Source organism: Paenibacillus sp. Soil766 (assembly GCF_001428105.1).
Lineage (GTDB): Bacteria > Bacillota > Bacilli > Paenibacillales > NBRC-103111 > Paenibacillus_E.
On sequence record NZ_LMSJ01000012.1, the window covers coordinates 242,107 to 299,777 of the forward strand.

General features: G+C 44.8%; 47 protein-coding genes (1 of these 47 running past the window's edge). 33 read left to right on the forward strand and 14 right to left on the reverse strand.

Annotated features, from left to right (window positions below):
* The 14 genes from ASG89_RS10410 to ASG89_RS10475 all read left to right on the forward strand — a co-directional run.
* Nucleotides 1-1,122, forward strand: partial view of a sulfatase-like hydrolase/transferase gene (locus ASG89_RS10410; RefSeq protein ID WP_057310512.1) — the 3' portion only. The gene continues 360 nt to the left of window position 1, outside the view; 1,122 of the gene's 1,482 nt are visible here — the last part of the coding sequence; the start codon falls outside the window, past its left edge; it ends in the stop codon at nt 1,120-1,122.
* A gap of 74 nt (nt 1,123-1,196) precedes the next feature.
* A complete protein-coding gene (locus tag ASG89_RS10415; RefSeq protein ID WP_057310513.1) occupies nt 1,197-2,225 on the forward strand; it encodes a hypothetical protein in 1,029 nt (342 codons plus the stop codon).
* A 210-nt stretch (nt 2,226-2,435) separates the two neighbouring features.
* The gene (locus ASG89_RS10420) at nt 2,436-4,226 is read left to right on the forward strand and encodes a sensor histidine kinase (RefSeq protein ID WP_057310514.1); all 1,791 of its coding nucleotides are present in this window, start codon (nt 2,436-2,438) and stop codon (nt 4,224-4,226) included.
* Nucleotides 4,219-5,847 carry a response regulator transcription factor gene (locus ASG89_RS10425; protein WP_057310515.1) on the forward strand — a complete coding sequence of 543 codons (1,629 nt, stop codon included), beginning with the start codon at nt 4,219-4,221 and terminating at the stop codon, nt 5,845-5,847. Before ASG89_RS10420 ends, ASG89_RS10425 begins: the two co-directional genes overlap by 8 nt.
* Nucleotides 5,848-6,073: 226 nt before the next feature.
* The gene (locus ASG89_RS10430) at nt 6,074-7,708 is read left to right on the forward strand and encodes an extracellular solute-binding protein (RefSeq protein WP_057310516.1); all 1,635 of its coding nucleotides are present in this window, start codon (nt 6,074-6,076) and stop codon (nt 7,706-7,708) included.
* A gap of 59 nt (nt 7,709-7,767) precedes the next feature.
* Nucleotides 7,768-8,736, forward strand: coding sequence for an ABC transporter permease (locus ASG89_RS10435; RefSeq protein WP_235549701.1), 969 nt, complete (start codon nt 7,768-7,770; stop codon nt 8,734-8,736).
* Nucleotides 8,737-8,747: 11 nt separating this feature from the next.
* Nucleotides 8,748-9,641, forward strand: coding sequence for a carbohydrate ABC transporter permease (locus ASG89_RS10440; RefSeq protein ID WP_057310517.1), 894 nt, complete (start codon nt 8,748-8,750; stop codon nt 9,639-9,641).
* A gap of 23 nt (nt 9,642-9,664) precedes the next feature.
* Nucleotides 9,665-11,212 (forward strand): arylsulfatase, encoded by a 1,548-nt coding sequence (locus tag ASG89_RS10445; RefSeq protein ID WP_057310518.1) that lies wholly within the window; start codon nt 9,665-9,667, stop codon nt 11,210-11,212.
* A gap of 40 nt (nt 11,213-11,252) precedes the next feature.
* A complete protein-coding gene (locus ASG89_RS10450; RefSeq protein ID WP_157276595.1) occupies nt 11,253-12,689 on the forward strand; it encodes a family 43 glycosylhydrolase in 1,437 nt (478 codons plus the stop codon).
* A gap of 192 nt (nt 12,690-12,881) precedes the next feature.
* Entirely contained in the window at nt 12,882-13,646 is a 765-nt protein-coding gene (locus ASG89_RS10455) for a DUF975 family protein (RefSeq protein WP_057310520.1), read from the forward strand.
* Between the two features lie 13 nt (nt 13,647-13,659).
* Nucleotides 13,660-14,679: a hypothetical protein gene (locus tag ASG89_RS10460; protein ID WP_057310521.1), complete on the forward strand. Its 1,020-nt coding sequence runs from the start codon at nt 13,660-13,662 to the stop codon at nt 14,677-14,679.
* Nucleotides 14,676-15,518, forward strand: coding sequence for a hypothetical protein (locus tag ASG89_RS10465; protein ID WP_063867809.1), 843 nt, complete (start codon nt 14,676-14,678; stop codon nt 15,516-15,518). Before ASG89_RS10460 ends, ASG89_RS10465 begins: the two co-directional genes overlap by 4 nt.
* Nucleotides 15,519-15,684: 166 nt before the next feature.
* Nucleotides 15,685-15,963, forward strand: a complete 279-nt coding sequence (locus ASG89_RS10470) for a hypothetical protein (RefSeq protein ID WP_057310523.1) — start codon at nt 15,685-15,687, stop codon at nt 15,961-15,963.
* A 637-nt stretch (nt 15,964-16,600) separates the two neighbouring features.
* Entirely contained in the window at nt 16,601-18,364 is a 1,764-nt protein-coding gene (locus tag ASG89_RS10475) for a glycoside hydrolase family 2 protein (RefSeq protein ID WP_057310524.1), read from the forward strand.
* Nucleotides 18,365-18,458: 94 nt separating this feature from the next.
* On the opposite strand, the gene ASG89_RS37595 is transcribed toward ASG89_RS10475, so the two are convergent.
* From ASG89_RS37595 to ASG89_RS10500, 6 genes are all read right to left on the reverse strand, one after another.
* On the reverse strand, nt 18,459-18,737 hold the full coding sequence (locus tag ASG89_RS37595) for a hypothetical protein (protein ID WP_157276596.1): 279 nt from the start codon (nt 18,735-18,737) through the stop codon (nt 18,459-18,461).
* A gap of 73 nt (nt 18,738-18,810) precedes the next feature.
* A complete protein-coding gene (locus ASG89_RS10480) occupies nt 18,811-19,686 on the reverse strand; it encodes a carbohydrate ABC transporter permease (RefSeq protein ID WP_057310525.1) in 876 nt (291 codons plus the stop codon).
* 16 nt (nt 19,687-19,702) lie between these two features.
* A complete protein-coding gene (locus ASG89_RS10485) occupies nt 19,703-20,635 on the reverse strand; it encodes an ABC transporter permease (protein ID WP_235549702.1) in 933 nt (310 codons plus the stop codon).
* A 73-nt stretch (nt 20,636-20,708) separates the two neighbouring features.
* Nucleotides 20,709-22,373 carry an extracellular solute-binding protein gene (locus tag ASG89_RS10490; protein WP_057310527.1) on the reverse strand — a complete coding sequence of 555 codons (1,665 nt, stop codon included), beginning with the start codon at nt 22,371-22,373 and terminating at the stop codon, nt 20,709-20,711.
* Between the two features lie 390 nt (nt 22,374-22,763).
* The gene (locus ASG89_RS10495) at nt 22,764-25,133 is read right to left on the reverse strand and encodes a helix-turn-helix domain-containing protein (protein ID WP_057310528.1); all 2,370 of its coding nucleotides are present in this window, start codon (nt 25,131-25,133) and stop codon (nt 22,764-22,766) included.
* Between the two features lie 128 nt (nt 25,134-25,261).
* Nucleotides 25,262-26,527, reverse strand: coding sequence for an MFS transporter (locus tag ASG89_RS10500; RefSeq protein WP_057310529.1), 1,266 nt, complete (start codon nt 26,525-26,527; stop codon nt 25,262-25,264).
* Between the two features lie 157 nt (nt 26,528-26,684).
* On the opposite strand from ASG89_RS10500, the gene ASG89_RS10505 reads away from it, so the two are divergent.
* The 3 genes from ASG89_RS10505 (at nt 26,685) to ASG89_RS10515 (ending at nt 28,150) form a co-directional block, all read left to right on the forward strand.
* Nucleotides 26,685-26,918 carry a cold-inducible protein YdjO-related protein gene (locus ASG89_RS10505; RefSeq protein WP_056616791.1) on the forward strand — a complete coding sequence of 78 codons (234 nt, stop codon included), beginning with the start codon at nt 26,685-26,687 and terminating at the stop codon, nt 26,916-26,918.
* 146 nt (nt 26,919-27,064) lie between these two features.
* A complete protein-coding gene (locus ASG89_RS10510; RefSeq protein ID WP_057310530.1) occupies nt 27,065-27,508 on the forward strand; it encodes a DUF2663 family protein in 444 nt (147 codons plus the stop codon).
* A 30-nt stretch (nt 27,509-27,538) separates the two neighbouring features.
* Entirely contained in the window at nt 27,539-28,150 is a 612-nt protein-coding gene (locus ASG89_RS10515; protein ID WP_057310531.1) for a carbohydrate-binding family 9-like protein, read from the forward strand.
* A 999-nt stretch (nt 28,151-29,149) separates the two neighbouring features.
* Here ASG89_RS10515 and ASG89_RS10520 read toward each other — a convergent pair.
* The gene (locus tag ASG89_RS10520) at nt 29,150-30,370 is read right to left on the reverse strand and encodes an ornithine--oxo-acid transaminase (protein ID WP_321166489.1); all 1,221 of its coding nucleotides are present in this window, start codon (nt 30,368-30,370) and stop codon (nt 29,150-29,152) included.
* Between the two features lie 258 nt (nt 30,371-30,628).
* On the opposite strand from ASG89_RS10520, the gene ASG89_RS10525 reads away from it, so the two are divergent.
* Nucleotides 30,629-32,047, forward strand: a complete 1,419-nt coding sequence (locus tag ASG89_RS10525; RefSeq protein ID WP_082592961.1) for an aspartate ammonia-lyase — start codon at nt 30,629-30,631, stop codon at nt 32,045-32,047.
* Nucleotides 32,048-32,103: 56 nt separating this feature from the next.
* Here the strand turns inward: ASG89_RS10525 and ASG89_RS10530 are convergent, their stop codons facing one another.
* Nucleotides 32,104-32,466 (reverse strand): glyoxalase superfamily protein, encoded by a 363-nt coding sequence (locus ASG89_RS10530; protein WP_268795612.1) that lies wholly within the window; start codon nt 32,464-32,466, stop codon nt 32,104-32,106.
* A 33-nt stretch (nt 32,467-32,499) separates the two neighbouring features.
* Entirely contained in the window at nt 32,500-33,414 is a 915-nt protein-coding gene (gene rocF / locus ASG89_RS10535; RefSeq protein WP_057310535.1) for an arginase, read from the reverse strand.
* 230 nt (nt 33,415-33,644) lie between these two features.
* Here rocF and ASG89_RS10540 point away from each other — a divergent pair, with 230 nt between their 5' ends.
* Complete coding sequence (locus ASG89_RS10540; protein WP_057310536.1) at nt 33,645-34,925, forward strand: hemolysin family protein; 1,281 nt, start codon at nt 33,645-33,647, stop codon at nt 34,923-34,925.
* A gap of 64 nt (nt 34,926-34,989) precedes the next feature.
* On the opposite strand, the gene ASG89_RS10545 is transcribed toward ASG89_RS10540, so the two are convergent.
* Complete coding sequence (locus ASG89_RS10545) at nt 34,990-36,222, reverse strand: aminopeptidase (RefSeq protein WP_057310537.1); 1,233 nt, start codon at nt 36,220-36,222, stop codon at nt 34,990-34,992.
* Between the two features lie 170 nt (nt 36,223-36,392).
* On the opposite strand from ASG89_RS10545, the gene ASG89_RS10550 reads away from it, so the two are divergent.
* The 3 genes from ASG89_RS10550 to ASG89_RS38625 all read left to right on the forward strand — a co-directional run bounded on the left by ASG89_RS10550 (nt 36,393) and on the right by ASG89_RS38625 (nt 39,659).
* The gene (locus ASG89_RS10550) at nt 36,393-37,325 is read left to right on the forward strand and encodes a VanW family protein (protein WP_057310538.1); all 933 of its coding nucleotides are present in this window, start codon (nt 36,393-36,395) and stop codon (nt 37,323-37,325) included.
* A gap of 135 nt (nt 37,326-37,460) precedes the next feature.
* Nucleotides 37,461-38,861, forward strand: coding sequence for a glucuronate isomerase (uxaC, locus tag ASG89_RS10555; RefSeq protein ID WP_057310539.1), 1,401 nt, complete (start codon nt 37,461-37,463; stop codon nt 38,859-38,861).
* Nucleotides 38,862-39,389: 528 nt separating this feature from the next.
* A complete protein-coding gene (locus ASG89_RS38625; RefSeq protein ID WP_082592963.1) occupies nt 39,390-39,659 on the forward strand; it encodes a helix-turn-helix domain-containing protein in 270 nt (89 codons plus the stop codon).
* Here ASG89_RS38625 and ASG89_RS10560 read toward each other — a convergent pair.
* Nucleotides 39,598-40,422: a helix-turn-helix domain-containing protein gene (locus ASG89_RS10560; RefSeq protein ID WP_057310540.1), complete on the reverse strand. Its 825-nt coding sequence runs from the start codon at nt 40,420-40,422 to the stop codon at nt 39,598-39,600. The genes ASG89_RS38625 and ASG89_RS10560 overlap by 62 nt on opposite strands.
* A 152-nt stretch (nt 40,423-40,574) precedes the next feature.
* Here ASG89_RS10560 and ASG89_RS10565 point away from each other — a divergent pair, with 152 nt between their 5' ends.
* The gene (locus ASG89_RS10565; RefSeq protein ID WP_057310541.1) at nt 40,575-41,861 is read left to right on the forward strand and encodes a Gfo/Idh/MocA family oxidoreductase; all 1,287 of its coding nucleotides are present in this window, start codon (nt 40,575-40,577) and stop codon (nt 41,859-41,861) included.
* A gap of 22 nt (nt 41,862-41,883) precedes the next feature.
* On the forward strand, nt 41,884-42,906 hold the full coding sequence (locus ASG89_RS10570; RefSeq protein WP_057310542.1) for a dienelactone hydrolase family protein: 1,023 nt from the start codon (nt 41,884-41,886) through the stop codon (nt 42,904-42,906).
* A gap of 95 nt (nt 42,907-43,001) precedes the next feature.
* On the opposite strand, the gene ASG89_RS10575 is transcribed toward ASG89_RS10570, so the two are convergent.
* Nucleotides 43,002-43,376: a YmaF family protein gene (locus tag ASG89_RS10575; protein WP_057310543.1), complete on the reverse strand. Its 375-nt coding sequence runs from the start codon at nt 43,374-43,376 to the stop codon at nt 43,002-43,004.
* A 241-nt stretch (nt 43,377-43,617) separates the two neighbouring features.
* Between ASG89_RS10575 and ASG89_RS10580 the strand changes: the two genes are divergently transcribed.
* The 6 genes from ASG89_RS10580 (at nt 43,618) to ASG89_RS10605 (ending at nt 51,141) form a co-directional block, all read left to right on the forward strand.
* The gene (locus ASG89_RS10580) at nt 43,618-44,244 is read left to right on the forward strand and encodes a DUF1273 domain-containing protein (RefSeq protein WP_063867811.1); all 627 of its coding nucleotides are present in this window, start codon (nt 43,618-43,620) and stop codon (nt 44,242-44,244) included.
* A 680-nt stretch (nt 44,245-44,924) separates the two neighbouring features.
* On the forward strand, nt 44,925-46,994 hold the full coding sequence (locus tag ASG89_RS10585; RefSeq protein WP_057310544.1) for a bifunctional rhamnulose-1-phosphate aldolase/short-chain dehydrogenase: 2,070 nt from the start codon (nt 44,925-44,927) through the stop codon (nt 46,992-46,994).
* 27 nt (nt 46,995-47,021) lie between these two features.
* Nucleotides 47,022-48,242, forward strand: a complete 1,221-nt coding sequence (rhaI, locus tag ASG89_RS10590; RefSeq protein WP_057310545.1) for an L-rhamnose isomerase — start codon at nt 47,022-47,024, stop codon at nt 48,240-48,242.
* Nucleotides 48,236-49,738, forward strand: coding sequence for a rhamnulokinase (gene rhaB, locus ASG89_RS10595; protein WP_057310546.1), 1,503 nt, complete (start codon nt 48,236-48,238; stop codon nt 49,736-49,738). The genes rhaI and rhaB overlap by 7 nt, the downstream gene beginning before the upstream one ends.
* Nucleotides 49,739-49,747: 9 nt before the next feature.
* Entirely contained in the window at nt 49,748-50,509 is a 762-nt protein-coding gene (locus ASG89_RS10600) for a DeoR/GlpR family DNA-binding transcription regulator (protein ID WP_057310547.1), read from the forward strand.
* A gap of 134 nt (nt 50,510-50,643) precedes the next feature.
* Nucleotides 50,644-51,141, forward strand: a complete 498-nt coding sequence (locus ASG89_RS10605) for a metallophosphoesterase family protein (protein WP_057310548.1) — start codon at nt 50,644-50,646, stop codon at nt 51,139-51,141.
* Between the two features lie 125 nt (nt 51,142-51,266).
* On the opposite strand, the gene ASG89_RS10610 is transcribed toward ASG89_RS10605, so the two are convergent.
* Nucleotides 51,267-52,130, reverse strand: coding sequence for an aldo/keto reductase (locus ASG89_RS10610; protein WP_057310549.1), 864 nt, complete (start codon nt 52,128-52,130; stop codon nt 51,267-51,269).
* A gap of 511 nt (nt 52,131-52,641) precedes the next feature.
* Here ASG89_RS10610 and motA point away from each other — a divergent pair.
* Together motA and motB are read left to right on the forward strand one after the other, a co-directional pair.
* Entirely contained in the window at nt 52,642-53,439 is a 798-nt protein-coding gene (motA, locus tag ASG89_RS10615; RefSeq protein WP_057310550.1) for a flagellar motor stator protein MotA, read from the forward strand.
* Nucleotides 53,436-54,242 carry a flagellar motor protein MotB gene (gene motB, locus ASG89_RS10620; RefSeq protein WP_057310551.1) on the forward strand — a complete coding sequence of 269 codons (807 nt, stop codon included), beginning with the start codon at nt 53,436-53,438 and terminating at the stop codon, nt 54,240-54,242. The genes motA and motB overlap by 4 nt, the downstream gene beginning before the upstream one ends.
* 311 nt (nt 54,243-54,553) lie before the next feature.
* Here motB and ASG89_RS10625 read toward each other — a convergent pair whose 3' ends face one another.
* On the reverse strand, nt 54,554-56,476 hold the full coding sequence (locus tag ASG89_RS10625) for a methyl-accepting chemotaxis protein (protein WP_057310552.1): 1,923 nt from the start codon (nt 56,474-56,476) through the stop codon (nt 54,554-54,556).
* A 259-nt stretch (nt 56,477-56,735) separates the two neighbouring features.
* Between ASG89_RS10625 and ASG89_RS10630 the strand changes: the two genes are divergently transcribed.
* Entirely contained in the window at nt 56,736-57,656 is a 921-nt protein-coding gene (locus ASG89_RS10630; RefSeq protein ID WP_057310553.1) for a phosphate ABC transporter substrate-binding protein, read from the forward strand.
* Nucleotides 57,657-57,671 lie beyond the last annotated feature (15 nt).

Sequence of the window (57,671 nt, forward strand, 5' to 3'; positions counted from 1 at the left end):
TGGGGTGGCTTTCAAGAAGAGAAGACGGATATGGAGGCGAGCTACGATAAGTGGCTGAAATCCCTGTCTCAAGTCAGTATGACAGCTACTCCTTTTCCTCCTGAATGTCAACTGCCTTATCGCGCGGTTTCCGCTGCGAAGAGATGGATCGATTCGTTAAACGAGCAACCGTTTCTCCTGTGGCTGAGCTTCCCTGAGCCGCATAATCCGTATCAAGCACCAGAGCCTTATTATTCCATGTTTCCTCCGGAGAAGCTCCCTCCGCTTGGCGCCAGCAAGGAAGATCGCCTCCGGAAGGGAGAAAAGTGGGTCTTTTACGGTGAGCAAATGGAGAATTTCCTTCCTGATCATGAGGAAAGAATCGCAAGAGCACGATCTAATTATTTAGGCATGTTGAGGCTTATTGACGATCAAATTCGCCGTTTGGTCCTGCATTTAGAGGAAAATCACATGCTCGATCATACACTTATCGTGTTCTTATCCGATCATGGCGATTTTGTTGGAGAATACGGCTTGATGAAGAAAGGTCCCGAGGCTCCTGATATCTTAAGCCGCATTCCGATGCAATTCTATGGTGCAGGAATTCCTGCAAGGGAAGCAGCTCACGACGCACATGTGTCTCTCGCAGATGTGATGCCGACACTCTGCGAGGTGATGGAGTCTGAAATTCCAATGGGGGTGCAGGGCAGAAGCTTATGGGGGCTGCTGAATGGCGAAGCGTATCCGAAGAAGGAATTCGCCAGCGTAATGACAGAGCATGGTTATGGCGGACTCTATCATCTGGGAGAAGGTTCAGCGGATATGGATTCAGTAGGCTCGGTTACTCATGGTATAGCTGAGTTTAATGAGCTGAATCGCTATACCCAATCCGGCTGGCTGAGGACGATTAGGAAAGACGCATGGAAGCTGAACATGGACATGCATGGCAGAGGTGAACTGTATAATGTCAGTCATGATCCGCTAGAGCTAAATAATCTGTATGACTCTTCCGAGCATAGGGATATAAAGTGCGAAATGTTAGGCACATTGTCGATGTGGTTAATCCGAACACAGACGGCGACGCTGACGGACTCTCCCTATTATCCGATAAAACGGCATCCAAGAAACTATTTGAACAAGTAACTAAGTTCCAATTGATGATGTTTGAAATAGCTTATCCTATGCTACTAGAATAACTGAAGGAGGTTTCGATTTATATGAAGGAAAGTATTAAGAGATCCGTTCGAGGTGCTATTTATTTGCCTGCGAAGCCGTATAATGCGTACCAGATGTGGAAGGAATATGAACAAGAAACCGTAGAGCGGGATTTGACATATGCCCGTGTTTTGAATCTTAATGCGCTTCGAGTCTGGTTAAGTTATGAGTATTGGCTTGAGGATAGGGAGTCGTTGGCTAGTGCCTATGAACATTTCTTGCAGACAGCGGCAGCGAACGGGCTTGCCGTTATGCCAGTGCTTTTTGAGAAGGTCGGCATTGAACCTACCGCTGAGAATTGCTCCAACAAGGATCCGTTAACGGCCGTTTGCGTCCATTCGCCATCAAAGGATATTTATGAAAATCCCGCACGCTATGGAGAAACAGCTGGGTTCGTTCATTGGTTCATGGAACGATACAAGGATGATTACCGACAGTTGGCTATTGAGGTTATGAATGAGCCGAGGGGGAAGATGCGACTTCACTTTGCCAGAGAAATGTTTAAGGAGGCAAAGGCTCTACAAGGCACACTGCCTCTGACAATTGGCTGCATCGATATCGAAGACAATATGTATTTTGTCGACCTCGGAATTGATATTCTACAGCATCATATGAATTTCCCGAAATCAGAGAATTGGATTCATGAGCGCCTAACGAAAGTGGTCGAGTTTGGCGAATTGCTGGGCAAGCCGGTGTGGCTGACGGAATGGCAGCGTCTGCGTCCTGTCTCTAACGGCTGGGGAGAAACCCCGTTGGCTGATGACGAATGGCAACCAGATTATGCACCTTACGCTATTATTTTGGAGCAATATCCCCAGCTGGGCCTCTTCTTCTGGTCACTTATGCTGAAGGCGGCGTATCTGCGGCCCCAAAGAATAAAAGGCACGTTGAATGGGATTTTCCATGAAGATGGCTCGGTATGGAGTCTGAATGATGCGAGAATGATCTCTGGCAATCCTGAGCTGGAGCTCGAAGAACGCCAGGAATGGCCGGACTGGTTGAAGGATATTCCAAATGTTTATTTAAAATAAAGTCTGGACTTAAATGTTAAGACACTGCGGGAAGGGGGCACTATGTCCGTATTCCTCCTGCTGGTGTCTTTTTTACGCATGTGATTTATCGGAAGGGGGAGTTATTGTAGAGATGGCTTTTGGATTTCCATGAAATGATGCTTGTCTAAAAATGCAGTCATATGACAAAATGAAAATTAGCTGTACATTCTGAAGCTTGGGAGACAACGTATGCATTCACGATTTTTTAAGCTGTTTTTTTACAAAAAGAGCATCCAAGCTAAGGTATTCTTAAGCTTTGCCACTGTCATATTGGTTTCGTTAAGTCTGGTCAGTGCGATTATTTATCACAGTTTGACCAATACGATCAAGCAAAATGCAACACAATTTATACTTAGTTCTATGCAGCAAGCGGATGATCATCTCCAAACGATATTTAAGGATATGGATCAGATGAGCTCCGTTGCAGCTACGAATCAAGAGATCGTTGTTCCGTATATCAAGAGTCCCTCGGAAGAGCTTTCCTATGAAGCTTTTCTGGAACAAAAGCTTGTCAAGCAATTCCTCTCGTCTTTGAAAGCCTACAAATCCTATATCTCCAGAATTTCTATTGTGGGTTTAAACGGAAAAATCATTTATGAGGGCAATCCCATTCTGAGCAAATCCGTCTTGCAGGATCAAGCGATTGAGCAAATTAAAGCTGCGGATGGCTCGAAGATATGGCTCAAGCAGAAAGGCGACGGGTTTTTGTGGAATGAAACCGTTACCATCGGTAGACTGATTAAGTCAGATAAAGAAGCTATCGGTGTAGTAATGATTGATATTGATTTTGAATTATTTATGAAAACATATCAGATCCAACCGTTGGACGGCATGGAAATTGTCGTAACAGATAAGTCGGGAGGCATTGTGTTCAGTTCGGTTGATGAGCATCAACCCGACCCAGTAAGGGAAGCGGCGATGGCAGTCGGTTATCAAACTGAACGGAATGATCAAGGTACAGTAATGGAGTTAGAGGGGAAAAAGTATATTGTCGCCAACTATAAGTCTGCATATACCGGCTGGTCTACGATCGGCATTGTACCGGAGAGCACACTTGTGAAAGACTCGATTCGGCTGCGCAATCAGATTATCGAAGTGGTGATTCTTGTATTTTTCCTTGTGCTCTTGCTCTCGGTTAATATTGCCCGGCAGATTACGAAAAATATCCGAAATTTACAAAAGACCATGAAACGCGTTGAAGAAGGCGATATGATTACACTGTCTCATATTACCTCGAAGGATGAAGTCGGTGAGCTGAATAAGACCTTTATTCACATGGTTACCCGTCTGAAGGAAATGATGAAGCAGATTCAGCTGCGAGAAGAGCAGAAGCGTGAAGCGGAGCTTACCGCACTGCAGGCTCAAATCAGTCCGCATTTTCTCTATAACACACTTAACACGATTAAATATTTAGCACGATTACGCAATGCGGTGAATATTGAGGAGGTTACAACATCCTTAATTCAATTGCTGCGCGGTGTTGTAGGTAATACGCGCCAATACGTTACGATCGAGGAAGAACTCGCTTATATTCGCGGCTATATTACAATCCAGCAATATAAAGACATGTATCAAATGGATGTCGACTGGCATGTCGATCCTGAACTGCTGCGGTGTAAAACGGTCAAGCTGCTCTTGCAGCCAATCGTCGAGAATGCGATTATTCATGGATATAAACCAGGAGATTCAGAACGGCTTCTAACAATCAGCCTCCAAAAACAGGGGATGAACGATATTGTCATTGAAGTGACGGATAACGGTCCTGGGATGTCAGATGAACAAATCCTTCGCATATTAAGTGGAGAAATGCGTCAAAATGGCTATACGTTTAATGGAATTGGAATAGCCAATGTTCACGAGCGTATACGTATGATGTTTGGTAAACACTATGGTATTCACATTCTGAGTGAGATAGGACTCTATACGACAGTCACCATAACCATCCCTATGCTGAATGAAGGAGATACCCCTTATGTATAAAGTACTCATTGTGGACGATGACATCCTGGCCCGCAATTATTTAGTAACGCTCATTCCATGGCTGGCCTTTGACTTCCGGATTGCTGGACAAGTAACGAATGGGTCAGAAGCCATGTTGTTCATAGAGACTAACAAACCAGATATTGTACTACTGGATATGAATATGCCGGGCATGAGTGGAGTTGAGCTGTGCAAATGGATGCAAGAGAAGGATCCGACAATCTTATTTATTGTGCTCAGCAGCTACGATACGTTTGATTTTGTAAGGGAATCCTTGAAATCCGGGGCTATTGATTATTTACTGAAGCATGAAGTTCAAGCCGAGAATTTGCTGGAGGTTCTGAATAAAGCAAAAGCAACACTCGACAATCGGTCATCGGCCATGAAACGGAACGAGGAGTTGGAGCGAAATTGGGATTTGACGAATCACCGTAAAGCTATTGAACTTAGTCGCGAGCTTCTATTAGGCAGGAATTCCGACGTTCAGCTGGTTGAAGAGCATCTTACCCGCAATCTGGGTATGGAGTTAAAAAATGTGATCATTGTTACTCTACAGGTCGTGCATTTCAGTGTGCTTACGGAGTCTTTGACAGAGGATGAGAAGCAAATCTACATTCGATCTATTAGAGACCTGTATTGGCAAAGTCATGTAGACGGGAACCAATTATTCTTCTATTTGGAGGATGGCCGCTTTGCTGCGCTTTTAAGCTATCCCGAGCACCGAAGCGAAGGTGCGATTGCGCAAAAGTTGGATAGTGAGCTGCGGAGGCTGGAAAAAGCGATGCACCATTTTCTAAATGTTCGAATTGTGTTTGGCGCTAGTGCTGCAGCGAATCAGCTATTGCAAGCCAGAAATCAATTCCTGGCCGCATCCCGCTTGCTGGAAGATCGTTTACTTCAGCAATTTACCGGCACTAAAACAACAGGTGATGGGCTGGAAGAAGCAAAACCGGCAACTTTTCTTCAGCTGGATCAGGAACGTGATTTGCTTACTGCACTAAATCTTCAGAATCGAACACAGGTTCATGCGATCGTTCAACATATATTTTCATCACTGAAGGATTCACGCATACAACATGCCGCAACGATCCAGAATATGCTTAAAGAGCTGCTTACGATCGCACATAAAGTATGGCGTAATAGAGGACTTGGTGACATGAAGCCTGGCAATAACTATACATCCGGTTTATGGAGAGAGCAGGCTGAGAGATGCATGACCGTAGCCGGTATGCGAACATGGGTGACAGATTACTATGATGTCGTGTTAGATGAAATGATGCGCCAGGATACGAGAGCAAACACGCCATATGTCAACCAAGCGATTACCTATATCCGCAATCATTATGCCGAGAATATTTCTCTGGAGCTTGTTGCTAAAAGTATCGGCATTACCCCGTCTTATTTAGGCAGGTTGTTTAAAGATGAGGTTGCTCAAAGCTTTACAGAATTTGTAAATCAGTACAGAGTCAGCATGAGCAAGCAGTTGTTTGAGCAAGGCATGTCGATCAAGCACATCTACGAATCCGTAGGCTTTAGCAGCTATAACTATTTTTTTAAAGTTTTTAAGGACATTGAAGGTGTTACACCACAAACATTTGTAAAATGCAAGCTGCAGCGATAAGCAGCTGTAAGCTAACGGCATTCACAAACATGCAACATCAGCCAGGTGCTTCTGTCATGGACAGACTGGTAAGCTGGGGCAAGTTGTGGGGGCCGTTTGCTGTTTATGAAAACGTTTGTATTTTTTTGTAGCTTTTGTTTAGCTTTTTAGAGTTTTTTACGATGTTGTATCAACTACAATAAGTACAAGCAACGCACCAATACATCATACAGGGGGTTCATATTCAATGAGAAATAAGAGATCCAAATCTCTGCTTGTAGCTACCTCGCTTACGATTGCTATGACAGGAATTTTAAGCGCTTGCAGTAAATCGACTGACACAACGGATGCTCCAAGTACGGCGAGTGCATCAAGTAAAGCGCCGTCTCCTTCGAGTACAACCGGCTTTCCGATTGTAACAAAACCGCTTACCCTTAAAATGCTGCAACGGATTGCCCCGAATGCGGGCCCAAGTAAAGATTTGCTAGTATGGAATGAATATGAAAAAAAGACAGGTATTAAAGTGAATGTCGAAGATGTACCAACCGAAGGGTTTACAGAACGAAAAAATCTTGTATTTGCTTCCAATGAACTGCCAGATTTCTTCTTTCGGGCTGCTCTGACACCTCTTGAAACATTAAAGTACGGAACATCAGGACAGCTCATTCCGCTAGAAAAGTTAATTGACCAATATGCGCCGAACTTCAAGGCTTTAATGGCACAATTTCCTGAGATTAAAGCGGGTATTATGTATCCGAATGGTCATATTTATTCCTTGCCGATGATTGTAACAACGAAGGCCTCCTTGGTGCCAAAGCTTTGGTTAAATCAGAAATGGTTGGATAAACTCGGACTTAAACAGCCGCAAACAACAGATGAGTTAATTACTGTTTTGAAAGCGTTCCGCGATGGCGATCCGAACGGTAACGGGAAAGCGGATGAAATTCCGTTATCCACACAGCCATCCGAGAATAAAACCAAAGATAACTTCTCACTCGTGAATTTTTTTGCTGGGAGCTTTGGGCTGGATTTGCAATTCGATTATCGGGCCAATATTGAGAATGGCAAGGTGAAGCTGTGGTCGACGGATGATCGCTACAAAGCGCTGCTGCAGTTCCTGAATACGCTTTGGAAAGAAAAACTAATTGATCGCGAGTATTTCACACAAACAAATGCACAGTATATTGCAAAAATGACCTCAGGCAATATGGGGGAGTTCAGCTGGGGGAATAACAATCCGTTCGCGGCAATTGCAGATCAATATGTGCAGGGTGTACCTGTGAAAGGACCTATGGGCGATCAGAAGTTTTCGGTCTCTGATTCGATTACGAAGGTGTTCGGAACATTTGCCATTACGAATGTCAATAAAGAACCTGAAGCAACTATGCGTTGGATTGACTATTTTTATGGTCAGGAAGGCTCCACCTTTATTCGTTACGGGGTAGAGGGGCAGACGTTCAACTATGATGCGAATGGTGAAGCGGTATACGTTGATGCCATTGCTAAGGATCCAAAACCAGATGCAGCGGCATGCGCAAAAGTATCGCCGTATTGCGGAGGTGCATTCCCTCACTGGCTGAATGAGAAAAACGATTCCTTGGTAAACAACCAAGCTGTTGTGGATGCACAAAAGGTGCTGGATCCCTATTTACCTAAAGTGAAGTATGGTGTTCCGCTGTTTGATGAAGCTACTTCGAAAAACGTAGAGATGTTGCGTAACGATATTGATACCTATGTCAGAGAGCAGAGCGCTAAGTTTATTATCGGAGATCTGGATTTCAGTAAGTGGGATAATTATGTTGCGACACTAAAGAAAATGAAAAATGATGAATTGGAACGCATGTATCAAAGTGTGTATGACAATTTGCAAAGTAAAAAATAGCAGATACGGGGACGGCGAGAACCGTCCCCGATTAATGATTTCGGATAGGTGGGATACCCTTGTCAATCTTGCAAGCTAGGACAACAAACAGCAAGGAAGCAACACACCAAAGAAGGACTAAAGGAAAAGGTCAGTTACGACAATTCCGTGATAAATATGATTTGCTTCTTATGCTGCTGCTGCCCGCAGCTTATTATATCATTTTTCAATACGGCCCGATGTACGGCTTACAAATCGCATTTAAAGATTTTAATCCGGTAAAAGGCATTATGGGAAGTCCTTGGGTCGGCTTTGACCATTTTGAACGTTTTTTTGAATCGTACTATTTTGGCAGGTTATTGTGGAATACACTTTCCATTAGTCTATTCTCCCTATTATTTGCCTTTCCGATACCCATTATGCTCGCGCTGCTCATCCATGAGCTGCCGGGTAAAAAATTCAAAAAGCTTTTACAAAATGTTTCCTATGTGCCTCATTTTATTTCATTAGTTGTCGTTGTCGGGATGCTGCAGCTCATGCTCAAGCCTGAAACCGGCATTGTCAATGTTATTATTCAAGCCTTTGGCGGACATTCCATCGCTTTTCTTGAGAAGAGCGAATGGTTCAAAGCAATTTTCATCTCCTCTGGCATATGGCAAAACATGGGCTGGCAGTCCATTATCTATATTGCAGCATTGGCGGGCATAGATCCTCAACAGTACGAAGCGGCCAAGATCGATGGTGCTTCCCGTTTCAAGCGCCTTCTACATGTCTCCATACCCGGTATCATGCCCATGATACTCATTCTATTAATTCTGGATGTCGGCCATTTCATGAACGTCGGGTTTGAGAAAATTTTGTTAATGCAAAATAATTTGAATATGGCTTCAAGCGATGTGATCGCCACCTTTATTTATCGCACAGGTATTCAAAATGGTGAATACAGCTTTACGACAGCCATCGGTCTATTTAACAACATGATTAACCTAGTACTTCTGCTTACGATTAATCGGTATGCGCGAAAAAAAGCAGAAACTAGCTTATGGTAGGGGGTTCCAACATGTCGAATCGAATACAAAGCAACCGTATTGAAGATGGCCGGATCTTTAATCTAGTCGCCTACGCGATTGCTGCTGTGATTTTTGTCGTCGTTCTTTATCCGATTGTTTTTGTTGTCAGCGCCTCGTTCAGTAATCCAATGGAGGTGATGGCCGGTCACTTGGTGCTGTGGCCCAAAGGTTTTACCTTCGCGGCTTATGAAGAGGTATTTCGAAATAAAGAAGTGTGGGTAGGCTATCGGAATACGTTGTTGTATACGACGGCAGGAACCTTGTTCAATTTGATCTTAACCACACTGGCGGCCTATCCGCTTTCCAGAAAGGATATGCCTTGGCGAAGCTTTTTCATGTTTGGTGTCACGTTTACGATGTTGTTTCAAGGCGGAATTATCCCTACCTTTTTAATTATTAAAGATTTGGGGATGGTGAATACCGTGTGGGCGCTGATGATTCCGAACGCGATTGCAACCTATAATCTTATCGTCATGCGCACCTATTTCCAAACCAATATTCCTTGGGAGATGCAAGAAGCAGCTATGATTGATGGTTGTTCGAATAAAGGGATATTGTGGCGGATCATTTTGCCCCTTTCTAAACCAATCATGGCCGTCATGGTGCTCTTCTATGCGGTTAGTCACTGGAATGCTTACTTTAATGCCCTCATTTACTTGAGAGATCACAACTTGTATCCGCTACAGCTCGTGCTTCGTGGGATTTTAGTGAGTAATCAAAGTGCTATCATGGAAGGCTCCACCGATATTACAGAGTCTTTAATGCTGGCAGAGGGTATGAAATATGCATTGATCATTATTGCGAGCTTGCCGGTGTTGATCCTGTATCCTTTCGTTCAGAAGCACTTTGTTAAAGGGGTCATGATTGGCTCTATTAAAGGATAGATTTCGAGAGGAGATTCTTTACAATGAAGGGGAAAAAACCAAATATTATTATTATTCTGGCCGATGATTTAGGGTACTCAGATGTGGGCTGTTTCGGTGGTGATATCGATACACCCAATTTGGATAGACTTGCCACTCATGGTGTGCGCTTAACGGAATTTCACAATACGGCGAGATGTTCACCGTCAAGAGCCTCATTATTAACAGGTCTTCACCCACATCAAGCTGGCATGGCGCATCTGCAAGGCAGGTATGGCCCTTACACGAAGAAATTAAGCGAGAACTCCGTTACACTGGCGGAGGTTGTCAAATCTAATGGGTACAGAACATATATGTCTGGTAAATGGCATGTGGGAATCATACCGCCGCACGAACGTGGCTTTGAGAAGGCAACGATGTACAAGCCCCCAGGTTATTTCTCCAAGGAAGGCCACACAATAAACGGAATTCCAATGGAAGATGACCGGCTGACATCGCCGTTCTTCTCAACAGATCATATGACAGATCAAGCTATTGGTTATTTGGAATCACATACAACTCATACACCTGACGATCCATTTTTCTTATATATGGCGTATACCGCACCCCATTTTCCACTCCAAGCCAAAGAAGAAGATATTCTCAAATATAAGGGGCGTTTTGACCAAGGTTGGGATATGCTGCGAGAGGCAAAGTTTGAACGGATGAAACAGATGGGCATTGTAGATCCTTCTTGGAAATGCTCAATGAAGGAAACCTCGGCTGTCGAAGCTTGGCAAGATGAACCCCATCAAGCTTGGCGGATACAAGCTATGGAAGTATATGCTGCAATGGTCGAATGTATGGATCAGAATATTGGGCGAATTATAGCGAAACTGGAGGAACTTGGCGAGTTGGATAACACGTTTATCATGTTCCTATCAGATAATGGAGGGAACGGGGAATTCCCGACGATTAAAGATACATCCATCCTGCCAGGTGGCCCTTCATATCCAACAGAAAACGGTCATTACGGTTATGGTTGGGCCAATCTGTCGAATACGCCATTTCGTATGTTCAAGCATTATATTCACGAAGGCGGTATTGCTTCCCCGTGTATCATTCATTGGCCAGACGGGTTGAAAGAAAAGGGCAGTATCCGTAGATCACCTGCGCAATTAACTGATGTCATGGCAACGATTGTTGATATTACAGGGTCATCCTATCCAGATACGTTTAATGGTCATACCATTCAACAGATGGAAGGTGTAAGTATGATGCCAATCTTAGAAAATGATACTCCGGTGAAGGACTACATGTTCTGGGAACATGAGGGCAATTGCGGAATTCGTCATCATCAGTGGAAGCTAGTCCGATTCTACGATGAGCCGTGGGAGCTTTATGATATGGCAATGGACGGAACGGAAACTGAAGATCTTGCTAATAGGCATCCGGAGCTTGTCGAGCAGTTGCAGGAGGCATATCAAGCATGGACAGCTCGTGCACAAGTGCTTAGTAAGCCTGAGTACATGCAACATGACCTCAGAGAAGTAAAATTCGAGCAAGTAGTGGATATTGAGAAGCTCAAACGAACGATGCAAGCGATGAAGTGAAATCCTGTCATCGAAGAAGAAAGGGGCAGTAAGCGTGTTTATGACGAGTAAAAACCAAAAGCAAAATGCATATATCATGGGATATTTCCGTTCAGGGCCAGGACAATCTCACAAAACAGAGCAGCTTCATTATGCATTCAGCAGAGACGGCTTGCATTGGTATGAACTGAATGGCAATAAACCGGTATGGAAATCTTCAATAGGCGAAGGCATACTTAGGGATCCTTTCATTGCAAAAGGTGCCGATCAGCACTGGCATCTGGTATTTACGACACGCCCAATGGGACCATCCATTGGTTATGCGAGCTCGAAGGATTTGATTCAATGGACGAATGAAAAACCGCTTCAAGTCATGATGGATGTACCAGATACTGTGAACAGCTGGGCACCTGAGTTCTCATATGATGCCAAGGACGAGAGCTATTTAATCTATTGGGCGTCCAGTACGGGGAAGGATTTAAGCAACAGCAAGCATTATTGTGTGAAGACGAAGGATTGGGAACAATTTACGAAAACAGACCTGTTTTATGCGCCTGGGTTTCAGACGATTGACGCTTCACTTGCTGAACATGATGGGAAATATTACATGGCTGTCAAGGATGAAAGCCATGTTTACGAACCTGATCGCTATCCGCATCCTCCGATGAATTATGTGGCTATCTCCGATCAATTAGAAGGACCGTATGAGACACTTCCGGGCATCCAGACGCCTGATTATACGGAAGGACCTGAGTTCCTCTGGATCGAAAGCGAGAAGAGATGGCTGCTCTATTACGATTATTGGGCTTATGGCAAATACGGCATTATGTCATCTGCTGATATGCGGAATTGGTCCTCTGAGCTGGATGGAAGCTTAAGCCGATTCCCTCACGGAGCAAGGCATGGCACGATGTTTCCGGTAAGCGAAGCTGAACTTTCCAAACTTCTAGATACGTTTGCGCTCCGAGCACATTACCGTACAACGACATACGCCCCAGTCAGAATCGCCACAGAAGAAGAATCAGGCCATCTGCATGATGCTTTCAGCCTGCGCACGGTGCTATTGAATTTCCGCCCTACAACAGTTTCAGGGAAACAGGTGCTTTATGACGAAGGTGATTCGGTAAATGGCTTCGCATTACGAATACAGGATGGATTCATGGAAGGCGTTGTTTGCTCAGAGGGGCTAAAGCTAATGGTTTCTGCCAAACTTAGTGAAAACGCAACTGAATCATGGCAATGTGTTGCACTCAGCTATGCGGACGGACACTTAAAGCTCTACCTAAATAATCATTTGGCATCTGAGGACTCAGCATCTTTTCGTCTCGTTCGTTCTCATGCAAGTCAAGGCGGCTATGGGGGAAGATTTGGTACCGATGCTTTTGGAGATAGTGACGGGACTGCGCCGTTTCAGGGAGCGATTGAACATGTTCGTGTGTATGATGTTCCGCTATATGCTGAAGATATTGAAGCAGCTAACATTCGCTTTCGGCGATAGGAGGTTAGCCATATAGCCTTATAGTTAAGTTATTGCAAGAGCATGTATGAAGACCGAAGGTTATCGAGAATACAACAAAGGAGCTAAGCGGGCACAAGCCTCTTAGCTCTTTTTTAACTAAACAGGATCCGTTCTATGACAATGTAAGATGAAATAAGATGGTATATATGGATTTAGTTGAGGAGGGATTGCGTGCATTGGTCGCGTAAAGAGTTAAAGAGTAGAGCTAAACAAGTACTGCGCACATCGTATTGGAAAGCATTTCTAGTCAGCTTGCTGCTAGCCGTCGTTGGAGGCGGGGTTCCGAGTTGCAATTGGAATTCAAACAGTGGCTCGTCATCGTCCATTAACTTTGGTAACTTGGATCTAGGCATGGGCGGCGATATCTCGGATGGAGTAGGTGCACTTATTCTTGTTATCATCGTGATTGTTGCGATTGTAGTTGGCTTGGCAGCAATTGCATTCAGCATCTTCGTGTTGAACCCGTTCAAGGTGAATGCACAGCAATATTTTAAACAAGCCTCTCAAGGTGATGTTGACATGCACTATCTGCTTTACGTATTTGGCAAAGGGAGATATCTGGGCGCGGTTGCTGCTATGTTCTGGAGTGGGCTGCTTAATTTCTTATGGTATTTTTTGCTTGTTATTCCAGGTATTGTTAAGTCGTATGCCTACAGTATGGTTCCGTATATACTAGGTGATAACCCTACGATCGGCCGAAAAAGAGCCGTTCAACTCAGCAATCAGATGACGCGAGGCCATAAATGGCGTATATTTGTTCTGGATCTATCATTCATTGGGTGGTTTCTTCTCGGTGCCTTAGCACTTGGCGTAGGCGTGTTGTTCGTATTACCGTATTATAATTCTACAAAAGCAGAGTTATATATGGTATTGCGTCAGCAGGCATTATATGATGGACTAAGTAACGCTGAAGAATTAAATTTACCTATTTCTTAAGGAGCTGATTGTTGTGTCTGTCCAAGTAGCTGTGAGTAAGGCGCAAGCAACCACGACGACGTCCAAGCATTCGATCACGATGATTATGGGTATGTGGCTTATCATTGGTTTATTTATTGATGGTTTCGCCCATAACCATGGTGCAGTAGAAACTTTTTTTACACCGTGGCACGCGATTCTTTACTCTGGCTATTTGGCTTGCGCGGTATGGATTTTTATGATGATTCGTTCGAACAAAATCAGCAGTCAATCAACCTCTTGGTTCACAGCGATTCCTGTCGGCTACAAGCTTGGGGTCGCGGGTGTCATTCTCTTCTTTGTAGGCGGGCTTGGTGATATGTACTGGCATACGGTGTTTGGTATTGAAAAAAATATCGAAGCCCTGCTTAGCCCTACGCATCTGCTGCTTCTATCAGGCGCCTTAATGATTCTGACAAGTCCCTACCGTGCAATCAGCGCTGCTGAAAAGGGGACTGCACCGACGTTTCGCCAATTGTTGCCGGCGTTAACTTCGATAGGGCTTACATTTACGGTGTTCGCGTTCTTCCTTATGTACGCATGGTCGTTTCGGCAGAATCTATGGATGGCCAGAGGAGAGGATGCCATTGGCAGAGCAGTGGTGGATTTCCTCATTACGACGATGATTCTTGTGATTCCATTGATGTTCGTTCTGCGGAGATGGAAACTCCCGTTCGGTACGGTTTCGTTCTTCTTTCTATTTGAGTCGGTATTCCTAGCGGTGCTCGACGGATTTAGAGATTATAGCTCGATTATCATTTTGCTTATTAGCGGTGTGATCGGTGATCTATTATTTCGAGAGATCAAAGAGCGGGACGCGACAGATTGGCGATACAAGGCCGTATTCTTTACCCTGCCTGTCTTGGTGTGGGGACTATATTTCGCACATTTGAAATTATTTGAAACGTTGAACTGGTCACCAGAGCTTTGGGGCGGCTCCATCTTCTTATGCGCATTGACTTCACTAGGTTTAAGTATTCTTGCAGCACCTGTTTCACCCCACAAAAGCGAATGAGAGTAAAGCTAGTGCCCTTAACTTGCTTAGTTGTACTCCTATCCGCATGCGGTTCATCGGCCACCACGACAATTGATATGTCCGATATGTCCAGTATGTCGGGTATGACGATGGCCACGTCTACAGTGACACATCAACATACGAGCGATGCGATTGCTCATTTTTCGGTGGATTCACCGAATTATTTACCGAAAGAATTATCCAACATCACGGTTCTGGTTCAAAATAAATGGAATCGCCCCATCGAGAAATTCGATGTTGTACACGAGAAACTCATGCACCTGATTGTGGTTAGTAAGGATTTGTCCTACTTCGAACACTTGCATCCAACCTATGCAGGCGCTGGGCGATTCGATGTCCAAACGTCGTTCCCGGCAGGAGGCTACTATCAGCTTATTGCTGATTTCACGCCAACAGATCTAGGAGAAAGTGTGCAGTCCCATTGGTTGACGATTAACGGGAAGGTGCCGAAGCTTGTTAAGCTGCAGCCGGACAAAAGCTTAACGAAACAGGTCGGTGACAAGGAAGTCACCCTAGCCTTTGATCATCTCATGGCGGGCATGACGCTGGATATGGTGTTCACGTTTAAGCAGGGAGCTGACAAAGCACCTGTAACAAACCTGCAGCCATATCTTGGGAGTATAGGACATGTTGTTGCCATCAGTGAGGATGGAAACGATTTTGTCCATGTGCACCCGACGGAGACTACTGCAACCTCGGGTCCAAACGCGGCGTTTAAGATTTTGTTCCCTTCGAAAGGGATCTACAAAATTTGGGGCCAGTTTCAGCAAGACAACGAAGTGTTCATCGTTCCTTACGTGATTAATGTAAATTTGTAATATAAAAGAAATATAGTAGTCATCTGCCATACATGTTAAGCGGTTATAATAAAAGACGACCCCCTTTTAAAATATAAACCTTTAGACCCGCAGCCCGTTGCTGTGGGTCTCTTTTTGCCCATCTATGGTACAATAGATGCATACATCGAATAGGAGTGAGAGAAGAATGACTGCAGGCGTAAATGAGCAGGAGCTATTACAATTCATTATCAGTAAAACGAAGGCAGATCCGAAGCAAATTGAGTTAGTTTTGAAGCACGAGAAAGCCTATATCGCCAAAGCGGAACAAGGCTCGAAAGGTGCTGTAGATATCGACAGCGATGACTTGATCGATCATATTCTGGGCCGACCCGACGTGAAGCTAAGTGAGCTTGCGGTGGACACGATTCTGGAAGCCGAGATGGAATATTTGATGAAAAATGGCATGGCCGGCTACATCGACTAAAACATCTGACTGCCCTCACGTAGAAAACATCTACGTGGGGGTCTTTTTATTTGAAAACACGCTCGACGCGAAATAGCTGGAAAATATCCTGTTATTTTCTGGATATTTATTGGTTTTAAAGGAATAACTGGATTTTATGCAGCTAATTTAACTCTTTTCTTCTGGGAACCCGAAATGGAAGAAATTAGATGTAGGTTATCCAGTTAATCGTAAATTTCGAAGGAAATGAGCTGAAATAGATGTATATTTTCCAGTTAAACTGCTGCCGCACCGCGCGCAACTCCCAGCTCGAGTGCCTGCCACACGATGGCTGTCAAACCCGTGAGGCCTGTGGGTAGGGGAGGTTAGGAAAAGAGTAGCTTGTTGGAGTAGGAGGTAAATTGAGGGATAGAAAGTGTTGATAGGAGTTGGTAGGGCAGGGGGGAGAAAAAAGTGAGTAGTGAGTGTAGTGAGTGTAGTGGGTAATAGTAGTAAGAAGTTAGAAAGTAAGTGGCATGAGAAGTATCATTAAAGTAACTTTAAAGTTAATTGATTAACATGTATTGACTTTATATTCGGGCAATTGCATAATGAGTTTAGGAATTATTATGTTATTTAATTAACTTATAAATTATCTAATTGGAGGTTTTCCTTTACAATGAGCAACCAACCGAGAGCTGAATATCCTAGACCGCAATTTGTACGAGATAGCTGGATCAATCTAAATGGAGAATGGCAATTCGAGTTCGATGATGCTTCCATAGGAACGAAAGAACAATGGCATAATGGCGAGAGAGCGTTCTCACAGAAGATTCAAGTTCCTTTTGCTTTTCAGAGTCAATTAAGCGGTATTGGCAGTAATGAATTCCACGATGTCGTTTGGTACCGCCGAGAGCTCGATATTCCACAGTCGTTTGATGGTAAACGAATTCTGCTTCACTTCGGCGCAGTGGATTACCTAGCATCGGTTTGGGTGAATGGCATTCTTGTAGCGACTCACGAAGGTGGTCATACGCCATTCCATGCGGATATTACGGAAGCACTCCAAGCGGGGACGAATAAGCTCGTTGTGAAGGCTGTGGATTTCAGCAAAGACGTAACACTACCTAGAGGAAAGCAGTATTGGAAAGCGGATTCCGCTAGCATTTTTTACACAAGAACAACTGGGATTTGGCAAACAGTGTGGTTAGAGGCTGTTTCTGCGAACGCTTATTTAGATAAGGTGAAGATGACACCAGATATCGATGCGAAGCAAATCGAAATCAAATACGAAATCGAAGGAATCGACGCACATTCGGCGTCCAAGTACCAATTGAAGGTTGCTATTTCTTTTAAAGGCGAGCTAGTTTCGGAAGATGTGTATGGGATTAAGAGCGGGACAGGTGCACGGAAGATCCGTTTGAATGATTTTAATGATCATGGGCTTGGCGGATGGTGGACACCAGAGAAACCGAACTTATATGATGTTACGTTTACGCTGCTAGTTGATAATGAGGTTGAGGATGTTGTAGGAAGTTACTTCGGTATGCGCAAGGTTTCGATCGAGAATGGCAAATTGTGCCTGAATAATCGTCCGTATTTCCTGAAAATGGTGCTGGATCAAGGCTACTTCCCCGATGGAAACTTGACACCGCCGAGTGACGACGCGATTAAACAAGATGTTGAGCTTACCAAAGCGATGGGCTTCAACGGTGCTCGGAAGCATCAGAAGCTGGAGGATCCGAGATTCCTGTACTGGTGCGATGTTCTTGGGCTTGTGGTTTGGAGTGAAGCGGCGAATGCTTATGAGTATTCGGATAAATATGTAGGTCAATTTACGAAAGAATGGATCGCTTCGATGGAGCGGGATTATAATCACCCGTCCATTATTGCCTGGGTACCGCTCAATGAAAGTTGGGGAGTCCCGAACATTCAAATTGATAAACTGCAGCAGCAGCATGCGTTAACGATGTATCATTTGAGCAAATCTCTGGATCCAATGCGCCCAGTTATCTCGAATGATGGATGGGAATTGGTGACGACCGATTTATTCGCAATTCACGATTATGAGTGGCGGGAAGAGGTTCTGAGTGAGCGTTATAGCTCTAAGGAGAAAGCCGTCCATGCGATGCCGGCGAATCGTCGATTGTTTGTGGAAGGTTTCCCTTATCAAGATCAGCCGATCCTTGTAACCGAATTTGGCGGAATTGCTTACAAGAAGAGTGAATGGGAAGGTTGGGGCTACTCCGGTGCAGATAACGACGAGGACTATGAGCAAAAGCTGCGCGCCGTCATTCGTCCACTCCTGAACTCGGGAGTTGTCCAAGGGTACTGTTATACGCAATTGACGGATGTTGAACAGGAGATCAATGGGTTGTTAACTTATGATCGCAAGCCGAAAATTCCTGTGGAAATCATCAAAGCGATTAATGATCGTAAATAACAAACAAAGCCGAGGCTATTGCAGCCTCGGCTTTGTTTGTGTAAAGTTCTTGTGATAGTCGCTCCGCCTGGCCTGTCTAAGTCGAAAAATCGACTCACAGCCCGCGAAAGCGCGAGCCACGCCTTTCCGGATACTCCTCCGAATGATCGATTCGAATGACGACAACATTGGATAGCACAGTCCCTGTGTGAACGGGTTCGTTGACTTGATATTGATACGTTGCAGCTACCCACAGGGTGAGTCGTCTGACATTGGAATGATGAATAATCGAAGCGTCAAAGGTGATTTCGATGGTTGAACGTGGTTGCAGACAGCAAAATGTTGGCCATTCAGCAGTCTTTGATCCAAGGAGACTCTGCGTGTGCCTAACCAAGTCAAATATTGAGAATTCTGCCTAACGACAAAAAGCCGTCCCTCCAGTACGGAGCAGACGACGTTTTTGGCATTTACCCTTTGACAGCGCCAATCATGACGCCTTTCACGAAATACTTTTGAACGAACGGATAGAGGATCAGAATTGGTACAGAGGCAACCATGATGGTGGCATACTTGATCGTTTCTCCGATCTGGTGCTGATCGGCGGCATTGGCACCGGAGGACATCATGTCCGTGTTATTCGCGATTAGGATTTCTCGAAGGGTGAGCTGGAGCGGGTACAATTCGCGATCCTTCAGGAAAATCGAAGCCCAGAACCATCCATTCCATTTCTCGACGGCATAATACAAGATCATAACTGCGATAACTGGCATGGAAAGCGGGATAATGATTTTAAACAGGATAACGAAATGGTTAGCACCGTCCATTTTGGCGGACTCTTCCAAACTCTCAGGAACGGCCATAAAGGCTGTGCGCATAATAATTAAGTTAAACGTGTTGACGGCGAATGGTAAAATAGTTGCCCATAAGGAGTCGATTAGTCCGACGCCTTTCACGACAAGATACATCGGAACAAGTCCACCGCTGAAGAACATGGTGAGAATTACGATGAAAATAAATACTTTGTTCCACATGACATTTTTACGTGAGAGCACATAGGCGCCTAAAGCCGTGACAAGGAGATTAGTCGTAACACCAAAGACGAGAATAAATAAGGTGTTGCGGTAGCCTTTTAATATCGAAGGGTTTTTAAATACATTTTGATAAGCTTCCAGACTGAAGCCCAGAGGGCGATAGAGCAAGCCTTTATGGGTGATAAGCTGCGCACCGTCGCTAATGGAAGCGAAAGTGACATAGATGAGCGGATAAAGTGTTACAATCACTAACAAAATCAATAGAACATGGTTCACAGCGTAAAACATGCGGTCTGAATAGCTAGTTTTCATCTAAGACCCTCCTTCACTACCATAAGCTATTTTCACTAACTCGTTTACTAATCTTGTTGGCTGTAATGAGTAGCGCTAAATTGATGACGGAATTGAAGAGACCAACCGCCGCGCTATAGCTCCAACCAAATTCGAGCAAGCCTTTGCGATAAACGAAGGAAGAGATAACATCAGCCGTATCGTAGGTACTTGGATTGTAGAGTAAGATAATTTTCTCGAAACCTACGTTGAGCAAGTTCCCCATTCGAAGAATGAACATAATCGATATGGTCGGTAGAATACCAGGTAATGTGATGTGCCAAATGGATTTGAGTCGTGAGGCACCGTCCATTTTCGCAGCTTCGTATTGCTCCTGATCGATGCCCATGAGTGCTGCTAAATAAATGATGGATTCCCATCCAATTTTTTGCCAAATTTCCGATAATACATATATGGTTCGAAACAGCTCTGGCTTCTGCAGCATCGCTGTATCATTCGCGCCAAAATAAGTTAGTAACGTATTCACTACACCGCCGTTGTTCGTAAAATCTTTAATCATTCCGGCAATGACGACTAGCGAGATAAAGTAAGGCATGTAAGTAACTGTTTGCACAAAACGTTGGAATCGCTTATTCGCCAGCTCATTAATAAGAATAGCTAAAATAATTGGGGCAGGAAATTCAAAGCATAACGTATAGAGTGAAATCAGAACTGTATTTTTAAGAATGCGCCAGAAATAGTAACTGGTGAAAAAGTCATGGAAGTTTTGGAATCCGATCCATGGACTCCCGAGAATCCCTTTGATGGGGGTATATTCCTTGAAAGCAATGATGGCTCCATACATCGGCGCATAGTGGAAGATAAAGTAGTAAGCCAGTACGGGAACCATCATCAGGTATAAATATTTATTCAACAGAAAATCGCGCTTGAAGCGTACAGAAAAGTTAGCCTCCGCTGTTTTACGCATCATATCTCTCCTTTCGCCGAGGAAAATGAATCCCATGGAGAAGAGGAGTTTGCGCTCCCCATCCCCATGTTAGCTTCTAACGTTTGTTATAACGATCTAAGGATGCTTTCTTGATTTCGATTGCACGGTTCAATTTCACGGAATTGAATTTCTCCATATACTTGTCAAAGCTTTCAATTGGCTCAGTTCCCAAGATGATTTTCAGTGTCATTTCATCAACAATGGTGTTCAGGTCTGTCATGATTTTCGCAAGTTCTGTACTTTCTTCTGGTGTTGCTGTAATTGGCGGCAGTTTGTGTTTATCTACATCGGTTTTGGACCATGTAGTTAAAGCATCGCGTTGTGTTTGCAAAGCCAAATATTGTTCAATATAACGTTTATCTTGAATGAAAGGACCATTGTAGTTACCGCGGATATACATAGACATTGCTTGTGCTGGAGCCAATTTATCCGGATTTTTCATAAGCAAATCTGTGTATTTCGGATAGTTACCTTCCATATTGTATGAAACGCCGGGAGTTCCGAAGTTGAAGAATAAACCGCCTTCGGTGGAATAACCATAATCAAGGAGCTTAGCAGTCGTTTCAATGTTCTTGGAAGTAGCTGTAATCGCGACCGACCCGCCTGGTGCATTCGCAGGGTCTTTTTGACTGTACATCGCGATGTCACCTTTTTTGAGAACAGGATATGGAGCTGCGATCAGCACACCTTTAGGATCTTTGGCTGATATAAGAGGCTGCCATTTACCAATCCCTCCTCCTGCATTTCCTACAGTTACACCAGTAGCTCCTGACGCAATGTTCGCATCTAAGGATTTGCTGTCTGCCGTTGCAAAGTTCTTATCGATCAAACCTTCCGCATACCATTTGTGGAAGGTCGCAAGGAAGTCTTTGTAGCCTTTCTCAGCAGGACCGAACTTGATCGCGCCTTTATCATCCATGTAGAAATCACGTGTCACGCCGAATGCACTCGCGAATGCGCCGTTTGCCAATTCGTTGAAAGGTCTAGGAACACTCACGACGGAGAATGAAGCTGTGGCACCTTTCTTCTCTTTGAAGGCTTTGAGAGTGGTATACCACTCGTCAATCGTTTGAGGAACAGGAAGTCCTAATTCATCCAACCAGTCCTTGCGTACGATAGGTCCTTGGAAAACACGCAGCAAATCGTCGCCACGTATGAAGGGAAATACATAATAACTGCCATTGTCTGTTTTTACCTGCTTATCAATGTCTGGATGTTCTTTTAGATATTTCTTGAGGTTCGGTGCATATTTATCAATCGTATCATTCAATTTGAGGATATATCCGTCCTTGATCGCTTTTTCAGGTCCGCCTGGGAATTTACCTTGGAAATCATATTCGATCATATCCGGTAAATCACCTGTTGCTAGCATGACGTTGATGGCTTGATCCGCTTGGTTGGTTGGAGGTGCGGTAAACTTCATAGTAACGCCAGTTACTTTTTGCCAATTTTGGAAAAATGGTGTATCTGCATGCGTTCCTTTGACACCTGTTAAGTTACCAGTAACCTCTCCCCAGTAGGTCAACGTTTTGTCTGTTTTGAGCGGATAAGTAACGGCAGCGCCGGCGGCTGGTGCTGTTGAAGCTTTTGTCGCATCTGCGGAAGCTGCTGGACTAGGCGTACTTGTTGTTGAAGAGTTGGACGAACAGGCAACAACTAAACTTCCCATTAGAGATGTAGTAACCAACATGGTGAACATTTTTTTACTGTTTCTTTTCATGTGTTGACCTCCTAAAAGTTTTTCGCCAGAAAAACTGGCATCGGAAGCGTTACTTTGGTTTTTCGCCAAACATACTGGCATCGAAAGCGTGACTGGTGATTCGTCTAACACGCTGGCAGATGAGCTGATTCTCAAGAAATTGACCAGTAAAACAGGCTTCGGAAGTCTTGGGATGTTGTTGCCTGTGCTATACCCTAACTATATGATAACGCTTACATCATTGAAATCTCGAATATATCCAATTTCGTCTTGATAAATCTCGAAAGAATCTACAATATATCCAATTCCTTCGTGAAAAAAGCCAATTTCGGGTGTGAAAAGCTCCTATTTCATGAAAAAAGAGCGGTTGCCCGCTCTTATCTCAGTCTGTCACGTTCTTATTTTCTTCGCTCATTTCTCAAGCATTTCTTTATATTTACCTGGCGTAATGCCTTCGACCTTCTTAAAAACACGTATAAAAGCGTTAATATCATTAAAGCCGACACCATATGCGGCATCTCCAACGGTTTGTTCTTTTCCTATGAGCAGCTGCTTGGATTTCTCAATCCGCACTTTATTGATTCGATCTAGTAAACCTTCTCCGACGTAATCCTTGAAGAGCTTGGATAAATACGTGGCTTTACGATCAAAATGGCTGCCAATCATCGTCACATTCAAGTTCACATCCGTATAATTGTGTTCAATATAAGTATTCACTTGCTCCACAAGCTGTTGAAGCGCCTTCTGTTTCGTTATCGAATTTGCATGTTGCCTCTTAGCAGCGGTATACGCACAGACTTGTGCAATCATATCATCTAGTTGGAGATCCATATCTTGGACGGTTTTCGCGTTCAAGAGGCGGTCCAGCTGCTTAGGATTGCGAATGAAAAAACTTTCCTGCATCCCGCCCGTGTCGTTAAGGCTTTTCATGATTGTGGTTACTAAGCCCATCATTAAACATTTGGTTAACGAAACGGAAATACCTGATCCTTCATAATTTTTCTCCATAATATCATGAAGAATTTGGCGAGCATCTGCCAGTTCTCCGAACTTCAAGGCATTGAGGAATTGTTGCTCCACGGCCATTGGATAATAATAACCTGAAGGATTATCACAGTGTGTATGAGGCTTGAGATCATTGTAGGCGAGAATTTCGTGCCCACCCATGACAAGCTTGTAGGTCATCGCATCCAAGGCTTCCAAGAAAGCTTGTGGAACACTTGAAATGTGTTCATTCACGTTACTGATAGCGATAGTAAGATGAATATCATAGGTGGAAGCAAGGAACGTTTGTGCCTCATCTGCAATACGTAGTAATTCCTCTTTGGCGCTGTGGCCATCTTCCATGGATAGATTCACTAAGCATGCAAGGGTATCATCAATTTCGGCCACGTAGCCGCGGTGTCGTTGTGAGACTAATTCTTCAACCACATTACTTACGATGAATTGAAGCAGCTTCCATTTCTCCTCGTCAGGTGTGTTTGTAATACGTTCGAAGAACGATTCACTTTTATCTGTGACGAAGAGCATGACCGCAAATTCTTTCCGATCCAGTTTCATATCAAAAGTCGTTAAGGCTTCCGCGATAGGTATTTTACCGTCAAGCTTACCTTTCAACAGCTTTTCTACAAAATGAGACCGCACAATATGCCGGTGTTGCTCCACTTTACTTTTGAAATCAGCCATCTCAATTAACGTACTATCCAAGGCCTCCTGAATGAAATGGAATTCATTGTAGGTTTTGCCGGATTCGAGGATCTGTTTCTTCGAAAAAGCATGAACTAAACGCCGAACAGGGTTGTAATTTCTTCTCAGGAAGAAGAATGTCAATATACCTCCGCCTAACAAGCTAATCAGCATGCTTAGATAAGTCAGGTTGCGGATATGTGAGGCCTTCTGCCAATAGGTCGTGCTAGGCATGATCGAAACGTATTTGAGCTTGGAACGCGGCGATTCAATATTAAACACTTCATATTTCTCACCGTCATTGCTTTTAAAATAGAAGTTCGTCGCTTGATCCAGATTCGGATATGGGAAATCGACAGGCATCGTGCCCTCAGAGCTGGAAGCTAGAACTTGATTCTGTTCATTAAGAATAAGGACATGGCCTTTATTGAAGATTTCCATGTTCTGAATGGCACCAAGAATGCGGGATTGATCGATCATAATGACATTCGTTGCGAGCGGTTGATCGTGTTCTAAGGGATATGTGCTAATATATGCAACTGTTTTCCGAAGGCTATTATCGTCGCCAATCCGGTACATCGGTATGAATCCTTTGAAATTGCTGTGTGTCATAATCGATTGCCAGGAAGAGAAGGAGAAATCATTGCTTTTATGCAGCGTCTCGTAAGCGAAATCTTTCGAACGAACGGTCGTTGGGAGAATGACAGACTGATTCTTGTTCAAGTACACATAGAAAGAGTCGATCAAGGGATAAGAGGTTTTGTACATAGAGAAGCTCTTCGCAATCTGATAGGTATCATAAGGAAGATCTTTCGGATAGGTTTCATACTTATTTGAATAGAGCAACTCTTGTACATTCACATTCCATGTGATCTCAAAATTGAGCTGTTCCATGGCTTTGAATTGGTTGTCCATGACTTCGCGGACTTGCTTAAGCAAGGAATCATTCGCTTGTTGGATTTCTTCCTTTAATGTACGGTTGGACTCTACATATACTAATAGACCAATCACTACTGGAAGCAGGAGGATGACAATATAGGAAATTGACCATGTTAAGACGATACTTTGTCCATTAAAAATGAGCTTCTTCCGCATAGGTAAGGCCCCCTTGCAATCTACTTGTCATTTGAGCACTGAGAAGTAGGAATGAATGCGCTCTCATACTATTGTATTTCCTTTCCTTCGTCTACGTCAACGAGGGAAAGGAGCTTTTTTCTGTGGGGTTATTCAAGGGTTTTAAAACGCTGCTTGCCGAAGAAAAAATAAAATAAAAATGAAATAACGGAGTACACAACAGCTGTGATGCAAAAGGCGTATGCATACCCGAAATAACTACCGTATCGGAAGACGAGGCCTGTACTGATTGGAGATGCGATAAACCAACCGAGGTTAAATACAGCCTCTCCGGAGCTTGAGGCAAGTCCGCGAAGCGAACGATGGACATAGCTCATTTTAATAGAATTATAGAAAGGATTAGCCGCGTTCATTAGCGCTTGACGGAATAAATATCCGCCGGATGATAGGTAGAAATTCGCTGAGAAGGCCGTTATGAGCAGAAAAGGAATAGAACTAAGCTGCAGATAGACAACTGACTTCACTTCACCATAACGTTTGGCAATCATCGGTCCAATAAGGAAGGCGACCCCTGTGGCGGCTTGTCCTAAGGCGACGACGATTCCAATTGCGGATTTCGACGCCTCAAAGCGATCCTCAAAATATACGTTGAGATAAGGCACGATCATCCCTCCGCCAAGGGAGGAGAGTAAACCAAGCAAACAGAAAATGGCGATGACTTGGATAGACGTTTTGTGCTCACGCCAAGTGGCTTTCCAGCTCAAAGATTCGCGGTGTGGTGCATCTTCTTCCTTCTCGAGATCACTTTTTTCAAATAAAGACATCGGAATGACACCAAGTGCTGCGATGGCGACGCCAATGAGCAAGGTATACCTTAAGCTATGAATTTCATCTACGCCTATTAGGAATTGGAAGAAATCACAAAGCACGCCACCGATGGCTATGCCAATGACATTGGCCAGCATAACTAGCGCCATATTGAGTGAGAAGAGATGAACCCGTTGCTGTGGCGTTGAGTTGTTGGCCATGAAAGGAAGAATCGTCGCGGAGACAACCGCTAGAGCCATGCCTCCTAAGAAAGCGGAAATCAGCATGCCTTCATGTAGTTGAATGAGTGATCGCGCAGTTAGTGCAGCAATTGTAAATATGAGACCGAAAGAAATGACACGCTTGGGACCGAAGCGATCGTTCATGATGCCCGCTGGGATGAGGATGATGGCTGCGGCCAAAGCTGTCATGCCTACAATGCTGCCGACCATCGTTTGCTCGTAGCCTAAGCTTCGTACATAGAGGTTGTACACAAGCCCGAACATGCTAATACCCAAGTTCCAAACAAAATTAAACCAGAAAAATAGCTTAATATTTCGGCTATAACCTTCGAGTTGAAGCTTCCATTCACGTAGTAGATTGATCATGCGATAATCCTGCCTTTGTATTTTGTGTCTAAATTGCAATCGCTTTGTCTATTCTACCACTGGTAAATACTTTTGAACACGGGAAAGACTTGATATATGTTCCGATCTGTATAATAATAAGTAGTCTAATCTACGAAGCAGGGAGCACATAATTGAAATGTCTACAACAACGAGTATTGTAACGGAAGAACAGAAACCGGAAGTTGAACAGATTGAGATTTGGAAATGTAAAGCAACAGAATGTAAAGCTTGGGTTCGCAAAGAATTCGTGACAGAAGCATTACCAACTTGCCCGCTTTGTAAAACACAGATGGTACGCAGCTACAAGCATGTACCGGTAGCAGCAAAAAAAGGAAATAAAAAGTTTCTTGTAGGAAAGAAACGGTTTTAATTCGGAATTATTGAAAAGTTTCTACTAATATTAGAGGTCAAGATCAAGAGCATCTTCAGCGAGGCGTGAAGAGTGATGCTTTTGGTCTTTTTTTTTGGAAAGAATAGCAATAGACAAGCATAGCATGGTAACGAGGGGGAGATGCTGTGATTGGGCCTACGATAAATGTGAGTGATGATACAGAACTCATGCTGAAAGAGCTTCAGGAACGTAAACAGAAATGGGATAAGCTCAAGCAGTTCCAACCGATCTTATCGATCACGACAGGAGCCAGTTTATTAATCGTCATTTATCTGTTATATCGGCAAGTTATCGTCCGTTCGGGCGGTAACGCGATCATGATATTGGATTTACTCATTTCAAATAAATTGTTATGCAGCTTATTGCTCGCCTGTATTTCACTTTTTCTGTATGCGTCTAATCGGTCGCGTGAAATGGAAAAGGCGAAGAGTAAATATGAAGACTTACGTATAGAAGCGATTGAACGTTTGGAGGCTTCCTGGTTGAAAGATGTGAAGTCAGAGGCAAGGGATCAAATTTCGAGCTTCCTTTCCAAGGAGTATGATATTAATATAGTCTATAAGAATTGATTTGGAAGAGTAAGGGAGCAACGGGTAAAGATGAGTTACATATGTCGATACATAGATGAAATTAGTCGTGTGAAATGGGAAGATATGCAAGCTAATTACTTGCGTGACGTGGTGTCGGCGGATGCCCCGAGGTTGGAAACTCGCTTTCGATCCTGCTGGACTGCGGATAGTCTGCATATCCGATACGAATGTGAGGATGATCATGTGGTGTCAACAATGACGCGGCGTGACGATCCACTCTATGAGGAGGATGTTGTAGAGGTGTTCCTTGACCCTTTCGGCGGCGGCACGACTTACTACGAGTTTGAAGTAAGCCCACGGGGCGTCTTGTTCGATGCGTTGATTCATAATACGCTGGATGGGAATAAAGAGATTGATACCTCATGGATGGCGAAGGGATTCCAAGCGACGGTAACTGAAAGCGCCGATGCCGATGGATGGCGAGTCTATGAGGTGCGGATCCCATTCGCGGATTTAGATGAGGCAGGGGTGCCTCATTCCGGAATGGTCTGGCATTGGAATGTATTCCGTATAGATGATGATCGCGACGGCGTTCGGCATTATTCAGCATGGTCACCAACGGGGATCGTCAATTTCCATGTTCCTCAGCGATTTGGGGAGCTTGTATTTGTGAAGGAATGAAGAAGGGTTCAACCACACCCCATTTCTCAGAATGGGTGGTGTAGACTGCATTAGTCCGATTTTGCCGACTTAATCAGACTATTCAAACCAGCAAAACATAATTAGTCCGAAAAAGCCTAACTAAATCACCCAAACCAACCCTCACATAGGGAAAATGGTGAAATAATTGGGCATAATCGGACTATTTACTGTTAGTAGCGAGAAATTCTCGATTTAGTTCGGAGAAATGGGACTAAAGATTCTACAGGAGACGAAATAGGTCGTGTATATCGAGTGTCTCAAGTAAAGTCTGCACGCATTATCTACGCGAACAAGTTACTCTTTTCCAAACCCCATGCTACCTACTTTAACAAGCTACTCTTACCAAACCCGTGACACCTACTTTAACAAGCTACTCTTTACCTACGCCTGTGGTATCTATTCCATCAAGCTACTCTTACCCCAGTGGCACTTACTCAAATAAGCTACTCTTTACCAACTTCAATAAGTGTAAGTCGAAAAAATCGACTTAGGGGCTTCCATAAGCCAAGTTACGCCCGAGCTAGTCGAAATAATCGACTATCTGAGGCACAAAAGGCCATGCCAAGCCCGAGCTAGTCGAAATAATCGACTATCTGAGGCCCAAAATGCCGTGCTGCGCCCGAGATAGTCGAAATATTCGACTATCTGAGGCCCAAAATGCCGTGCTGCGCCCGAGCTAGTCGAAATAATCGACTATCTGAGGCCCAAAAGGCCGTGCTGCGCCCGAGTTAGTCGAAATAATCGACTATCTGAGGCCCAAAGGCAGTGCTGCGCCCGAGCTAGTCGAAATAATCGACTATCTGAGGCCCAAAGGCAGTGCTGCGCCCGAGATAGTCGAAATAATCGACTATCTCATGCCAAAAATGCCGTGCTGCACCCGAGCTAGTCGAAATAATCGACTATCTGAGGCCCAATGGCAGTGCTGCGCCCGAGCTAGTCGAAATAATCGACTAGCCCGCACCACCAGCACCGCCCAAATCACTCCACTCGCAACACTTCGTGCAGCTGCTGCCAGGCCCAGTCCAGCTCATCCTTCGTGATGATAAGGGGGGGCGCTAAACGAATGATATGCTCGTGTGTTTCCTTGCAAAGCAGGCCTTTATCCTTCAATGCTTCGCAGAATGGGCGGGCCGGGACCATCAAATCGATCCCGATGAATAAACCGCGGCCGCGAATCTCCTTGATCAGCGGATTCTCGATTCCCTGAAGCCGCTTCAGGAAATAAGCCCCAAGCGCATCGGAACGCTCTGAGAGCTGTTCCTGCTCCAACACCTCAAGTGCAGCAATCCCGACGGCGCAGCCGAGCGGGTTGCCTCCGAACGTCGAGCCGTGTGACCCCGGCTCGAACACCTCAAGGACCTCACGATCTCCGGCCACGGCCGAGATCGGAAAAACACCGCCGCCAAGTGCTTTGCCAAGTACATACAGGTTCGGCGTGACGCCTTCCCAGTCGCTGGCAAAGCGACGGCCCGTGCGGCCGAATCCCGTCTGGATTTCGTCCGCGACGAACAACACCTGATTCGCCTTGCAGAGCTCATAGCTTTCCCGCAGAAACCCTTCCTGCGGGATCACAATGCCAGCTTCGCCCTGAATGGGCTCTACGATAAACCCAGCCGTGTTCGGCCCAATCGCTTCACGTAACGCTTCAACATCTCCGTATGGAATCATCCGGAAGCCCGGCGTGAAAGGCCCGAAGCCACGTTTGTATTCCGGAGACGAGGAGAAGGAGGTAATTGTCACGGTACGACCATGGAAGTTGCCTTCGCACACAATGATCTCAGCCTGATCAGCAGGTATCCCCTTGACATCATACCCCCATCGGCGAACTGCCTTAATCGCTGTTTCAACCGCTTCTGCGCCGGTATTCATAGGTAATATCATGGGTTTTCCTGTATATAGTGCCAATTTCTCATAGAACTGTCCAAGGATCTCGCTATGAAAGGCTCTTGAGGTCAAAGTAACTTTGCCAGCTTGTTCAACTAATGCGTTCAATATATGTGGGTGACGATGCCCCTGATTCAGAGCTGAATATGCACTCAGCATGTCCATAAATCGCTGACCTTCGGGGTTCTCAACCCAAACACCTTCGGCTTTGGAGATCACCAGCGGCAGCGGGTTGTAATTACGTGCACCATATTTCTCAGTTTGCTCAATAATCTTCGAGCTTTGTGTTGGCATAAGTTTTCCTCCCCGTAACATAATTCAAGGTTGTACTTCATTGTATTCTATTATTAGCGTACGATGACTTCTTGAGTATATAATTGAAAAATAGGCGAGGATTAGCAATCTTAGCTTTCTGTGCATATCTCTCATTATTAAGCAAAAAATAACCATGATAATGGACTTATTGCTGTTCCGTTCTGTTCTGATGTTCCGTTCTGTTCTGATCTTTCAGGTTGTTCAGGTTCAATCGAAGCTTTAGGAATGAAATATGAAGTGACAAAGGATGGTAGTCGAATGACTTTTCGCATCGAGAAAGACTTTTTAGGAGAAAAACAGGTCCCATCTCATGCCTATTATGGCATTCAAACGATGAGAGCAATCGAAAATTTCCCGATCACAGGTGTTACCATTCATGTTGAGCTCATCACGGCATTGGCGGAAGTTAAGCGTGCAGCGGCACAGGCGAATATGGATACCCATATGCTGCCTAAGAAAATTGGAGAAGCATTAGTTAAAGCTGCAGAAGAAGTGAGCAAAGGAAGCCTCGTAGAGGAATTTATTGTCGATTCCATTCAAGGCGGAGCAGGTACCTCCATCAATATGAATATGAACGAAGTGCTGGCCAATCGGAGCTTAGAGCTACTAGGTGAGGAAAAAGGAAGTTACTTCCACTGTAATCCGAATAATCATGTGAATATGTCCCAATCGACGAATGATGTGATTCCAACCGCGATCAAAATAGCTGCTTATCGCTTGTCGGAGCAATTAATAGAAGCTTTAACTTCCTTACAAGGTGCTTTCGCACGGAAAGAAATCGAATTCGATGATGTGATCAAAATGGGGAGAACACACCTCCAAGATGCCGTACCGATCCGTATGGGCCAAGAATTTGGCGCTTATGCCCGTGTTTTGATGCGTGATATTAATCGTATCAAGCAAGCGATGCGAGGGCTTCTAATCGTTAATATGGGAGCAACGGCCGTTGGTACAGGGCTCAATGCCAAGCCAGAATATGTGGAGCGCGTTATGTTCCATTTGAAAACGGCAATTGGTATTCCAGTTGAAATCTCGGAGCATCTAGTCGATGGCACACAGAATATGGATGCTTACACCGAGCTATCTGCATCGCTGAAAGTATGTGCAGTGAACCTCTCCAAAATATGCAATGATATTCGGATGATGGCTTCTGGACCTCGCGCAGGGCTAGGTGAACTGAAGTTGCCGCCTAGACAGCCGGGTTCTTCGATTATGCCGGGCAAAGTCAATCCAGTCATGCCAGAGGTAGTGAATCAAGTGGCATTCCAGGTCATCGGAAATGATCATACAATTTGTTTGGCTTGTGAAGCGGGCCAATTCGAGCTGAATGTCATGGGGCCGGTCTTAGCTTTTAATCTTTTGCAATCTCTAAAAATATTGCGAAATGCAGCCAGCGTATTCGAACGCTTCGCAATTGAAGGATTGGAAGCCGATCGCGAACGGTGTAAAAATTACGTGGAACAAAGCTTCGGTATCGTTACCGCATTAAATCCACATCTGGGCTACGAAGTTGCCGCGCAGCTAGTGAAAGAGGCGGTGCGCACGGGTCTTACCTTGAAGGAACTTATATTAGAAAGAGGACTTCTCACAACGGAAGAGATTGAAGAAATCTTGAATCCGATTCAGATGACTACGCCAGGTATAGCTGGCGACAGACTGCTGCGCCCCGCAGATTAAGTTAGCAACTAACAATACCCCCATCTCAATCGATGAGATCGGGGGTATTTGGTGCGTCACTGTGCCAGTCTTTCGAAAAAGATAATTCTATTACCAAAAGGATCAGTCACTGTGACTTCTTGAGTGTCCCAAGGTGTCTCGTGGATACCAGGACGAGAGTATTTCGATTTACGCGCTGCCAATTGGCTGTGAAAAGCTTCGATATCTCCCAGTTCAACGCGAATCGCGGCTCCAGGGGTGCAGTCACCGTGATGTTCCGATAAATGAATCGAGAGTGCATCCAGGGTAACTTCCATGTAAAGGGGCATATCAGGTTCAAATCGGTGTTCCCAAGCCAAGGTAAACCCTAGATAATCAAGATAAAATTCCTTGGCTTTCGTTTCATCAAACATTCGGAAAATAGGTGTTGCCCCTTTGATGCTCGGAATAAGATTCCCCTCCTATGCAGTCGATTATAAAATTTGATCACCGAAGAAAGAACTGATAAGGCTTACTGCTAATTCGGAAGTTTTGTTACTTTCATCGAGAAGCGGATTGACCTCAACGAATTCAGCAGACGTCACAATGCCGGCTTCATGCAGCATTTCCACTGCCAGATGTGCTTCTCGGAACTGAAGACCACCTTTGACGGTTGTCCCTGTCCCAGGTGCCTCTATGGGATCCACAGAATCGACATCATAGCTAAGATGAACGCCATCTGTTCTTATTTTAATATAATCGATGGCTTCTTGCATCACATAGGCCATTCCCTTGCGGTCAATATCGTACATCGTATAACATTTGATGCCCAGCGAGCGAATCAGCTTCTTCTCACCTTCATCCAACGAGCGAGCCCCGATGAGCACGATATTCTCAGGCTTCACTTTGGGGGAAATTCCGCTGATCTGGGTCAATAGGGGATGCCCAATGCCCAAGCTGACGGCGAGCGACATCCCATGTATGTTTCCGGAAGGACTTGTTTCTGGTGAATTTAAGTCCGAATGTGCATCAATCCATATGATCCCTAACTGCTTGTAATGACTAGCTAAGCCTGCGATTGTACCGATGGCAATACTATGGTCGCCACCGATAACGAGTGGGAAATAATTTTGGTTCGCGACATCAGAAACTTGCTTGGCTAATTGCGTATTTATATCAATTACTTCTGCGAAATGTTTTAAATTTGTGGTATTCACTTGTGCATCTAAGGGAGTTAGCTTCTCATTCAGGTGCAAATCTGAAACATGATCAACACTATAGCCCATTTGCTGTAAGGCGGGAAGTAATCCTGCTTCAAATATAGCTTTAGGTCCATGACTTGCACCTCGGCGACCTGCCCCCAGATCAAAGTTGACACTGATTGCAGCGATTTTTGGTGGGATACTCATCGGATCAACTCCTTCTGATGGATGATTGTGACAATAAATCCTCCGGTTGCACTCCTTTGACTAACATTCCCAATCTGCGTGTAACCATCCTTCTATAGGATATGAAGTTATATTTTCTTTGTTCTTGGGTAAATCCCTTTTAGTATCTGTGTACGATTCGCAGAAATTGATTAGTTCGACCAAGAAAGTTAAACTTAGAGAGATAAACTAAACGCTGAAAGTAGGTTACCATGTTAATCAATTTGGTTTTAATCGCAGTACTGATTGTTCTTACCGCTTTTTTTGTCGCGACAGAATTTGCAGTTATTCGGATTCGTCCAAGCCGCGTAGATCAAATGGTTGCAGAAGGCAAGAAAAATGCACTAGCTGTTCAAACCGTTACCTCCAATCTGGATGGCTACTTATCCGCGTGTCAACTCGGCATTACAATTACTGCTCTAGGTCTTGGTTGGTTAGGTGAACCTACGGTCGAGAAGCTCCTCGGTCCCTTGTTCGAAGGAATTGGTGTAGGGGAAACACTCTCGCACATTTTATCGTTTGGTATCGCTTTTTTATCCATTACCTATATCCATGTAGTTCTTGGTGAACTAGCGCCCAAAACGTTAGCCATCCAGAAAGCTGAAGCGATTTCTATTCTAACAGCTCCGTTCATTATCTTTTTCTATAAAATTATGTACCCCTTCATCTGGATTTTAAATGGTTCAGCCACACAGCTTGTAAGATTATTTGGCGTCAAACCAGCAAGCGAGCATGAAGAAGCGCATTCCGAAGAGGAAATACGCATTATTTTATCAGACAGTCTTGAGAGTGGAAAAATCAATAAGACCGAGTATGGATATGTGAATCGCATCTTCTCCTTCGATGAATTGTTGGCGCGTGAAATTATGGTCCCACGTACGGATATGATTTGTCTCTATGCGGATAAACCACTTGAAGAGAACATGAACATAATAATTAAAGAACAATACACGCGTTTTCCCGTAGCCAAAGAGAGTAAAGATCATATCATTGGATTCGTGAATACGAAGCAATTCTTCTTAAGTTACATCTCGAATCCAGATTTTAATTTCAAAGGTTTGCTTCAACCGATCATGACGATTCCTGAAGGAATGCCTGTGAAGTCCCTGCTCAAAAAGATGCAGCGTGAAAATGTACATATCGCTTTACTGATGGATGAGTATGGCGGAACCTCCGGATTGATTACAATTGAAGATATTCTCGAGGAAATTGTCGGGGAGATTCGTGATGAATTTGATAAAGATGAACTGAAAGAAATTGACAAGCTAGCGGAAGGACACTACGTTGTCGATGGCAATGCCTTGATCATTGAGTTAAATGCTAGATTGGGACTTGACATTATAGACGAGAACGTGGATTCGATCGGTGGCTGGCTATACAGTAAGCAGTCAGAATTGAAGATTGGTGAACAATGGCAGTATCAGGATTGGACGTTCATTGTACGTGAAAGAGACACGAATCGAATTCGCAAAATTGAGCTTCTTAAAAATTAGGTCACCAATACGCAAAAAGAGGGTTCCCCCGCCACTTCAATGGCTCAAGGGACCCTCTTTTCTATTAAAATGCCCAGTTTCCTTGGCGGAAGATCGGCACGATGGTGCCATCTGCGAGTTCACCGTCAATATCCATCTCGGCGGAACCGATCATGAAGTCGACGTGAATGAGGCTGTCATTCAGTCCTGCTTGCAGCTGTTCTTCTTTGGTCATCTGTGTGCCGCCTTCGATACAAGTCGGGAAGGCGCGGCCAAGGGCCAGATGGTTTGAAGCATTTTCATCATATAGCGTATTGAAAAAGATTAAGTTCGTGTTCGAAATCGGTGACACATGCGGTACAAGGGCGATTTCACCTAGGAAATGTGCGCCTTCATCCATTTCGATCATGGCTTGCAGGGATTCAAAGCCTTGATCTGCTGAATACTTCGTGACACGGCCTTGCTCGAAGGTGATCGAGAAGTTATCGATCAAGCTGCCTTGATAGCTCAGCGGCTTTGTACTTCGGACCGTCCCATGCGTTCCCAAGCGGTTCGGGGAAATGAAAACTTCCTCCGTCGGGATATTCGGGTTGAAATCGAAGTCGCCCGTTTCGTTCGTTGCCGAACCCCCACGCCAAATGTGCTGTGGTGGAAGCTCCACAGTAAGTTCGGTTCCTGGTGCGCGGTAATGAATTTTATGGAATTGCATTTCATTCAATTGTTCCCTTTTGCTGCGGAGAGTCGCGTTGTGATCCTGCCACGTTTGTACAGGATTTTCTTGATCTACGCGGGTAGCTTCAAAAATCGCATCCCATAGGGCAGTAACTGCAGCCTGATCTTCTAGATCAGGGAATACTTTCTGTGCCCAGGCTAGGGAAGGAACAGCAATGATGGACCATGTCATTTTGTAAGAGGACATGTATTCACGCCATTTGACGAGCAGGGGACCTGCCGCTTTCGCATTCGCTGAGATTCTAGCAGGATCCACATCTTTCAGCAGCTCAGGGTTGTCCGCATCGATCCATAAGTATGCGCCATTACTTTCAGCTAACTCGGTTAGTGCTTGTGCACGCCAAGCTGGGTACTCATTGAATGATTCATCAGGCGCGTGTGTATAGCGGATTTGGGTACAGACTTCATCCTGCCATTCAATATGTACATGTTTAGCGCCGGCTTCGTACGCTTTACAAGTGATAAGTCTTACGAATTCGGGGTGCCCAATTGGCGCATTAATCCAAAGCGATTGACCCCCTTGAATGTTGAGGGCTACTCGAACAGTCAGCTCCGCATATTTCTCAAGATTGTGTTCAAACGTCATTAGAAAAATCCTCCTTTTACTCCGTCTTGTTTGAAGTTTATCGCTCTGTTCATTGACTGTCAAATAAATTTTACAGTCTGATGAAAATCCTTATTTAAAATGTATCTGAGTAGTCATTGCATGGAATTTTGACATTTGTTTACACTAGGGGCAGGAGGTGAATTGCGTTCATGCGCTATGAATGGCTATTGGGCCTGTTGTTGCTTGCCCAGCCCAAAGAATTGCCTTTTCAACTATCGGATAACCCGAATGGGGAGAAGATGGCTCAGATTAAGCGAGAATCTTGTACGACCCATCTCTTGGATGTTCCGTTGGTTGATACACAGAAATTAAATCGGCTTGCCGAGCAAATTGACAAATCGATATACCGCAAGCCGATAAACGCTACAATTAGTGACAGCGGGGGCATTGTGAAAGAGATTGCAGGCGTTCGGTTGAATCGAAGCGCATTTCTCAATGAGTTCTATGGACAATTTTATTCAGAAGGACCCTTGAATGTGGCGTTACCGCTGCAAACCCTATATCCCAAAGTAGATAGTGAACTGCTTGCCAGCATTCGAGTACGTCCAATTGGCTATTATGTTACCTATTTTAATACCCGAAATAATCACCGTGTAACGAATCTTAAATTAGCCACCCAGGCAATCAACAATTATGTCGTGCAGCCGAATGAAACGTTTTCTTTCAATCGCGTTGTTGGCGTTCGAACACCGAGCAGGGGGTATATGTCCGCAAAGGTGATTGTAAGAGGGGAATTCTCCGAGGGAATCGGCGGCGGTATTTGCCAAATATCCTCAACGCTATTTAATGCGGTTGATCGAGCAGGTCTCACGATTATTGAGAGGTATTCCCATAGCCGATCCGTGCCATATGTGCCCCATGGAAGAGATGCTACCGTGAATTGGGGCGGGCCTGATTTTAGTTTTAGAAATGATTATAATCAGCCTGTATTAATTCGCGCGCATGTATTGCCTGGTTCTGTCCATATCAGCATTTCTTCGTCGGATGGGATTAATGTCAAATCTCGTCATGTTCCTGGTGCAACAGAAGCGATACCTGAAGAAATTGAAACGAATTCAAATGTGAAAAATTCGCTCCCTTAACCGCTAGGAGCCCTTCTCGAGGTCAAGATATGCATATTTTATGAAATAAAAGCACGAAATCGCAAGATTTCTGAGCTGATTTTTTGCTAATATAGATGGCAGATCATTCAGCTTGAGAAGGGTGGAAATTCCTTTATGAAAACGTTTTTAGACGAAAATTTCTTGCTTAACAATGAAACTGCTGTACATCTTTTTCATGAATATGCCAAAGAACTACCGATTATTGACTATCACTGCCACTTAAGTCCTAAGGAAATTTATGAAAATAAACAATTTAACAACATAACCGAAGCTTGGTTATATGGTGACCACTACAAATGGCGGATGATGCGTGCCAACGGTATCGACGAGTCCAAAATTACGGGTGAAGCTAGTGATTATGATCGCTTTGTAGCATGGGCTTCCACACTTCCAATGGCGATTGGTAATCCGTTGTACCACTGGTCCCATATGGAGCTTCAAACCTATTTCGGTGTGTACGATATCATCAATGAGCAGAATGCTCCAGCTATTTGGGAAAAAGTGAATGCGAAATTGGCTGAGGGTGGATCCCGCGCTAGAGACCTGATCACAAACTCAAAAGTAACCGTCATTTGTACGACTGACGATCCTGTGGATTCCTTGGAATACCACATCCTAATTAAAGAAATTGAAGGATTCGATACGCAAGTATTGCCTTCCTACCGTCCGGATAAGGCCCTCGAAATCAATCGCGCTACGTTCCTTCCGTGGATTGCGCAACTTGAAAAAGCGGTAGGCACGCCAATCCGCACCTATGATGATTTATTGGCTGGTCTAGAAAGCCGCGCTGTCTTCTTTGACTCTGTCGGCTGTAAAGTGTCTGACCATGCGTTGGATTATGTACCTTTTGCGGCAGCGACCAAAGAAGAAGTTGACGCGATCTTCGCGGCTGGTCTTGCGGGTCAACCAGTAAGTCTGGAAGACGAGAAGAAGTACAAAGCATTCACGCTCATCTTCCTTGGCGGTATCTACAAGAAATTGGATTGGGCCATGCAATATCATATCAATGCGTCCCGTAACAACAATGGACAAGCGTTCGCTATGCTAGGTCCAGATACAGGATTCGACTCCATTGGTGATAGCCCAGTTGCTGGTGCGTTAACGGGACTATTGTCCGCACTTGCAGTAGCGGATTCCTTGCCGCGTACCATTCTCTACTCCTTGAATGCACGGGATAACGAGATTCTTGCCTCCTTGATGGGCAGCTTCCAAGGCGATGGCATCGCTGGCAAAATCCAATTGGGCGCCGCATGGTGGTTCAATGATACGCGTGATGGCATGATCTCCCAAATGAAATCCCTAGGAAACTTTGGTTTACTTGGACGTTTCGTTGGGATGCTAACGGATTCCCGCAGCTTCTTGTCCTACACACGTCATGACTACTTCCGTCGCATTCTTTGCAACATGATCGGTGAGTGGGTTGAAGCAGGCGAGTTCCCGAACGACGAGCAGCTGTTGAAACAGTTGGTTCAAGGTATTTCCTACAACAATGCCAAGCAATATTTCAGTTTCTAAATGACGAACCTTTGTGTGAGCGTGAGCTTGCACGAAGGTTTTTTAATTTGTGGAAGGTTAGCGGTGGGCAGATGGTGGGGAGACTAAGATTGGCGAGAAAGTAGTGGAGTGGAGACTTATTTTGGCGAGAAAGTAGTGAAGTGTCGTGTGAGGATGTATGGAGACTTAGTTCGGCGAGATTAGTAGTGACGTGTTGCGTGAATAAATGGATTTTATACAGTTATTTTCACAGTTATTTCGCGAAAATGTGGATTAGATGGATTTTATGTAGTTAATTTAGTGGGAAATACTAATATGATCCGATCTCGTCAATTTAGCTGTATGTTTTCCATCTAAATCGTAAAATCGGGGAAATATCTTCGAAATAGCTGTACATTTTCCAGTTAAATGAATCGTTGCTTCAAGAAACGGTCCGCTGGTTCCACGCACACATGCCCCCACTACGCCAAAATACATACATGATCATTATCATGAGCGGATTCTGATTTCAGAGCTCACAGTGTTGATTGCGATGAGTGAGGGGCATTTCTGCCGTTTTTTTTAAAATCATTCGTCAAAAAGACACTTGTCGAATATCTCAACTTCTATAGAGTCGAGAAAGCGATGAAGTGTCTGGAGGATCCGAGGATCAAAATCATAGATGTTGCGAGTGAGGTTGGCTTCGAGAGTCCAAGTTATTTTATTAATACGTTCAAAGCGCTCAAACTGATGACGCCGACCGATTATCGTAAATGGATCAGAGCCCCAGATGCATCATCTTCCGGCATTGGAGCGGAGTCTGTGACGTCACCTGCTTGAATACACGCCCAAAGTGAGCGACGCTGTCAAAGCCGGCTTGTTCAGCAATGTGGATTACTTTGAGCTTCGTTTCCCTTAATAAACGTTGAGCTTCCCGGATGCGCAGGTTATTCAAATACTCGACGAACGAGAAGCCAATCGTATCCTTGAATGAGCGGCAGAAATAACTCGGGCTAATATGGAACTTTTCAGAGATTAGCGCAAGTGTCAGTCGCTCGTTGAAGTGCTCATTAATATAGGTGACGATCTCGAAAATCTTCGGATTATAAGCCTGTGGATGCTCATCCAGCACTCCGGGCTGATCCATAAGTCTCGAGCAGAATATCAGCAGTTGTGTAAGTAAGGCTTTGCTATTCAGCTCCCAACCGAGCTGCTCTTGCTGCTTTTCCCGCAATAAGCTGAAGAGTAAATTCTCAACGAGCGTGCGATTCGCGCCGGAAAGAGAGACGATATATTGCTTTAGACGAAATGGAGCGAGCGCTATCGTATAGTTCTCATCCTCTTTCATTGCGAGCCAGCGTTCCTCGAAATTGATTAAGATGCGCTCGTGAGGACGATCATTGGCATCAAGTGTTTTGTGGAGTGTATGTTTATCTATAAATACAAGGTCACCCTCTTGCATCGCATAGACGCGGTCTTGAATGAAATAATTGCGCTTCCCACTGAGTAAATAATAAATTTCATAGTGGTCATGGAAATGATTCACTAACATTGTGTAGGATTGCTCTCTGCGGATTCTTTCAATTTCGTAATGAAACAACATAGACACCCCTTAGATAAGTTTGGCCTCTCTATTTTACAGCAATATATGCAAGGAAATAAAGGAATGGGGTAATATTTGATTAGAAACACAACAAATATTGTATTAATCTAGCAATAAGAGATGAAATTCTTTTTAATCGAGAGGGGCAATAACTGATGAAAACACGTTATGCGATTGTAGGTACAGGAGGACGAGCTGAATTCTTCTATGGCTCCATGGTGAAGGATTTTCTAGATACATCGGAACTTGTTGCGATTTGTGATATTAATCAAACACGCATGAATTATACGAATGACAGGCTTGCTAAGAAGTATGAGTATCATGCTGTTCCTACGTATAAAGCTGACCAATTTGAGGAAATGATTCGCCAAGAAAAGCCGGATGTGATCATTGTTACTACGGTAGACCGTACACATCATACGTATATTATCAAAGCGATGGAGCTCGGTTGTGATGTTATTTCAGAGAAACCGATGACGGTTGATGAAGAGAAATGCCAAGAGATTCTTGATGCAATTAAACGTACAGGACGTCAGCTTCGCGTGACCTTTAACTACCGTTACGCGCCGCACAATACGAAAATTCGTGAGTTAATTATGGATGGAACGATTGGCGATGTCCATTCAGTACATTTTGAATGGTTGCTTAATACGGAGCATGGTGCAGACTATTTCCGCAGATGGCACCGTGATAAACGTAATGGCGGCGGCTTGCTTGTTCATAAGTCAACCCACCATTTCGATCTCGTTAACTTCTGGTTAGAAACGCAACCAGAGACGGTTTTCGCAATGGGTGATCTGATGTTCTATGGAAAAGAGAATGCAGAGAAGCGTGGGGAAACAAAGTTTTATCAACGTGCAACTGGGAATGCGAATGCTAAAGATGACCCGTTTGCCTTGCATTTGGATAAAAAACCGAGTCTGAAAGGTTTATATTTGGACGCCGAGCATGAGGATGGTTATCAACGAGATCAAAGCGTTTTTGGCGACGGGATCTCCATTGAAGATACGATGGGCGTGATGGTTCGCTACAAAAACAAAGCGATTCTGACGTACTCCTTGAATGCGTACTTGCCGTGGGAAGGCTTCAATGTGAACATTAACGGCAGCAAAGGCCGTATTGAAATGAAAGTTGTTGAGAAATCTTATGTGAATTCTGGTGGCGATAAAGCGGATGAGGGTGCGTTGAAAGCGAAAACGATTACGGTTTTCCCGATGTTTGCGGCACCTTATGAAGTTGAAATCGAAGAAGGCGTTGGCGGTCATGGTGGTGGCGATCCTGTTCTGTTGAAGGATATTTTCGACAAGCCATCCGACGATCGTTTCAACCGCGCGGCATCTCATGTAGATGGAGCGATGTCCATTCTTACTGGTATTGCTGGCAATATTTCATTGCGTACAGGGCAACCAGTTGCTGTAGATAAGCTTGTGAAATTTTAACCTGCGACGGAGGTTGAGCTAGATGTGGAGTCCTGACGCGAGTATGGAAAAGCTTTATCGCGCTTTCGAATTGAAACGCGAGCAGCGTCGTTCGGAAAGTGCTGAACAGGCGAGAGCTCATATGAAAAAACGCTTGACTGACTCCTTAGCCTTGACCATGGAAGGACAGGACGAACTTCGTCCTGTCCTTCTTGATCGTGTCGAGCTTGAGGATCATATTCGAGAGCGTATTGAAATCGGGACGTTTTGGGGCTTTCGGGTTCCCGTGTATGTGCTATTGCCAAAAGGTGATTCTCATAAACGAGCTGCCGTTCTTGCTCTGCATGGCCATGGTTACGGGAGTAGGCAAATCGTTGGCTTGAATGCTGATGGGACCGAGCATACGGGGAAATGGGATATTCATGGCAACTACGCACTAGAGTTGGTGAGGTGCGGCTTCGTCGTTGTTGTCCCTGAAATTCTTGGCTTCGGTGATCGGCGATTGGAAGTTGACCAGAAGGATGGACAAGTGGGGAACTCGTCTTGTCAGACGCTTGCCTCACATCTTCTGCTATATGGGATCTCTATAGCTGGTGTTCGTGTGCATGAAGCGATACGAGTATTAGATTACCTCGTGTCACGAGAAGAGGTAGATGCGAGTCGAATCGGTTGTTTTGGATTTTCGGGCGGTGGTTTACTTGCCGCTTACACAGCAGTATTAGATGAACGCATTCAGGCCTCGGTCCTGTGCGCTTTCACCAATACATTCAAGCGCAGCATCATGGGCGTGCGGCATTGCATCGATAACTATCTGCCTGGCGCGCTCGATTTCGCGGAACTGCCAGAACTAATTGGTTTGCTTGCTCCGCGCCCGTTATTCATCGCATCAGGCAGACAGGATCCGATTTTTCCTGTTGATGGTGTGGAAACAGCCGTTTCTTACTTGGAACGTGAGTATGCACTGGCGGGAGCGGCAGGGCAACTAGGCGTGCATCTCTATGATGGTATTCATGAGGTGGATGGCAGCCAAGCGTATCCATGGTTGGTTGAGGTTTTAAAAGGGTAAGCGGAAGCTTATATGGACGCGAATAAAAGAATAAAAAGACTACTGAAATCTTTCAGTAGTCTTTTTGCATATCAAAAGTCTCGATTAAGAACTTCCTACACTTTCTGGCGAACAATGCTTTCAATGATCAATTTATGTCCAACCACGACTCCAAGACGAATGACACCTGTTGTTCTACCGGAAATGATGTGGCGATGTCCATCTGCAATGTTTGTTGAGATTTGAAAACGATGAAAATGATTCACTCCTACACCGATGTTGAGGCCAGTACGACCCGAATAGGAATGACGATGTCCGTCAGCTGTTGTTGTAATGCCTTGGAAGGTGTGACGGTGTCTGCCATCCTCTGGGATTACAATATCACTTAAATTACCGAAGGAATGCCGATGATTCTGTACACGTGACGTTAAGCCCTCCATGCGATGTCTGAACTGTACAGGCCCGCCAGATCCTTGTTTGATTCTTGCCATTGTTCTAATCATCCTTTCGAGCAGAGATGATATTAAGGTATGCCATACATAGTGAACTGGCTTGGTCGAGAGGCTAGTGAGTATGAATATTTTTAAAATTTTGAAAGGTAGATTGAAGTAGATTCTGCATTAATTTCCGGCAGTCTTATTTGTGGGTCTGTACCTTCATAGGAATAAGAGCTTCTTTCTAATTAAATGCAATTATGCTAACCTTTGAGGAGGGAACTAGGAGGTGAGCTCGTTGAAACGCGTGCTAATAACAGGATACAAAGCGAATGAACTTGGCATTTTCTCATTGAAGCATCCTGGCATTCCGATTATCAAAAAAGCGATTCAAAAGCGGATCATCGCCTTAATAGATGACGGGCTCGAATGGGTTGTTGTAAGTGGGCAATGGGGGGTAGAACTGTGGGCGGCAGAGGCAGTGCTAGAGCTGAGAGAACATACCCATCCTGAGTTGAAGCTTGCAGTGATTACACCATTTCTGGAGCAAGAAGAGAAGTGGAGCGACGATAAAAAAGGGTGCTACGCAAGCGTCATGCAGCGTGCCAATTACGTGAACAGTATTACGAAGACCAAATACGAAGGACCGTGGCAGTTCAAAGAGAGGGACAAGTTCCTTCTGAGAAACTCTGACGGCATTCTGATGGTCTATGATGAAGAGACAGAGGGTTCACCGAAGTTTATGAAATTGCAGGCAGCTCAAATTGCCGAGCATCATACCTATCCGATCATAATGATCAATGCTTTTGATTTGCAAAATGTGGCCGAGGATGAGCACGGGGATTACGGCGGCGACATGCAGGATGACATGTCTGGGGATTCGGTCAGCGGTGGAGATAAGTGGCATTTTGATGATGACATTTAGGGAGGCTGACTCCCGCGGCCGGCATTCATTCTCATGAATAAATGGAAAACTTACAGCTAAATTCATCCTTTTAAATAGAAAGATTGAATTAAATGAAAAATATGTAGGTAATATTAGGAGTTTTATCTGAATCAGCATTTGCAGCTGAAAATAGCTGTAGGTTCATAGCTAATCAACAACCATCAAAATTCCCCCATGCACCATAGCTACTCAACAACCATCAAACTTGCCTCCTTGCACCATAGCTACTCAATGTTCACCGAAGACTCCTCCATCATCTATCCTCCCAAATAAATGGAAAATATTCAGTTAAATTCAGCAGATTAGGTGAGAATATTAAATTAAATGGAAAACCAGAAAGGGGTGATTTCCCGAGAATTAGCTGTAGTTTTTGCAGTTTGTGCTCAGCTGGAGCGATGTTGTGAAATACAGAAGTAATCCAACACATACGCAGATTAACACACAGTCGCGTTCCTCTAAATCTCCCGTTTTGCCCCATTTGTCACATATGGACTAGCCAAATCCGACTCTTTTTACACAAAACACATATATATCTGTGTTTACCCCCTCCAAAAACAAACATAAAAATAATGTTTCAAAAACAAACAAAGATATGATAAGATAAAACCATCAAAAACAAACATACAAACATGGGATGTAAACCTTAGGAGGGTACTTAAATGGTTGCGAATTTATGGGAAGCTTCAAAAGCGAATGCAGTGTCGAAAGGCGTAGAGGAAATTGTTTATCGTTCTAACTTGTTAGGCACAGATCGCGCTGTATGTAACTGGGGCGGCGGCAACACCTCTTACAAAACGATCGAGAAGGATTTCCGTGGTCGCGATGTTGAAGTGATGTGGGTCAAAGGAAGCGGTTCTGACCTTGGAACGATGAAAGCAAAGAATTTCACAGGTCTTCGCATGGAAGATATTCGTCCATTGATCGAGCGCGACGAAATGTCCGACGAAGACATGGTTGCTTACCTTGCAAACTGTATGATCGACAGCAAGCATCCGCGTGCTTCCATCGAGACGCTTTTACATGCGTTCTTACCATTCAAAAACGTTGACCACACACATCCAGATGCGATTATCTCGCTTTGCTGCGCACACAATGGTCGTGAGCTTGCGAAAGAAATTTATGGCGATCGTTTCGTATGGGTACCTTATGTACGTCCTGGTTTTACACTTTCCAAAATGATCGCAGATGGCGTTCGCAACAATCCAAAAGCTGAGCTTGTTCTTATGGAGAAACATGGTCTAGTCACTTGGGGCGAAACATCCGAAGAAAGCTACCTCAAAACCATTGCTATCATTAATGAAGCAGCAAGTTTCATTGAAGCTCGTGTGAACGAAGCGAACCTATATGGCGGTTCCAAATACGAAACACTTAGCGCTGAAGCACGCAAGGAACTATTGGCTCAAGTTCTGCCAGTCGTTCGCGGTGCAGTAAGCAACGAGAAGAAAATGATCCTCACCATTGACAGTGCAGACGATGTGCTTCAATTTGTAAACAGCCGTGATGCAGCAGTCCTTTCCCAAGTTGGAGCAGCTTGCCCGGATCACCTGGTTCATACGAAAATGAAGCCTTTATATATCGACTGGAATCCGGCAACTGGCGACGCAGCAAGCTTAACAGAAGCTTTGAAAGCCGGTATTGAAGCTTACAAAGAAGAGTACAAAGCTTATTTTGACCGTAATAAAAATGATGGCGACGTTATCAACGAAGCAGCTCCGCGTGTTATCCTTATTCCAGGAATCGGGATGATCAACACAGGCAAAAGCTGGGCTATGGCACAAATTAGCGGAGCGCTTTACCACCGCGCAATCTCCGTTATGAGAGGCGCTACGGCTCTTGGAACGTTCGTATCCCTAAGCGAAAACGAATCTTTCAACGTAGAGTACTGGCCGCTTGAGCTTTATAAATTAACACTAGCTCCAGCTGAAGCTGAATTCTCCCGTCAAGTAGCTTTCATCACAGGCGGCGCAGGCGGAATCGGAAGCGTAACAGCTCGTCAATTCTTGAAAGATGGCGCACACGTTGTGCTGGCTGATCTTAACCTTGAAGGTGCACAGAAACTTGCGACTGAACTGAACGAACAATATGGCGAAAACAGAGCAATTGCTGTTCGTATGGACGTAACGAAGGAAGAAGAAGTAGAAGCAGCATTCCGTGAGTCCATCCTTAGCTACGGCGGTATCGACATTATCGTGAATAATGCAGGTCTTGCGACTTCCAGTCCTTTTGACGAAACATCGCTGAAAGAGTGGAACTTGAACATGAACGTGCTGAGCACAGGGTATTTCCTTGTAGCGAGAGAAGCGTTTAAAATTATGAAAAAGCAAACAATCGGCGGCAGCATGGTATTCGTTGGCTCCAAGAACTCCGTATTTGCTGGGAAAAATGCTTCCGCATACTCCACAGCTAAAGCAGCTGAGATTCACTTAGCGCGTTGTATCGCAGCAGAAGGCGGCGAATTCGGTATTCGTGTGAACTCCGTATTGCCAGATGCGATCCTTCAAGGTTCCGCAATTTGGAACTCCGGCTGGCGCAATGAGCGGGCTGCTGCTTACGGTATTGAACCGGATCAGTTGGAAGAGCACTACCGCAAAAGAACAACATTGCTCGTTAACATTTTCCCTAAAGACGTTGCAGAAGCTATTGTGTACTTCGCTTCATCCAAAGCAGCTAAAACAACGGGTTGCATGATCACAGTTGATGGTGGCGTACCTGCTGCCTTCACACGTTAATACATCTACTAGGAGGCCATAAAACCGATGAGCGACAAAGCCTACGCATTATTCGAAGAGCAACAAGCCCTGAGAGGCATTGATATCGCAGCTGTCAAGGCGAAGCTGAAAGCATTGAAAGTTGAAACGCCATCATGGGGCTACGGGGATTCAGGAACACGCTTCAAAGTTTACCAACAAACAGGCGTACCGCGTAATCCTTTTGAGAAATTCGAAGATGCTGCGCAAGTGCACAAACTGACGGGTGTTTGCCCGTCGGTTGCCATCCACATCCCATGGGACAAGGTAGATGACTACGCGAAGCTGAAGCAGCATGCGTCTGATCTAGGCGTTTCCATCGGTGCGGTGAACCCGAACCTTTTCCAAGAAGATGATTACATCTTCGGAAGTGTGACGAACTCGAACGCAGCGATTCGCCGCAAAGCGACGGATCACTTGCTAGAGTGCGTAGACATTGCCAAAACGGTAGGCTCCGACGTGTTGAGCTTATGGTTCGCAGACGGCTCCAACTACCCAGGTCAAGTGGATATCCGCGCTCGTAAAGCGTGGATGTATGAGTCGCTGAAAGAAATGTACAATGCGATGACACCAAGCATGCGCATGTTGATCGAATACAAGTTCTATGAGCCTGCGTTCTACCACACAGATCTAGCTGACTGGGGTATGGCGTTCAATTTGGCGAACAAATTGGGTCCGCAAGCCGAAGTCCTCGTAGATACAGGACATCATCCACAAGGAACAAACATCGAGCACATCGTGACGTACTTGTTGGATGAAAATAAATTAGGCGGCTTCCACTTCAACTCACGTAAATACGGTGATGACGATCTAATCGTAGGTTCTGTGAATCCGTATGAATTGTTCTTGATTTTCTATCAAATCATTGATGCAGCGAATGACAAGAATCCACAGATTCGTCAAGCGGCTGACAACATTGCGTATATGATCGACCAAAGCCATAACATTGAGCGTAAAATCCCTGCGATGCTGCGTTCTGTATTAAACGTACAAACGCAATACGCGAAAGCACTTCTTATTAACCTTGAAGAAGTTCGTGCTGCACAAGCGAACCAAGATGTTCTTGGTGCCGAAGATGCGGTTCGTAAAGCTTTTGAATTCGATGTAACGCCTCTTCTACAAGCAGTTCGTGAGGAAATCGGCGTGCCGGTTGACCCGATGAAAGCTTACTTGGCAAGCGGCTATGACGAGAAAATTAACGCGCGTGGCAAAGGCGGTGCAAGCTGGTGAGTACTTCTTCGACAGTTCTAGCCTTTGATTTGGGAGCAAGCAGCGGCAGAGCGATCGTCGGACGACTTGATTCTGAAGCGGGCCGGATCACGATCGAGGAAATTCACCGCTTCTCTAATGATCCAGTGCAGGTGGGCAACCACCTGCACTGGGACATTTTGCGGTTGCTTCATGAGTTGAAGCAAGGTATTTTACAAACCAAACATCTAGGCTACACGAATATCGAGAGTTTGGCGATAGATTCATGGGCTGTTGATTTCGGACTTTTGGCTGCAAATGGTGAGCTATTAGGGAACCCGTATCATTACCGGGATCATCACACAGATGGCTTGATGGAGCAAGTGATGGAGATTGTTGGACGGGAGAAACTGTATGCGCTAACAGGGCTGCAGTTTTTGCAATTCAACTCCATTTTCCAACTCTATGCACTTCAAAAAAACAATCCTGAACTACTTGACCGCGCGGCGACGTTTCTGATGATTCCAGACCTTCTTCGCTACTTCCTGACAGGCGAAAAGCATAGTGAATTCACGAATGCCACGACGACGCAGTTGTTTAATGCAACGAGCTTCACGTGGGACACGGCACTCATCGAGCAATTACGACTTCCGGCACAGATTTTCTTGCCGCCAGTCGCTTCGGGATCGCGTGTTGGATCGCTAAGCCCAGCTGTTTGCGAGGAACTGGATGTTCCTTCCATTCCTGTCATCGCGGTTGGCGAGCACGATACAGCGTCAGCTGTTGTTGCCGTTCCTGCGCTTGATGATGACTTTGCCTTCCTAAGCTGCGGGACTTGGTCCTTATTAGGGACGGAGACGAGTGCTCCGGTGCTCACGGAACAAGCCCTAGCGTGGAATTTCACGAATGAAGGCGGCGTGTACGGAACGAATCGTTTATTGAAGAACATCATGGGTTTATGGCTCTTTAATGAATGCAAACGTGCATGGGATAAGGAAGGGAAATCAGTCAGTTTTGCCGAACTCGTGAAGCAGGCAGAAGCCGTAAAACCATTCCAATTCTTCATCGATCCGGATGATGATATGTTCCTTAACCCTGCGCATATGCCGAAGCAAATCCAGCAATATTGTCGTGATACGGGGCAAACTGTGCCTCAAACCGATGGTGAGATCGTGCGTTGCATTATGGAAAGCCTCGCACTGAAATATCGCTTTATTCTTGAACGTACGGAGCAGCTTTCCGGCAAGACATACCGTGGACTTCACATCGTAGGCGGCGGCATCCAGAACGAACTGCTTTGTCAGTTCACATCGAACGCTACACAGCGTGAAGTGTGGGCGGGGCCAGTAGAGGGTAGTGCCCTAGGAAACCTTGTAGTACAATGGATATCACTAGGGGTTATCGCGAATTTGCGCGAAGCCAGGAAGCTGATTCGGAATTCGTTCCCAGTCAAGACGAATCATCCTCAGGATGAGGCGGGTTGGCAGGCGGCGTATGAAGTGTTTTGTCAGGTGGCCTCCCGATCGACGGTGAAATGAGGGGTATCGATGCTTGTAGCGGAGAGATGGCAGAGAATCGTTCAATTGGTAAATGAAAAAGGAAGCATGCGCGTCACAGAGCTGAGCGAACTGTGTCAGGTGACGGAAGAAACGATTCGACGTGACTTGGATCGGTTAGAGGCTGAAGGCAAGCTCATGCGCAGCCACGGCGGTGCTGTGAGTGTGAAGGAAGCCCAGACCGAGGTTCCGTTCATGGAGCGGGAGACGGCGCATGCGGATTTCAAGAACAGCATCGCGAAGGAAGCTATTTCACATATTCAAGAAGGGGATCGCATCATTCTCGACGCGAGTACCACGGCTTGGTATATGGCGAAAATGATTCCCGATATGGCGATTACCATTATCACGAATTCCATGAAGGTTGCCTTAGAGGTAAGTGGCAAAGAGAAAATTCAAGTCATCTCCACAGGCGGCTTACTTTCTCCAAAGTCCTTATCCTACGTAGGCCCGTTGTCGGAGAGATCATTGGATATGTACCATGCGCATAAGCTGTTTCTATCTTGCAAAGGGGTTCACGTGCAGCGCGGCATCAGCGAATCGAATGAGCTTCAAGCGCTCATTAAACGCAAAATGATCAGCATCGCAGATGAAACGTATTTGCTCGCAGATCATAGCAAATTCGGCACACAGGCCTTAACACAAGTTGCGGGTTGGTCGGAGATTCAACATGTCATTACAGATCGACTCACGAGCAAGGAATCGCTAGATCGTATTCGAGACAAAGGTGTGCAAGTCCGCCAATTGGATTAGCCGCGCATACACAAACAGCCGTCCCATGTATAGTGGGGCGGCTGTTCTTGCTCCCACACACTTATTTGCATTCCTACTTTTACCTGACTAGTATATGCTTAAGAGCTAGTTGATGTTGAAAGGAGATACAGGCGATGCGAATAGGTGTTATAGCAGATACTCATTTATCTTACAAAGTTCAGAAGCTTCCCGATGCTCTTGTAGCGGGGCTACAGGGCGTTGATCTAATTATTCATGCAGGTGATTGGGTGAGTGAGCATGTCATCGAGCTAGTCGAGCAGATTGCTCCCTGTGAGTCCGTAGCCGGTAATAATGATGGGGAAGATATTGTGGAGAGGTTTGGGAAAAAGAAACTATTAACCTTCGGTAATTTCCGGATAGGGCTTATTCACGGGGATGGCTTCCGGAAAACGACAGAAGAAAGAGCGCGTGAGGCGTTCGAGGCTGAGCGGCCCGACATGGTAATCTTTGGACACTCACACATCCCATTTCTCCAAAATGTCCAAGGAACGATTATGTTCAATCCAGGTTCACCCACGGATAAAAGAAGACAGCCTCGCTACTCGTATGGCATTCTCCAATTAGGGGAGCAATGGAAGGCAGAGCATTTCTACTTCGACTCCAAAGAATGATTTCATGTGAAGCTGCTACTCTCCAGATAAACAAAAAGGGCTATCCCAAAAGTAGATCATTCTACTTGAGGGTAGCCCTTGTTTTCGTATACAGGCGCCGAAGAATCAGTCTCTATTCACTATTTCTACCGCTCATACCACTCGCCGGAAACCCAATCCGTCGATTTCCACTTCAGCACATCGGGATTCGCCAGATGCATAATTTCCTTCAAGAAATCAAGTTGCTCAAGATCGGTCATTGGCTTGAAGTTTTTCGCTATCGCAAGATTCTGCTCCAGTTGTTCCATAGACTCCATACCTACAATGGCTGTAGAAATCGGCAAAGACAATGTGTAGCGCAAAGCTTTCTCATACCAAGGTGCCAATTTGCCCAACGCCATGACCTTCATGCCGATGATCGCAATTCCCTTTTCATTGGCTTGGGGCAGGAATTCATGGGCGAAGCTATAAACAAGGTGATCAGCAGCGGACAATGCGACAAGTGCGCTATCAAACGGATAGCGATCAATCGCTTCGAGCTGGACCTGAGGATTCGTATGCCCACTGATCGAGATATGCTTGATCATGCCTTGTTCCTTCGCTTCAATTAAAGCTTCGAGTGCGCCACCTTTGGCAAAACACTGATCGAGCTCTTCCATTTTCATAATATTATGTAGACGCCACTCCTCGACGTGATCCGTCTGCAGACGCTTCAGGCTGTCTTCGAGAAGTCGAAGGGAACCGTCCCGCGTTCGGTCATGAGTCTTGGTTGCAATCCATACCTCGTCCCTCCGACTACGCAGGGCTAGTGCTTTACCCAGACGTTCTTCCGATTGCCCTTTCGAATAGCTAGGCGCTGTGTCGAAGTACGTTATACCCTCATCAATTGCTCGATTCACAATCTGAATCGCTTCTTCCTCCGTGCAGTTATGTTCATCTACAATGCGTTGGGCGCCAAAGCTTAATAGTGGGAAATGGGCTCCCGTCGAACCAAAAGGTCTTTTCTCCATTCAATCATTCCTCCTACAATGGCAAGCTGCAGTTATTATGTCCTATCGTTCCCACAATGGATACCAAGACATACCAATTTTACCACAGATGAAAGTAAGAAATTTTGTTTTCCGATGATAAAAATAGTGCGATTCTGGTCAATGGTGGTTCACTTGGAAGCACTTATCTGGGGGCCGAGAAGGTTGCCAAGATAGGCGTTTTTCTCATTCGTAACATGGATACGAGACGAAGGGAATTCTTTTACTGGATAGAGATCGAATTTAGCAGGAATATTGCTTACTCATACGAAATTAATAGATCAAGAGTTCATCGTCAAGATTCGACCTAATTTGATCAAAAATATGAACGACCAAGGACTTTGGTCCTAATATTTGATGAAAAAAGATTGTGATAATGCGCAATTAAACTTATTATGAATAGAGCATATCATTTATTGTCGAGAAGCTTGATCAAACAAATTGAAGGTGTACATAACGAATCACAATTAGATTGTAAAGAGGTGCTTTAAGCATGGAGAAATCATCTATTATTGGTATTGTGCTAGCTGCAGTATCCATTGGCTTTGGTATGGTACTAAAGGGAGCAAGTTTAGCGGCATTATTAAATCCTGCGGCTGCGTTAATCATTTTCGGCGGAACAGCTTCAGCGCTGCTCTTAGCCTTCTCGCTTGAAGAGATCAAGAAAATCCCGGTCTTATTAAAAATCATTTTTACTGAACAGAAACTTATGCCAAAAAAAGAATTAATCGAGACGTTCATTAACTGGGTGAGCATTACACGTCGTGAGGGGCTGCTTTCTTTGGAGAAGCAAGCTGAGGAGCTTTCGGATCCTTTTATGAAAAGTGGTATGCGACTAATTATCGATGGGAATGACCCGGACTTCGTGCGTGATGTTCTTCTTGAAGATATTGCCGAGATGGAAACAAGACATAAGAAATATGCGAGTATTTTTACTCAAGCAGGTACGTATGCACCTACACTTGGGGTACTTGGTGCCGTTGTCGGACTAATCGCTGCGCTTGGTAATTTGAGTGAAGTGGAGAAGTTGGGACACTTAATTTCAGCTGCTTTCGTTGCTACCATGTTCGGTATTTTCTTGGGGTATGTTATTTTTCACCCTTTTGCCAATAAGCTTAAGCAGAAGTCCAAGAAAGAAGTTGAGATTAAGCTGATGGTCGTAGAAGGCTTACTTTCTATCCAATCTGGTGTGTCAGCCAATTCCGTGAAGCAGAAGATGATGATTTTTGTCGCTAACAAAGATCGTGAGTCCTATGAAGAAAGTATGGAGGGGGGGGCATCCGGACAGTGAGTAAAAAAAAGAAGCATGAGGATCATGAAGAACATGTCGATGAATCCTGGCTGATTCCCTATGCGGATTTATTGACTTTACTCCTTGCCCTCTTTATCATTTTGTTTGCATCTAGTCAGTTAGACTCTAAGAAATACGATTCCATCATGCGATCTTTAAATAATGCTTTCACTGGTGGTGAAGCGCCCTTCGCCATGTCGAATTTAATTCCAATTGAGGATGCAGCAAACTCGACGAAAAATAATTTTAAGAACCAGAATCCACCTTCCAAAGAAGAGAATAAAATCGAGAGCCAACTAGCTGCGAAGCTTCAGAAGGAAGAAAAGGACCTGGAAGAATTAAAGAAAAGTATGGATGCGTTCATTAAAGAGAATAACATGAGTGAACAGTTGACAACCAAATTGGATAATGAAAAGTTGACGATTACCATAAGCGATCGAGCGTTGTTCGATTCTGGATCTGCGACGATCAAGCAGGAGTCCCAGAACCTAGCCACATCGATGTCGAATTTACTGGGGCAATACCCTGGCTATGAGGTCGAAGTGGCTGGACATACGGATAATATACCGATTCACCGAGCAGATTTTGAAACGAATTGGGATTTGAGTGCCAAGCGTGCTGTGAATTTTATGAAATTGCTGCTCGTTAATACGAAGATTCAGCCTGCTTCTTATTCCTCAGTTGGCTATGGCGAGTATCGCCCTATCGCTGATAATACGGTAACCGATGGCAGGGCCAAGAATCGCCGAGTAGAAGTGAGCATTCTCCGCAACATCAAAGCATCGGATGAGATAGCGAAATAAATGAGAAGAGCTAAGCAGCTTACAAAGTGCTTAGCTCTTTTGATTATGTGCAATTCGCTGCCGTGTGCAAGAGAAAGGGGAATTGAAAAACCGCGGGGACACGGATAGGAGGGTGTAAGTCGAAGAAATCTAGTTACTTCGACTTACGAGTAAGAAGCAGCGCTATTTCTTATGTGTAAGTCGATTATTTCAGGTGAAACCGACTAATTCAGGTGTAAAAACGGCCCCTAGTTGTTCTACCGCTGAAACAACCTCTTATCATGTAAGTGTTATGTGTTATGTGTTATGTGTTATGTGTTATGTGTTAATTGTTACTTAACCCCGACCAATTCTTTCTTGTCTTGGAGCTGCTCCTGGTTCTTGAGTTCCTTATGTTGCTGGACATCAGGCAGCTGTTCAAATACAAGCTCTTCGTTCAATTCCTGTTCAATCGCTGCGATTTGTTCCACAATTTGTTCCACGATGCTTTCTTCAGCCGCATGGATCTCTATTGGCTCATCCACTCCTATAACCTCCGCAATTTGAAACTTGCTAATTTCTGCAAAAAGCTGCTGAGCCAGCTCAAGAATATCATCCGACTCTTCCGCAATACGCCGGATCGACGCGTCCTGTTGGATACTGGTCGAGTTTACCTCTTCAACACCGGCAGCTGTCTCTTGCGCAATGGCGGCAACAAACTGCACGGAATCGACCAAGCGATCGTTCTTCGACTGGGCTTGTTCGATTTTCTGATGAATCTGTACAATCTGCTCACGGATGACTAACGTCGACTGCTCAATTCTGCTGAAGGAACCGAAAGTCTCCTCCACGTGGCTGCTTTGCGTCAGTGCAGATTCACGCGCATCGACCAACGATAGCTGCAACTCCTGAATCTGCCCCTGCAGCGTCCCGATGATACCGCTGATCGTCTTCGACGATCCGTTCGTTTGGAGGGACAGCTCGCGCACTTCTTCCGCGATCACAGAGAAGCCGCGGCCGTGCGCGCCGGCTCTGGCCGCTTCGATCGCGGCATTCAACGCTAGGACATTCGTCTGCGTTGAAATCTCCATGATCGAGCGCACGATGGCGCCGATCTGCTTCGAGCTGGCGCTGAGCGTCTGCATCGCCGCATCCACCTTCTGCAGCAGGAGCTGCGACTGCGCAGTTGACGCTTTGAGCGCCTGCACGGATGCAGTACCTTGCTGCGTATCGAGAGCAGCCGCGTCGCTGCTGCGCTTCATTTCATGGGTATACGCGTTGATATCGCGGATCTCTTCTTCAAGTTCGGCGATGAGCAGCGAGCTGCTCTCTGTTTTCATCGCTTGCTCATCCGCGCCTGTCGATATCTCGTGAATCGCTTTGAGAATATCTGAATTTGCCGAGGCCGTCAGCTGGGAGAAGCGATGAAATTCATGCGAATGCGCAGATAGAGATGAAGCGATCCCCTTTGTTGTACCAAGCATGAGGCGAACTTGCCGTATCATCTGGTCAAAGTTATTACTTAATTGCCCTAGCTCATCAGTGGCAGAGGAATTAATGGTGTGGGTTAAATCTCCGGATGCAATGCGAGCAACGGCTTTTTGCAGAACAGAGATCGGACGCGTGAACGATGTAACAATGAGAAAAGCGATAACCAACGTAAGCAAGAAAACGAAAGCAGAAGCAACCAACATAATCGTACGGCTATTATTGAGTGCTTTGGAGGAGTCAGCAATTGCAGCTGCAGAACCGTCGGCATAGGTTATGTAAAATTTATCGACTAAACCAAAGATGATATCCTTCAACTCTTGGGATTCACTATATAAGTACAACAGATTAATCTGAAGATCAGTTGGCTTGATGTTGGGGTCCTGAACCATTTTAGCTGCTGAATCGAAATTGTTAATGTAATCAACCGAGGCTTGGATTAACTGGCTTCGCCATTTTTGCTGATCAGGGGTACTGGCGGTATCGCCGATCTTCTTAATGAAATCATTGTAGGGCTGCCGATTACTATTGTATTTCTCAATAAATTCGGGTTTCTTGGAGATTTCAAGTCCAGCAGCAATGATGTTCATCTCCTGAACCAAATTCTTAAGCTCTAGGGCCATTACTTTAAGAGCGACCTTATCATTTTGAACGATCATATGCTGCTTGATTTGTGTTACCTGATAAAGATTGAACAGAGCAACGCTTAAGAAAATGAGCAGTACACCACCGAAGCTTGTAATTAATTTTGCACGCATAGAGAAGTTTGACATCATCAATCTAATCATATGTATTCCTCCTATATATAGACAAGCTTAGACACCATTCGTCTAATTACTTATTAATATAGGGGGCTTCTATTAACTAAAGCGTCGAACTATGTAAACGATTTGTAAATTAAAAGTTTTACATTACGTTAACGTTTCGTGGGTTTGTAATTTACATTCGCTTGCTACCATATGGAAGTAAGGTCGTTCGACACACAAGTAGATGGGGATCGAACATAACCAAATCCAGCACATACATTCAAAGGAGGACATGCAAACTATGTTTAACTTCATGTCGAGAAAAGGAATTACATTTACACTATCCGCGGTATTAATGATGGGGACTTTGGTTGGTTGCGGTGCTAAAACAGAGACAAACAATGCGGCAGCAACAACGGCAGCGACGACAGCAGCTTCAGCTTCTGCTAAGCCGACGGATGCTCCGAAAACAGAATTAAGCGGTACAGTTACAGCTTCCGGTTCCAGCGCACTTCTACCATTGGTTAAACAAGCAGCAACTGAATTTATGGAAAAGAACCCGAAAGTAACCATTAACGTGACTGCTGGTGGTTCAGGTACAGGAATTAAAAACGTAGCAGACGGAACATCCGACATCGGGAACTCCGACGTAGAGTTTTCTGCTGAATATAAAGATAAAGGTCTAAAGGATCACAAAGTAGCAATCGCACCTTTCGCTCTAATCGTAAACAAAGATGTGAAAGTGGATAACGTAACGAAACAACAAGCAGCGGATATCTACACAGGTAAAATCACGAATTGGAAAGAAGTTGGCGGCAATGACGCGAAAATCGTTCTTGTTCACCGTCCGGACAGCTCAGGTTCCCGTACACTTGTCAAACAAATTATTTTGGATGGCAAAGAATTCACGAAAGACGGTATTACACAAGAAAACAGTGGTGCAATGAAAACAGCGGTTGTAGGACAATCCGGCTCTATTGGTTATGTGGATACACCTTACATCGATGACACGTTAAAAGCTTTGAAAATTGATGGTGTAGCTTTCACAGAAGACAACATTAAGAACGGCACTTACAAATTGTTTGGTGTAGAGCATATGTACACAAAAGGCGAACCGACAGGTGCTGTTAAAGCCTTCATCGAGTACATTTCCAACAAAGATTTCCAAGCGAAGCAAGTTCGTGAGTTGAAGTTCTTGCCAGCTGATTTATTGGGGAAATAAGAGTTTTTCAACAAG

What these genes read in the sequence shown, in the direction of transcription:
- ASG89_RS10415 (WP_057310513.1), top strand. Translation starts at nt 1,197, where the DNA reads ATGAAGGAAAGTATTAAGAGATCCGTTCGAGGTGCTATTTATTTGCCT.
- ASG89_RS10420 (WP_057310514.1), top strand. Translation starts at nt 2,436, where the DNA reads ATGCATTCACGATTTTTTAAGCTGTTTTTTTACAAAAAGAGCATCCAA.
- ASG89_RS10425 (WP_057310515.1), top strand. Translation starts at nt 4,219, where the DNA reads ATGTATAAAGTACTCATTGTGGACGATGACATCCTGGCCCGCAATTAT.
- ASG89_RS10430 (WP_057310516.1), top strand. Translation starts at nt 6,074, where the DNA reads ATGAGAAATAAGAGATCCAAATCTCTGCTTGTAGCTACCTCGCTTACG.
- ASG89_RS10440 (WP_057310517.1), top strand. Translation starts at nt 8,748, where the DNA reads ATGTCGAATCGAATACAAAGCAACCGTATTGAAGATGGCCGGATCTTT.
- ASG89_RS10445 (WP_057310518.1), top strand. Translation starts at nt 9,665, where the DNA reads ATGAAGGGGAAAAAACCAAATATTATTATTATTCTGGCCGATGATTTA.
- ASG89_RS10450 (WP_157276595.1), top strand. Translation starts at nt 11,253, where the DNA reads ATGACGAGTAAAAACCAAAAGCAAAATGCATATATCATGGGATATTTC.
- ASG89_RS10465 (WP_063867809.1), top strand. Translation starts at nt 14,676, where the DNA reads ATGAGAGTAAAGCTAGTGCCCTTAACTTGCTTAGTTGTACTCCTATCC.
- ASG89_RS10470 (WP_057310523.1), top strand. Translation starts at nt 15,685, where the DNA reads ATGACTGCAGGCGTAAATGAGCAGGAGCTATTACAATTCATTATCAGT.
- ASG89_RS10475 (WP_057310524.1), top strand. Translation starts at nt 16,601, where the DNA reads ATGAGCAACCAACCGAGAGCTGAATATCCTAGACCGCAATTTGTACGA.
- ASG89_RS10480 (WP_057310525.1), bottom strand. Translation starts at nt 19,686, where the DNA reads ATGAAAACTAGCTATTCAGACCGCATGTTTTACGCTGTGAACCATGTT.
- ASG89_RS10485 (WP_235549702.1), bottom strand. Translation starts at nt 20,635, where the DNA reads ATGATGCGTAAAACAGCGGAGGCTAACTTTTCTGTACGCTTCAAGCGC.
- ASG89_RS10490 (WP_057310527.1), bottom strand. Translation starts at nt 22,373, where the DNA reads ATGAAAAGAAACAGTAAAAAAATGTTCACCATGTTGGTTACTACATCT.
- ASG89_RS10495 (WP_057310528.1), bottom strand. Translation starts at nt 25,133, where the DNA reads ATGCGGAAGAAGCTCATTTTTAATGGACAAAGTATCGTCTTAACATGG.
- ASG89_RS10500 (WP_057310529.1), bottom strand. Translation starts at nt 26,527, where the DNA reads ATGATCAATCTACTACGTGAATGGAAGCTTCAACTCGAAGGTTATAGC.
- ASG89_RS10505 (WP_056616791.1), top strand. Translation starts at nt 26,685, where the DNA reads ATGTCTACAACAACGAGTATTGTAACGGAAGAACAGAAACCGGAAGTT.
- ASG89_RS10515 (WP_057310531.1), top strand. Translation starts at nt 27,539, where the DNA reads ATGAGTTACATATGTCGATACATAGATGAAATTAGTCGTGTGAAATGG.
- ASG89_RS10520 (WP_321166489.1), bottom strand. Translation starts at nt 30,370, where the DNA reads ATGTTACGGGGAGGAAAACTTATGCCAACACAAAGCTCGAAGATTATT.
- ASG89_RS10525 (WP_082592961.1), top strand. Translation starts at nt 30,629, where the DNA reads ATGACTTTTCGCATCGAGAAAGACTTTTTAGGAGAAAAACAGGTCCCA.
- rocF (WP_057310535.1), bottom strand. Translation starts at nt 33,414, where the DNA reads ATGAGTATCCCACCAAAAATCGCTGCAATCAGTGTCAACTTTGATCTG.
- ASG89_RS10540 (WP_057310536.1), top strand. Translation starts at nt 33,645, where the DNA reads ATGTTAATCAATTTGGTTTTAATCGCAGTACTGATTGTTCTTACCGCT.
- ASG89_RS10545 (WP_057310537.1), bottom strand. Translation starts at nt 36,222, where the DNA reads ATGACGTTTGAACACAATCTTGAGAAATATGCGGAGCTGACTGTTCGA.
- ASG89_RS10550 (WP_057310538.1), top strand. Translation starts at nt 36,393, where the DNA reads ATGCGCTATGAATGGCTATTGGGCCTGTTGTTGCTTGCCCAGCCCAAA.
- uxaC (WP_057310539.1), top strand. Translation starts at nt 37,461, where the DNA reads ATGAAAACGTTTTTAGACGAAAATTTCTTGCTTAACAATGAAACTGCT.
- ASG89_RS10560 (WP_057310540.1), bottom strand. Translation starts at nt 40,422, where the DNA reads ATGTTGTTTCATTACGAAATTGAAAGAATCCGCAGAGAGCAATCCTAC.
- ASG89_RS10570 (WP_057310542.1), top strand. Translation starts at nt 41,884, where the DNA reads ATGTGGAGTCCTGACGCGAGTATGGAAAAGCTTTATCGCGCTTTCGAA.
- ASG89_RS10575 (WP_057310543.1), bottom strand. Translation starts at nt 43,376, where the DNA reads ATGGCAAGAATCAAACAAGGATCTGGCGGGCCTGTACAGTTCAGACAT.
- ASG89_RS10585 (WP_057310544.1), top strand. Translation starts at nt 44,925, where the DNA reads ATGGTTGCGAATTTATGGGAAGCTTCAAAAGCGAATGCAGTGTCGAAA.
- rhaI (WP_057310545.1), top strand. Translation starts at nt 47,022, where the DNA reads ATGAGCGACAAAGCCTACGCATTATTCGAAGAGCAACAAGCCCTGAGA.
- ASG89_RS10600 (WP_057310547.1), top strand. Translation starts at nt 49,748, where the DNA reads ATGCTTGTAGCGGAGAGATGGCAGAGAATCGTTCAATTGGTAAATGAA.
- ASG89_RS10605 (WP_057310548.1), top strand. Translation starts at nt 50,644, where the DNA reads ATGCGAATAGGTGTTATAGCAGATACTCATTTATCTTACAAAGTTCAG.
- ASG89_RS10610 (WP_057310549.1), bottom strand. Translation starts at nt 52,130, where the DNA reads ATGGAGAAAAGACCTTTTGGTTCGACGGGAGCCCATTTCCCACTATTA.
- motA (WP_057310550.1), top strand. Translation starts at nt 52,642, where the DNA reads ATGGAGAAATCATCTATTATTGGTATTGTGCTAGCTGCAGTATCCATT.
- ASG89_RS10625 (WP_057310552.1), bottom strand. Translation starts at nt 56,476, where the DNA reads ATGATTAGATTGATGATGTCAAACTTCTCTATGCGTGCAAAATTAATT.
- ASG89_RS10630 (WP_057310553.1), top strand. Translation starts at nt 56,736, where the DNA reads ATGTTTAACTTCATGTCGAGAAAAGGAATTACATTTACACTATCCGCG.